The 53,617-nt window shown below is 54.1% G+C and carries 65 protein-coding genes (2 of these 65 running past the window's edge); 22 read left to right on the top strand and 43 right to left on the bottom strand.

What is annotated here, in order from left to right:
- A protein-coding gene (locus JAO79_RS06115; RefSeq protein WP_199006233.1) for an NAD(P)H-binding protein crosses the window boundary here: on the bottom strand, nt 1-135 show its 5' portion. 540 nt of this gene lie to the left of the window's left edge; the window shows 135 of its 675 coding nt (coding positions 1-135); the start codon lies at nt 133-135; its stop codon lies beyond the left edge, outside the window.
- A 105-nt stretch (nt 136-240) separates the two neighbouring features.
- Here JAO79_RS06115 and arfB point away from each other — a divergent pair, with 105 nt between their 5' ends.
- Together arfB and JAO79_RS06105 are read left to right on the top strand one after the other, a co-directional pair.
- The gene (gene arfB, locus JAO79_RS06110) at nt 241-654 is read left to right on the top strand and encodes an alternative ribosome rescue aminoacyl-tRNA hydrolase ArfB (RefSeq protein ID WP_199006232.1); all 414 of its coding nucleotides are present in this window, start codon (nt 241-243) and stop codon (nt 652-654) included.
- Nucleotides 655-1,500: a DUF72 domain-containing protein gene (locus JAO79_RS06105; RefSeq protein WP_199006231.1), complete on the top strand. Its 846-nt coding sequence runs from the start codon at nt 655-657 to the stop codon at nt 1,498-1,500.
- Here JAO79_RS06105 and JAO79_RS06100 read toward each other — a convergent pair.
- From JAO79_RS06100 to JAO79_RS06070, 7 genes are all read right to left on the bottom strand, one after another.
- A complete protein-coding gene (locus JAO79_RS06100) occupies nt 1,497-1,955 on the bottom strand; it encodes a DUF4112 domain-containing protein (protein WP_199006230.1) in 459 nt (152 codons plus the stop codon). The genes JAO79_RS06105 and JAO79_RS06100 overlap by 4 nt on opposite strands.
- A gap of 32 nt (nt 1,956-1,987) precedes the next feature.
- Complete coding sequence (locus JAO79_RS06095; protein WP_199006229.1) at nt 1,988-2,419, bottom strand: DUF3010 family protein; 432 nt, start codon at nt 2,417-2,419, stop codon at nt 1,988-1,990.
- Between the two features lie 138 nt (nt 2,420-2,557).
- Nucleotides 2,558-3,067, bottom strand: a complete 510-nt coding sequence (locus JAO79_RS06090) for a hypothetical protein (RefSeq protein WP_199006228.1) — start codon at nt 3,065-3,067, stop codon at nt 2,558-2,560.
- 2 nt (nt 3,068-3,069) lie between these two features.
- Nucleotides 3,070-3,393 carry a DUF883 family protein gene (locus tag JAO79_RS06085; RefSeq protein WP_199006227.1) on the bottom strand — a complete coding sequence of 108 codons (324 nt, stop codon included), beginning with the start codon at nt 3,391-3,393 and terminating at the stop codon, nt 3,070-3,072.
- Nucleotides 3,394-3,519: 126 nt separating this feature from the next.
- Entirely contained in the window at nt 3,520-3,906 is a 387-nt protein-coding gene (locus JAO79_RS06080; RefSeq protein WP_199006225.1) for a DUF2750 domain-containing protein, read from the bottom strand.
- 39 nt (nt 3,907-3,945) lie between these two features.
- Nucleotides 3,946-4,398 (bottom strand): GatB/YqeY domain-containing protein, encoded by a 453-nt coding sequence (locus JAO79_RS06075; protein ID WP_199006224.1) that lies wholly within the window; start codon nt 4,396-4,398, stop codon nt 3,946-3,948.
- A 77-nt stretch (nt 4,399-4,475) separates the two neighbouring features.
- Nucleotides 4,476-5,210 carry a ZIP family metal transporter gene (locus JAO79_RS06070; protein ID WP_199006223.1) on the bottom strand — a complete coding sequence of 245 codons (735 nt, stop codon included), beginning with the start codon at nt 5,208-5,210 and terminating at the stop codon, nt 4,476-4,478.
- Nucleotides 5,211-5,389: 179 nt separating this feature from the next.
- On the opposite strand from JAO79_RS06070, the gene JAO79_RS06065 reads away from it, so the two are divergent.
- On the top strand, nt 5,390-5,887 hold the full coding sequence (locus JAO79_RS06065) for a DUF2780 domain-containing protein (protein WP_199006222.1): 498 nt from the start codon (nt 5,390-5,392) through the stop codon (nt 5,885-5,887).
- Between the two features lie 30 nt (nt 5,888-5,917).
- Here the strand turns inward: JAO79_RS06065 and JAO79_RS06060 are convergent, their stop codons facing one another.
- Nucleotides 5,918-6,817 (bottom strand): alpha/beta fold hydrolase, encoded by a 900-nt coding sequence (locus JAO79_RS06060; RefSeq protein ID WP_199006221.1) that lies wholly within the window; start codon nt 6,815-6,817, stop codon nt 5,918-5,920.
- A 69-nt stretch (nt 6,818-6,886) separates the two neighbouring features.
- Nucleotides 6,887-7,840 (bottom strand): adenosine deaminase, encoded by a 954-nt coding sequence (locus tag JAO79_RS06055; protein WP_199006220.1) that lies wholly within the window; start codon nt 7,838-7,840, stop codon nt 6,887-6,889.
- 139 nt (nt 7,841-7,979) lie between these two features.
- Between JAO79_RS06055 and JAO79_RS06050 the strand changes: the two genes are divergently transcribed.
- The 10 genes from JAO79_RS06050 to JAO79_RS06005 all read left to right on the top strand — a co-directional run bounded on the left by JAO79_RS06050 (nt 7,980) and on the right by JAO79_RS06005 (nt 15,600).
- Nucleotides 7,980-8,582, top strand: coding sequence for a DUF938 domain-containing protein (locus JAO79_RS06050; protein ID WP_199006219.1), 603 nt, complete (start codon nt 7,980-7,982; stop codon nt 8,580-8,582).
- Between the two features lie 63 nt (nt 8,583-8,645).
- Nucleotides 8,646-9,125, top strand: coding sequence for a nucleoside deaminase (locus JAO79_RS06045; RefSeq protein WP_199006218.1), 480 nt, complete (start codon nt 8,646-8,648; stop codon nt 9,123-9,125).
- 91 nt (nt 9,126-9,216) lie between these two features.
- Nucleotides 9,217-9,885, top strand: coding sequence for a glutathione S-transferase family protein (locus JAO79_RS06040; protein ID WP_199006216.1), 669 nt, complete (start codon nt 9,217-9,219; stop codon nt 9,883-9,885).
- Between the two features lie 208 nt (nt 9,886-10,093).
- Nucleotides 10,094-11,086 (top strand): phosphate/phosphite/phosphonate ABC transporter substrate-binding protein, encoded by a 993-nt coding sequence (gene phnD / locus JAO79_RS06035; protein ID WP_199006215.1) that lies wholly within the window; start codon nt 10,094-10,096, stop codon nt 11,084-11,086.
- Between the two features lie 53 nt (nt 11,087-11,139).
- Nucleotides 11,140-11,934, top strand: coding sequence for a phosphonate ABC transporter ATP-binding protein (gene phnC / locus JAO79_RS06030; RefSeq protein ID WP_199006214.1), 795 nt, complete (start codon nt 11,140-11,142; stop codon nt 11,932-11,934).
- Nucleotides 11,931-12,749 (top strand): phosphonate ABC transporter, permease protein PhnE, encoded by an 819-nt coding sequence (phnE, locus tag JAO79_RS06025; RefSeq protein ID WP_199006213.1) that lies wholly within the window; start codon nt 11,931-11,933, stop codon nt 12,747-12,749. Before phnC ends, phnE (JAO79_RS06025) begins: the two co-directional genes overlap by 4 nt.
- Nucleotides 12,743-13,552 (top strand): phosphonate ABC transporter, permease protein PhnE, encoded by an 810-nt coding sequence (phnE, locus tag JAO79_RS06020; protein ID WP_199006212.1) that lies wholly within the window; start codon nt 12,743-12,745, stop codon nt 13,550-13,552. Before phnE (JAO79_RS06025) ends, phnE (JAO79_RS06020) begins: the two co-directional genes overlap by 7 nt.
- A gap of 70 nt (nt 13,553-13,622) precedes the next feature.
- The gene (locus JAO79_RS06015; RefSeq protein WP_199006210.1) at nt 13,623-14,396 is read left to right on the top strand and encodes an HAD-IIB family hydrolase; all 774 of its coding nucleotides are present in this window, start codon (nt 13,623-13,625) and stop codon (nt 14,394-14,396) included.
- Nucleotides 14,397-14,412: 16 nt separating this feature from the next.
- On the top strand, nt 14,413-15,210 hold the full coding sequence (locus JAO79_RS06010; RefSeq protein ID WP_199006209.1) for a DeoR/GlpR family DNA-binding transcription regulator: 798 nt from the start codon (nt 14,413-14,415) through the stop codon (nt 15,208-15,210).
- 183 nt (nt 15,211-15,393) lie between these two features.
- Nucleotides 15,394-15,600 carry a cold-shock protein gene (locus JAO79_RS06005; RefSeq protein WP_199006208.1) on the top strand — a complete coding sequence of 69 codons (207 nt, stop codon included), beginning with the start codon at nt 15,394-15,396 and terminating at the stop codon, nt 15,598-15,600.
- 66 nt (nt 15,601-15,666) lie between these two features.
- Here JAO79_RS06005 and JAO79_RS06000 read toward each other — a convergent pair whose 3' ends face one another.
- The gene (locus tag JAO79_RS06000) at nt 15,667-15,828 is read right to left on the bottom strand and encodes a hypothetical protein (RefSeq protein WP_199006207.1); all 162 of its coding nucleotides are present in this window, start codon (nt 15,826-15,828) and stop codon (nt 15,667-15,669) included.
- 182 nt (nt 15,829-16,010) lie between these two features.
- Entirely contained in the window at nt 16,011-17,162 is a 1,152-nt protein-coding gene (locus tag JAO79_RS05995) for a C4-dicarboxylate TRAP transporter substrate-binding protein (protein WP_199006206.1), read from the bottom strand.
- 315 nt (nt 17,163-17,477) lie between these two features.
- Between JAO79_RS05995 and JAO79_RS05990 the strand changes: the two genes are divergently transcribed.
- Nucleotides 17,478-19,454 (top strand): acetoacetate--CoA ligase, encoded by a 1,977-nt coding sequence (locus tag JAO79_RS05990; protein ID WP_199006205.1) that lies wholly within the window; start codon nt 17,478-17,480, stop codon nt 19,452-19,454.
- A gap of 71 nt (nt 19,455-19,525) precedes the next feature.
- On the opposite strand, the gene JAO79_RS05985 is transcribed toward JAO79_RS05990, so the two are convergent.
- A complete protein-coding gene (locus tag JAO79_RS05985) occupies nt 19,526-22,240 on the bottom strand; it encodes a LuxR C-terminal-related transcriptional regulator (protein WP_199006203.1) in 2,715 nt (904 codons plus the stop codon).
- Between the two features lie 323 nt (nt 22,241-22,563).
- Between JAO79_RS05985 and JAO79_RS05980 the strand changes: the two genes are divergently transcribed.
- The 3 genes from JAO79_RS05980 to JAO79_RS05970 all read left to right on the top strand — a co-directional run bounded on the left by JAO79_RS05980 (nt 22,564) and on the right by JAO79_RS05970 (nt 25,564).
- Nucleotides 22,564-23,118: a TRAP transporter small permease gene (locus JAO79_RS05980; RefSeq protein WP_199006202.1), complete on the top strand. Its 555-nt coding sequence runs from the start codon at nt 22,564-22,566 to the stop codon at nt 23,116-23,118.
- Between the two features lie 2 nt (nt 23,119-23,120).
- Entirely contained in the window at nt 23,121-24,425 is a 1,305-nt protein-coding gene (locus JAO79_RS05975) for a TRAP transporter large permease (protein ID WP_199006200.1), read from the top strand.
- A gap of 140 nt (nt 24,426-24,565) precedes the next feature.
- Complete coding sequence (locus JAO79_RS05970; RefSeq protein WP_199006199.1) at nt 24,566-25,564, top strand: YeiH family protein; 999 nt, start codon at nt 24,566-24,568, stop codon at nt 25,562-25,564.
- Between the two features lie 23 nt (nt 25,565-25,587).
- On the opposite strand, the gene mtgA is transcribed toward JAO79_RS05970, so the two are convergent.
- Nucleotides 25,588-26,292, bottom strand: a complete 705-nt coding sequence (gene mtgA / locus JAO79_RS05965) for a monofunctional biosynthetic peptidoglycan transglycosylase (RefSeq protein ID WP_199006197.1) — start codon at nt 26,290-26,292, stop codon at nt 25,588-25,590.
- A 107-nt stretch (nt 26,293-26,399) separates the two neighbouring features.
- Between mtgA and JAO79_RS05960 the strand changes: the two genes are divergently transcribed.
- On the top strand, nt 26,400-28,106 hold the full coding sequence (locus JAO79_RS05960) for a hypothetical protein (protein WP_199006196.1): 1,707 nt from the start codon (nt 26,400-26,402) through the stop codon (nt 28,104-28,106).
- Nucleotides 28,107-28,170: 64 nt separating this feature from the next.
- Here JAO79_RS05960 and JAO79_RS05955 read toward each other — a convergent pair whose 3' ends face one another.
- The 4 genes from JAO79_RS05955 to JAO79_RS05940 all read right to left on the bottom strand — a co-directional run bounded on the left by JAO79_RS05955 (nt 28,171) and on the right by JAO79_RS05940 (nt 32,082).
- The gene (locus tag JAO79_RS05955; protein WP_199006195.1) at nt 28,171-29,346 is read right to left on the bottom strand and encodes a helix-turn-helix transcriptional regulator; all 1,176 of its coding nucleotides are present in this window, start codon (nt 29,344-29,346) and stop codon (nt 28,171-28,173) included.
- 156 nt (nt 29,347-29,502) lie between these two features.
- A complete protein-coding gene (locus tag JAO79_RS05950) occupies nt 29,503-31,272 on the bottom strand; it encodes a DEAD/DEAH box helicase family protein (protein ID WP_199006647.1) in 1,770 nt (589 codons plus the stop codon).
- 60 nt (nt 31,273-31,332) lie between these two features.
- Nucleotides 31,333-31,644 (bottom strand): hypothetical protein, encoded by a 312-nt coding sequence (locus JAO79_RS05945; RefSeq protein ID WP_199006193.1) that lies wholly within the window; start codon nt 31,642-31,644, stop codon nt 31,333-31,335.
- A gap of 15 nt (nt 31,645-31,659) precedes the next feature.
- Nucleotides 31,660-32,082, bottom strand: coding sequence for a hypothetical protein (locus JAO79_RS05940; protein WP_199006192.1), 423 nt, complete (start codon nt 32,080-32,082; stop codon nt 31,660-31,662).
- A 219-nt stretch (nt 32,083-32,301) separates the two neighbouring features.
- Here JAO79_RS05940 and JAO79_RS05935 point away from each other — a divergent pair, with 219 nt between their 5' ends.
- A complete protein-coding gene (locus JAO79_RS05935; protein WP_199006191.1) occupies nt 32,302-32,613 on the top strand; it encodes a hypothetical protein in 312 nt (103 codons plus the stop codon).
- A 129-nt stretch (nt 32,614-32,742) separates the two neighbouring features.
- Here JAO79_RS05935 and JAO79_RS05930 read toward each other — a convergent pair whose 3' ends face one another.
- From JAO79_RS05930 to JAO79_RS05905, 6 genes are all read right to left on the bottom strand, one after another.
- Nucleotides 32,743-34,047 carry a ferric reductase-like transmembrane domain-containing protein gene (locus tag JAO79_RS05930; protein ID WP_199006190.1) on the bottom strand — a complete coding sequence of 435 codons (1,305 nt, stop codon included), beginning with the start codon at nt 34,045-34,047 and terminating at the stop codon, nt 32,743-32,745.
- A 128-nt stretch (nt 34,048-34,175) separates the two neighbouring features.
- Nucleotides 34,176-35,294: a hypothetical protein gene (locus tag JAO79_RS05925; RefSeq protein ID WP_199006189.1), complete on the bottom strand. Its 1,119-nt coding sequence runs from the start codon at nt 35,292-35,294 to the stop codon at nt 34,176-34,178.
- Entirely contained in the window at nt 35,291-36,241 is a 951-nt protein-coding gene (locus JAO79_RS05920) for a hypothetical protein (RefSeq protein ID WP_199006188.1), read from the bottom strand. The genes JAO79_RS05925 and JAO79_RS05920 overlap by 4 nt, the downstream gene beginning before the upstream one ends.
- A 109-nt stretch (nt 36,242-36,350) precedes the next feature.
- Nucleotides 36,351-36,854, bottom strand: a complete 504-nt coding sequence (locus JAO79_RS05915; protein ID WP_199006187.1) for a CPCC family cysteine-rich protein — start codon at nt 36,852-36,854, stop codon at nt 36,351-36,353.
- Nucleotides 36,855-36,857: 3 nt separating this feature from the next.
- Nucleotides 36,858-37,337 (bottom strand): FKBP-type peptidyl-prolyl cis-trans isomerase, encoded by a 480-nt coding sequence (locus JAO79_RS05910; protein WP_199006186.1) that lies wholly within the window; start codon nt 37,335-37,337, stop codon nt 36,858-36,860.
- Between the two features lie 57 nt (nt 37,338-37,394).
- Nucleotides 37,395-38,657, bottom strand: coding sequence for a dicarboxylate/amino acid:cation symporter (locus JAO79_RS05905; RefSeq protein WP_199006185.1), 1,263 nt, complete (start codon nt 38,655-38,657; stop codon nt 37,395-37,397).
- A 363-nt stretch (nt 38,658-39,020) separates the two neighbouring features.
- On the opposite strand from JAO79_RS05905, the gene JAO79_RS05900 reads away from it, so the two are divergent.
- Entirely contained in the window at nt 39,021-39,464 is a 444-nt protein-coding gene (locus JAO79_RS05900; RefSeq protein ID WP_199006184.1) for a YHS domain-containing (seleno)protein, read from the top strand.
- Between the two features lie 190 nt (nt 39,465-39,654).
- Here JAO79_RS05900 and trxC read toward each other — a convergent pair whose 3' ends face one another.
- Both trxC and JAO79_RS05890 read right to left on the bottom strand, forming a co-directional pair.
- On the bottom strand, nt 39,655-40,092 hold the full coding sequence (trxC, locus tag JAO79_RS05895; protein WP_199006183.1) for a thioredoxin TrxC: 438 nt from the start codon (nt 40,090-40,092) through the stop codon (nt 39,655-39,657).
- A 214-nt stretch (nt 40,093-40,306) separates the two neighbouring features.
- Nucleotides 40,307-40,552 (bottom strand): hypothetical protein, encoded by a 246-nt coding sequence (locus JAO79_RS05890; protein ID WP_199006182.1) that lies wholly within the window; start codon nt 40,550-40,552, stop codon nt 40,307-40,309.
- Nucleotides 40,553-40,851: 299 nt separating this feature from the next.
- Here JAO79_RS05890 and JAO79_RS05885 point away from each other — a divergent pair, with 299 nt between their 5' ends.
- Both JAO79_RS05885 and JAO79_RS05880 read left to right on the top strand, forming a co-directional pair.
- Complete coding sequence (locus tag JAO79_RS05885; RefSeq protein WP_199006181.1) at nt 40,852-41,397, top strand: nucleoside 2-deoxyribosyltransferase; 546 nt, start codon at nt 40,852-40,854, stop codon at nt 41,395-41,397.
- A complete protein-coding gene (locus JAO79_RS05880) occupies nt 41,390-41,887 on the top strand; it encodes an MOSC domain-containing protein (RefSeq protein ID WP_199006180.1) in 498 nt (165 codons plus the stop codon). Before JAO79_RS05885 ends, JAO79_RS05880 begins: the two co-directional genes overlap by 8 nt.
- Nucleotides 41,888-41,904: 17 nt before the next feature.
- On the opposite strand, the gene JAO79_RS05875 is transcribed toward JAO79_RS05880, so the two are convergent.
- From JAO79_RS05875 to JAO79_RS05795, 17 genes are all read right to left on the bottom strand, one after another.
- Complete coding sequence (locus tag JAO79_RS05875; protein ID WP_199006179.1) at nt 41,905-42,207, bottom strand: hypothetical protein; 303 nt, start codon at nt 42,205-42,207, stop codon at nt 41,905-41,907.
- Nucleotides 42,208-42,284: 77 nt separating this feature from the next.
- Nucleotides 42,285-42,584 (bottom strand): helix-turn-helix domain-containing protein, encoded by a 300-nt coding sequence (locus tag JAO79_RS05870; protein WP_199006178.1) that lies wholly within the window; start codon nt 42,582-42,584, stop codon nt 42,285-42,287.
- Nucleotides 42,574-42,891, bottom strand: a complete 318-nt coding sequence (locus JAO79_RS05865) for a transcriptional regulator (protein ID WP_199006177.1) — start codon at nt 42,889-42,891, stop codon at nt 42,574-42,576. The genes JAO79_RS05870 and JAO79_RS05865 overlap by 11 nt, the downstream gene beginning before the upstream one ends.
- Before the next feature lie 60 nt (nt 42,892-42,951).
- Nucleotides 42,952-43,890: an NERD domain-containing protein gene (locus JAO79_RS05860; protein WP_199006176.1), complete on the bottom strand. Its 939-nt coding sequence runs from the start codon at nt 43,888-43,890 to the stop codon at nt 42,952-42,954.
- A gap of 68 nt (nt 43,891-43,958) precedes the next feature.
- Nucleotides 43,959-44,504, bottom strand: coding sequence for a PIN domain-containing protein (locus JAO79_RS05855; RefSeq protein WP_199006175.1), 546 nt, complete (start codon nt 44,502-44,504; stop codon nt 43,959-43,961).
- 116 nt (nt 44,505-44,620) lie between these two features.
- Nucleotides 44,621-45,373 carry an endonuclease/exonuclease/phosphatase family protein gene (locus JAO79_RS05850; protein WP_199006174.1) on the bottom strand — a complete coding sequence of 251 codons (753 nt, stop codon included), beginning with the start codon at nt 45,371-45,373 and terminating at the stop codon, nt 44,621-44,623.
- Between the two features lie 105 nt (nt 45,374-45,478).
- Nucleotides 45,479-46,483, bottom strand: a complete 1,005-nt coding sequence (locus JAO79_RS05845) for a hypothetical protein (protein WP_199006173.1) — start codon at nt 46,481-46,483, stop codon at nt 45,479-45,481.
- Nucleotides 46,484-46,594: 111 nt separating this feature from the next.
- Entirely contained in the window at nt 46,595-46,957 is a 363-nt protein-coding gene (locus tag JAO79_RS05840) for a DUF2513 domain-containing protein (protein WP_199006172.1), read from the bottom strand.
- A 79-nt stretch (nt 46,958-47,036) separates the two neighbouring features.
- Nucleotides 47,037-47,357 (bottom strand): hypothetical protein, encoded by a 321-nt coding sequence (locus JAO79_RS05835; protein WP_199006171.1) that lies wholly within the window; start codon nt 47,355-47,357, stop codon nt 47,037-47,039.
- Nucleotides 47,358-47,898: 541 nt separating this feature from the next.
- Nucleotides 47,899-48,474 (bottom strand): HupE/UreJ family protein, encoded by a 576-nt coding sequence (locus JAO79_RS05830; RefSeq protein WP_199006170.1) that lies wholly within the window; start codon nt 48,472-48,474, stop codon nt 47,899-47,901.
- Nucleotides 48,475-48,517: 43 nt separating this feature from the next.
- Nucleotides 48,518-49,156 (bottom strand): urease accessory protein UreG, encoded by a 639-nt coding sequence (ureG, locus tag JAO79_RS05825; RefSeq protein ID WP_199006169.1) that lies wholly within the window; start codon nt 49,154-49,156, stop codon nt 48,518-48,520.
- A 23-nt stretch (nt 49,157-49,179) separates the two neighbouring features.
- On the bottom strand, nt 49,180-49,893 hold the full coding sequence (locus tag JAO79_RS05820) for an urease accessory protein UreF (RefSeq protein WP_199006168.1): 714 nt from the start codon (nt 49,891-49,893) through the stop codon (nt 49,180-49,182).
- Nucleotides 49,865-50,413 (bottom strand): urease accessory protein UreE, encoded by a 549-nt coding sequence (ureE, locus tag JAO79_RS05815; protein ID WP_199006167.1) that lies wholly within the window; start codon nt 50,411-50,413, stop codon nt 49,865-49,867. The genes JAO79_RS05820 and ureE overlap by 29 nt, the downstream gene beginning before the upstream one ends.
- Before the next feature lie 22 nt (nt 50,414-50,435).
- Nucleotides 50,436-52,139 carry an urease subunit alpha gene (gene ureC, locus JAO79_RS05810; protein ID WP_199006166.1) on the bottom strand — a complete coding sequence of 568 codons (1,704 nt, stop codon included), beginning with the start codon at nt 52,137-52,139 and terminating at the stop codon, nt 50,436-50,438.
- Between the two features lie 147 nt (nt 52,140-52,286).
- Complete coding sequence (locus JAO79_RS05805) at nt 52,287-52,604, bottom strand: urease subunit beta (protein WP_199006165.1); 318 nt, start codon at nt 52,602-52,604, stop codon at nt 52,287-52,289.
- Between the two features lie 10 nt (nt 52,605-52,614).
- Nucleotides 52,615-52,917, bottom strand: coding sequence for an urease subunit gamma (gene ureA / locus JAO79_RS05800; RefSeq protein WP_114334330.1), 303 nt, complete (start codon nt 52,915-52,917; stop codon nt 52,615-52,617).
- Between the two features lie 28 nt (nt 52,918-52,945).
- Nucleotides 52,946-53,617 carry the 3' portion of an urease accessory protein UreD gene (locus JAO79_RS05795; RefSeq protein WP_199006164.1) on the bottom strand. Its footprint extends 225 nt past the window's final position, so only the last 672 of its 897 coding nucleotides appear in the window; its start codon lies beyond the right edge, outside the window — the gene reads right to left on this strand; the stop codon is at nt 52,946-52,948.

Here is a 53,617-nt window from a genome sequence, read left to right as displayed (position 1 = left end):
GTCCAGATTCGGATGGCTCCACTCCAAAGGCCTGCGCACCGGTGCCACCACGGTCGTAATTCCGGGATTGCCCAGTAGCCTCTTAACCAAAAGACCACCCGTTAACCCCGTCGAACCCAAAACCATAACTTTCATAAAGCGCTCCGTTGCTATTTCGCCACTTCTGATCGCCGCACTGATTGCGTAGGATGATACTAACAGGAAGCGGAAGCTGATCATCCCATCATCAATGCAGGTACTATGCTGAAAATCTCGAACGCCGTAGAAATTGCCGACTGGGAAATCGAAATCACGCAAATTCGAGCCCAAGGCCCCGGCGGCCAGAACGTCAACAAGGTGGCCTCGGCCGTACATCTTCGTTTCGATATTCAGCGTTCTGCGTTACCGCCCTTTTATAAAGAACGGCTGATGGCCTTTTCCGACCAGCGCATCAGCAAAGAAGGCATTGTGATTATCAAGGCTCAGTCTTCCCGCACCCTGGAGCTCAACAAAGAAGACGCCTTGGAACGCCTGAAGGAACTGATTCTGGAAGCGGTAAAAATCCAGAAAAAACGACGACCAACCCGTCCCACCAAAGGCTCCCAACGCCGGCGCATGGACAAGAAAACTCAGAAAGGCAAAACCAAAGCGCTCAGAGGAAAGGTCAAAATCTAAATGCCTCTGCCCTACTACCTTGGTTGCCCTCAATGGCAAGACCCAAACTGGGCGTCTCAATTGCCCACGGGTGGATCTGCCCTCGCCCGCTACGCCCGCGTATTCAACACCGTTGAAGGTAACACCACCTTTTACGCCACGCCCAGCCAGGCCCAATGCGAGCAATGGCGCAAGCAGGTACCGGATAATTTCCGGTTCTTGCTCAAATTACCCCGAGCATTGACGCATGAGCGCATGCTCACCAACGTGGGTGCGGATTTGCAGGCGTTTCTCGAGGTGATCGAGCCCTTATCGGATGTGTTAGGGCCTATGCTACTGCAATTGCCGGCTGGATTTGGCCCGAACCGGCTCCCGCAACTGTGGCGCTTTCTGGATTCGGCACCCGATTCGCTGGATTGGACGGTCGAAGTCCGAAACCCGGTGTTTTTTGCCAAAGGCGAAGAAGAGAAAGCCCTGAATCAGGGGCTGCGCCAGCGCAAATTGGCTCGCGTTTGCATGGATAGCCGAGCGCTGTTCTCAGCAATACCCGACAACGATGTGATTGTAGATGCCCAGCGCAAAAAGCCTCGGGTTCCGGTTCACTTGCTGCCCAATGAAGCCCCTCCGGTTATCCGCTACATCGGCCACCCGGATCTAGAAACAAATCGGGACTTCCTTGCGCCCTGGGTCACTCGGGTAAAAGGCTGGCTAGAGTCCGGCATCAGCCCTTATGTGTTCATGCACATGCCCGATAACGCTCACGCCGTTGCGCTGGCCGAACTTTGGACTGAGTTGTTGCGCGAGCAAATTCCGAGCTTGGAACCTCTTCCTGTGGATGTTTCCAAACCTCAGATGGGATTGTTTTAAAACAGCAACGTTAACCCACCGGTCACCACCGCAAACAGCACAGACAACCAAATCAGCGTTTTCCAAGGAAAGGGCGGCGCAGGCGGCTCTATCTCGAGTTGCTTCTCCAGATAGTTTCTCAGCAACCGTGTATTGCGAGTATTTGCTTTATAAATCGCATCAAAGGCATCACCGAATACCGGCAACAAACCACCCACAAAGTCGATGCCCATATTCCGGAGCATGCGCAGTTTGACGCCCTTGCTTGCCCCTGCTCGCTGGGCCTCCACCAACACATAACTGGCCAACACCAGGCCCGCTACGTCACCCACCACCGGCACCACTCCGATAATGGCCTCTGCACCAATTTTGAATTTGGTAAACGGGATGCCAATGCTGTTGTCGGTAAAGCGGCTGAATTTATCCAATCGTGCAAGCGTTGCTCGTTGCCGCACTTCGATGGGGGCTTTAGCCATTTGTGCTCCAAACTTTGTGGATAATCAGCCGCCTATTTCGTCATCTGGCCAACGTAGGCTGCGGTGAACGCCGTTTCCTGAAACACCTTCAAGCCAGTCTCGGAGAAGGGGATCGGCAGCGGCTTGGAAGCGAGCGTAGATTTGATCAATGCGGGCGTCAGCAACCTTACGTTTAATTCCACATCGGTAATCAACTGAATAGCGGCTTCCAGCTTGAAGCTAATCGCGCCGCCGGCAAACTTACCCTTCGGCATCCGCTCTTTAATCGCAACGCCGGTGACCCCATGTTCCGCCATCAATTCCGAGAACGCCTTCTGGAACTGTTGCAGGTCTTCACGGGCGTGGTTCTTCGGCAACGACAATTTGCGTACCTTACACTCCGGCAAACTGAACTGGCCCCGGTCCAGGCTCAGCATACAGATCACGGCATCGCTGCCGCTCAGTTCAACACCACAAATCGTCATAAAATTTTCCCAATCCCAATACAGGCTCAACCACAGCTTTTCATGAATGCGGGCACGCGGCCACAAATGCACAGTAATGTATGCGAAGGCGTTGTAACACGCTTTAGGAGTGGGATATATAGGCAGCCGCGTAAATCGTTAAGTGCTCTGGCTATCCGGAGCATCATTTGCCGCTTCAGGAGCTACGCGCTCGCCATCGCCCTCTTCCGGCTGCCGCCCGGCTTCTTTCGCGAGCGCCATGCCTCCTTGCATTAACAGCGACTTCATACGCGGGTCCCCCTGCTCAACAACGCCAAGAGCAAAAGCCGCCAACGCCGCTTCCAGCGGATTTTTCTGAATGAGCCGTTTAACGGATGCGATGGGAGAACCGCTCGAAGGGCCGCTGCCCGAACCTTCCGACTGCGTCGAAGGCAATGGCCGCGTCATGCGGTAAAAGAAAAAGGACAACAACAATAGGCAGGACAAGCCCGTCACCGCCAAAGCGCCGGCCCCACCCAACAGAGGGGTCAGCGCCAAGGTAGCGGCGTTGACGAGCAAGTAAAAGCCGGTAAGCAACAAGGCAACCAGCAACACAAAGCCCAGCATAAAGCCCAGAAAAGCGGCAATGGCTTTGCGCAGGGCGCCTTGTAACCAATCCGAATCAGGCATGATCAGCGGTCCAGAAACCGACCAACTAACACGCCGGCAAGGAACATAATCACAATACTGAGGAAGGGCCGCTCCTCAATCTTATGCTCCACACTTTCAACAGCCTTGCCACTGGCATCCCGGGCCCGGGTCAGCGCTTCGTCACCGCGCTGCTTTACCTGATCGAATGCGGCAAGACTTTCCCGGCGAATTTCATCCCGCAGATGACTGATGTTGCCCTTCTGGCCATCAGCCACACTTTTGGCGAGCGTGGAAAGATCTGCCTGTAGTTTTTTCAGATCCTCACGAACCTGATCGTATTCGGTTTTATCCGATTTTGCTTCCATCTCGTGCCTCCTTATCAGTATCGATTACTGCTATTTCGGCTTCGCCATCCGCGAGTGAATACGGATGGCTAACCTCAATCTAGCACAAGGATCGAAAGCTGAAATGAGGACTTGTTAATCTCCCGTTCAGAACGAACCGGACAACACATCCTGAAGATCGCTCTTCAGTGCTTCGGGCTCGGTAATCCAGAGTTCGCTGTCAGCACCGGGGAACACGCCAACCTCGAGCTTGTCGCGACTTAGGCCCGGCACCCACTTCTTGAAGAAATCCGGCAGTGACAGTGATTTCGGCGCAAGATCACTGGAACCACTGGCGTAGTCAGCCGCAAAATCCTCACTTGGCCATACCGGGAGATAACCAACGCCATCTTCTTCGGACACAATCTTAAGAAATTGATTGTCTGAATTAACCAGTATCCAGAGCTCGCGCTCTTCCACCACGGCATCCAGAAAATAGTCGTATCGTTCCTCGCCATCCATCTCGAGAATCTGGGCTAACGGGTTATCGCTCATTACGAATTCCTTGTGGGAATGCGGCCTTTCGGCCTGTATTTAGGCCAGAGCAGCCCGAACTTTTTGGCTCAGCTGCCCCATGTCCACCCGCCCGGTCACCAGGGGGCGCAACTCGTTCATCACCTTACCCATGTCCTGCATGCCCTGAGCTCCGGTTGAACTCACCGCGTCACGGATCAATCCTGCCAGCTCTTCGTCAGTCAGTGCAGCCGGCATGAACTCTTCGATGATTTTCATTTCCGCCCGCTCTTTATCGGCCAATTCGGTGCGACCAGCGTCATCATACTGACTAGCTGCATCGCGGCGCTGCTTGAGCATCTTATCGAGTACTTTCAAAACCTCGTCGTCAGAGATCTCACGGCGCTCATCCACTTCGATCTGCTTCACCGCCGCCTGAGCCATCCGTAAGGTAACCAGCCGCTCACGATTTTTGTTGCGCATGGCTTCTTTTACTGCCGTGCCAAGCTGCTCCTTGAGTGATGTTTCTGCCATCGTCGGGCTCCTGTTTTATGTATGGGGATATGCGTTATAGGAAGACCGGCATAATAACCGCACCGGGGGGCTGCGTCCTACCCTGATAACATCATTGATCCAATCAAACCGAGCAGGAAGCCCGCCACCGCACCCAGAGGAGGGCCCCAGTGTTTCTCCAGCCGCGATTGCGGCGCGATGTCCTGAAAAATAATGTAGAGAATGCCGCCCGCTGCGAACAACATAATTCCGGACACCAACTGATGGGAATCCGATAAGAAATAATGGCCGGTAGCGCCAGCCACGGGCCCCAGCAGCGCCATCAAGGCAAATCCACCCACGATTTTCAGCCGTCCGTAGTCGGTGGAACGGGTGAGCTCACGATAAGAATTAAATCCTTCTGGCAAATTCTGCAGCGCAATGATGCCCGCCAGCAGAATACCGCCTTCGCTGGAAACTGAGAAAGTGGCCCCAAGTGCCAGCGCCTCAGGCACAAAGTCGGTCAGCATCGCCACCAACTGGCTTGCAGACGTGCCATTAGCCGCCAGCCAGCGATCAACCAACATGAAGGTGATGCCGCCTGCGGCAAAGCAGACAACAACCGCCGGGATCGCCAGGTTGGCGGTTCCCTCCGGTACCAGCACCAACGCAACCGCCGCCAACAGCGCACCGCCTCCGAACGCAATCACGCTGTGATGCAGCTCGGACTCAAGCCAGTCGGGGTGAATACGCTCCACCGATGCCAATGCCGCCCCCAATGGCATGGCCGCCCCGGCCATCAGGGTGAGCAACACCAATTGCAGCAAACCGTTCGCCTGAATCGCCTCAACCATGCTCGATACCATCCTAGTCGTTCATCCTGAGCAACAGCATAAGCGCACTGATTTAAAAACCAAAATCCCGCTTGTCATTACCATTTCGGAATGTTTCGGTTTCCTGCACTGTAAAAAGATTCAGATTGCCCCAATATAAAATGTATTCGCCCGCACACTCCAAAATCAGGATCCCTCGCATGAATGCAATCCTTAAACAGTTTCTTCTGGTGTCCAGCATCTACCTGCTTACCCCCAACGCCAGCGCGTTTGGCTTGAACGATGCTTTGAACACCGGTGCCATGGCGCTGTCGCCAACTACAGAAGTCAGCGGCGAAGCCCAGCAGCTGGTGGGCCAGCTCACCAACCAGTTGGGAGTTACACAAGCACAAGCTGTAGGTGGCACCGGAGCCTTGTTGCAGCTGGCGCAAAATCAACTCGGCCAAGACGCGATCAACAATCTAAGCAGCGAAACCTCTGGCCTGTCCAGCCTTCTGGGCGGTGGCGGCGGCCTGGCAGAAGGCCTGCTTTCCAACATTTCGTCAATGGAAGGGGTTCAGTCGGCCTTCGCGGCCTTGGGCATGGATGTCGCCATGGTGCAGCAGTTTGTGCCAGTGGTTCTCGGCTTTCTGGGCAACCAAGGCATCGGCTCTTCACTGCTTGGGCAATTGCAGGGGTTGTGGGCGCCCGCTGAATAACCCGGCACCCGATCATTTGGCCTGAACGACTTATCCGAACGCTTTCCCCAGCGTTCGGATACAGGCGATGGGCTGATCAATAAGCGGCACATGCCCGCTGTTCTCAAGCGTCACCAACCTCGCGTTAGGCAACGCAGCGGCCATGCGCGCCTGCCCCTCCCACGGGTACATTTCCGAACGGCGGCCCGCGATCACCGTGGTCGGCACATCCAAGGTTGGCAGAAGGTTTCGGAAATCGTATTCACGCTCAGTGTAGGCCCGCATGTGCTGATACAGGGTGTACCAGTTGTCCAAAGGCACAAGCTGACGAGAAAATTGCGGTACCCGCATGAGCTGTCCCGCGCTCCATTTCATCCAGTTGCGACTCAGCGCTGCCCCCATGAAACCGGCCAAGCCTTCATGCAACTGCTTTCGCAGTGAAAGGGGAAGAGCTTCATAGGGTGTTTGTGGATCAATCTCCGCCACAGCATCGAGCAACGGCTTCCAGCCCCGGATTCGCTCAGGGCCCTGTTCTCCGAAAATGCCCCAAGGCCAATCCGGGGCATGAGATATACGCGGGGCCTGATCAATATGAACGTAATGCCGAACCCCGTCGGTGCCGAACATGTCCATATAACGCAATGACACGCTGGCTCCCATGGAGATCCCACCCAAACCAAATGGCTGGCCGTGACAGTAGGCACGGATCACAGCATCCAGATCCCGGGCGTGGCTGGTCAGCACACAAGGTTCACTGCAGCTCAGCCGGGAAGACCCGCCAAACCCCCGAAAGTCAGGAAGCACAAAACGAAATTTATTCGCTAACGGCAACACAATCGGCAACCAGTGGCGGCTCTCCATGCCAAAACCATGAAGCAAAATGACCACCGGCCCTCGGCCGATTTCCCGTACTTTCAGCTTGGCGCCATCGTGTGCCGTAACTCGTGCCATCGTTTTGCTTACTCCGTCAGGTTTGATGGCAGCCATTGTCTATGTGGCGATAAGCCACGCACAATGGGTTTAGAAGGCCAACCGCGCATCCATACTGTTTTGCGCCAACTTGCGGGCCTGCTCTTCGGTCATCCCCAAGGCGTCTCGCAGCGCCACAAAATTCTCCAGCACATAGCCACCAAAATAGGACGGGTCATCCGAGTTCACGGTGACTTTCAACCCGCGTTCCAACAACGCCAGAATGTTGTGCTGGCTCATGTCCGAGAACACTTGCAGCTTGGTGTTCGATAGAGGGCACACGGTCAACGGAATTTGCTCATCCGCCAGCCTATCGAGTAATCTCGGATCTTCTGCGGCACGCACACCGTGGTCTATACGGCTCACTTTCAGCAAATCCAGCGCCTGCCAGATGTATTCAGGTGGCCCTTCTTCACCCGCGTGAGCAACCGCCAGCAAGCCTTCGGCCCGTGCCTTGGCAAACACCCGCTCAAACTTGCTGGGTGGGTGGCCCTGTTCGGAGCTGTCCAACCCCACCGCAAAGAACTGATCACGAAACGGCATCGCCTGCTCGAGGGTGCGGAAAGCCTCGTCTTCCGACAAGTGGCGCAGAAAACTGAGAATCAGGCCACTGGAAATACCTAGCTGCTCACGCCCATCACGCAAGGCGGCGCTGATGCCCTGAATCGCCACCTCAAAGGGTATGCCGCGCTCGGTATGGGTTTGCGGATCGTAGAAAGGCTCGACATGCACAACGCCCTGTTCATGGCATTTTTGAAGATACGCCCAGGTGAGGTCGTAGAAATCCTGTTCCGAGCGCAGTACGTTGGCGCCCTGATAATACAGATCCAGGAATTCTTGCAGGTTATTAAAGGAATAAGCCTGCCTCAGCGCACCAACATCGCTCCACGGCAACTCAATACCATTACGCCGGGCCAGCGCAAACATCATTTCGGGCTCAAGAGCGCCTTCCAGATGCAGGTGCAGCTCCGCTTTGGGCAATGCTTTTAGCCAGTCTTCGTTCATCGTAATCTCCGAGATGGATGTCGCAAGGTTTCACCAACATCCTGAAAAATCATAAGGTATTACAGCTGCCGGTTCGCTTTTTCCAGCACTTCACACGCATAATCTAACCAGTGTACCCAGCAAAAGGAGATGTCGCTTAATGTCCGCCCACTTTCCTTATTCTCAGGCTTGCGAGAACAACAAAGCTCCGATCCTGGAACGGCTACGTGAAATTTTCGATACGCCGGGCAGAGTATTAGAGGTGGGCACAGGCACCGGGCAGCACGCGGTGCACTTCGCGCAGGCGATGCCTCACCTGCAGTGGCAACCGACCGACCATCCTCACGCTGTTGATACCTGTCGGCCCCGGTTGGCTCACGCTGCTTTACCCAATATCCTGCCTGCCCTAGAGCTGGACGTAGCCACATCCCCTTGGCCCGTCGAATCCTTCACGTGGGCATTCTCGGCAAATACCGCCCACATTATGGCTTGGGAAGAAGTTGAGCAGATGTTCCGTAACATTGGCGAGCGCCTGCCCAAGGATGGTGCCTTTTGTCTGTATGGCCCGTTCAACTATCAGGGCCGGTATACCAGTGAAAGCAACCGTCAGTTCGATCAGCACTTGAAGGCCAATGCTGCCCATATGGGCATTCGGGATATGGAAGATATACGCACGCTGGCAGAGGGTGTGGGTCTGACGCTGTCCGAAGACCATACCATGCCTGCAAATAACCGGTTGTTGGTTTTTCGAAAACACTCATGAGTAAAATGAAGCTCAAATCCGCGCGAGAGAACGCCGCAAGAAACTCAAAAAACGGAGAAATCTATGGCAAGCCAAATTGACATTAATCATCTGGACCGATGCGTTGAGCTGGCTGCGGAAGCCTTGGAATCCGGCAACCCGCCTTTCGGGTCGGTGCTGGTAGATGCAGACGGCAAAGTAAGGTACGAAGGCCACAACCTTACCGCCGGAGGCGATAGCACGCAGCATCCCGAGTTTGCCATTGCGCGTTGGGCAGCGACCAACATGACACCTGAAGAACGTGCCGAATCCACCGTGTACACCTCGGGCGAACATTGCCCCATGTGCGCAGCCGCTCATGGCTGGGTAGGCCTGGGCCGCATCGTTTACGCCAGTTCTTCAGAGCAGCTAAGCGCCTGGCTGAACGAGATGGACCTGCCACAACCACCGGTAGCAACACTGCCCATTAATAGCGTAGTGCCAAACGTACCGGTTGAAGGCCCTTTCCCGGAACAGGCTGACGCGATTCAGCTGCTACAGAAACAGTATCATGCAGGCCGCTGAGCAAATCGTCGTCAAGGTGAGGTGATCCAAAAAAGCAGTTGCGGACTACTCTATCAGTCTTATTCCAATTTCAATGCAAATGGAGTTCTGCATGATTACCGTCCATCACCTGAACAACTCTCGCTCACAACGCATTCTCTGGATGCTGGAAGAATTGGGCGTGCCGTACGAGATCAAACGTTACGAGCGCGATGCCAAAACCATGCTGGCACCGGAAAGCCTGAAGAAAGTACACCCGCTCGGCAAATCGCCGGTGATTACCGACGGTGATCTGGTGGTGGCGGAGTCTGGCGCGATTATCGAATACCTGGCTCACACCTACGGCAAAGACACCATGCTGCCAGAAGCCGGTGGCCAAGCCTGGCTGGATTACACCTACTGGCTACATTACGCCGAAGGCTCCCTAATGCCACCTCTGGTCATGCGCTTGGTTTTCGAGAAAGTCAAAACCAGCCCTATGCCGTTCTTCATCAAGCCCGTGGCCAAAGGCATTTCAGACAAAACCAATGAGGTTTTCATTGGCCCGATGATCAAAACCCACCTGGATTTTGTCGAAGCCCATCTGGCGAAGAACACCTGGTTTCTGGGGGATAACCTCAGCGCGGCGGACATTCAGATGAGCTTTCCGCTGGAAGCCTCCGTTGCTCGGGGCATTGTTGGCAAAAACCGGCCCAACATCACCGCTTGGGTAGAGCGCGTGCACGCCCGGTCAGCTTACCAAACTGCGCTGGAAAAAGGCGGAGAGTATGACTTCGCCTAGCTAACAATGGAGGGCACCCCGCCCTCCATCCTTTCTCTGCCTCTCTTCGATTTATTCTCCCGTGATCTCAGAAACGAACTATCTTGCCTAATAGACGTATGCTGTTACCATAAATGTTCAATTGAACATCTAGAAATAAAAACCAATGGAGCCGGCCCTCCCAGATGTTCAGTAAAAACGCATGGACCGCTCCCCACGGAGAATCACAATGAATTTCCAGAAGAAGAAACTTCCCGGGGTACTGCCCACCGCTGCCTTGGCCGCATCCGTTCTGATGACAGGCTTCAGCGGTCAGGCATTGGCAGACTGCGAAAGGGGCGCACTGGATACGCTCTATTGCGACGAAAACGGCGACATGGTTGCCGACCTGCCCAAAGACAAGTCGCAGTGGAACGATCCCGACACATTGATTTTTGCCTACACCCCCGTTGAAGACCCCGCTATTTACTCCGACATCTGGCAGCCGTTCATCGATCACCTGTCGGAAGTCACCGGCCGTGACGTTCGCTTCTTTGCCGTTCAGTCGAACTCCGCTCAGGTAGAAGCCATGCGCAGTGGCCGTCTGCATATTGCTGGCTTCTCCACGGGCCCAACGCCTTTTGCGGTTAACCTGGCCGGCGCCGTTCCTTTTGCGCTGATGGGTTCTGATTCAGGCCAGTTCGGTTATTCACTGCAGGTTTACACCCACAGCGATTCCGACATTCATGAAATCACCGACCTGAAGGGCAAGCGTGTAGCCCACACGTCCCCGACATCTAACTCCGGCAACCAGGCGCCACGCGCTCTGTTCCCGGAATTGGGCGTGGTGCCTGGTGAAGACTATGAAATCACCTTCTCCGGCAGCCATGACCAATCCATGCTGGGCGTTGTTGCCAAAGACTACGACGCAGCACCAGTCGCTTCTGAAGTGGTAGAGCGCATGGCCGCTCGTGGCCTGTACGACACCGAAGACGTACGTCTGGTTTGGGAATCCGACCGTTTCCCGACCACCTCGTACAACCACGCGCACAACCTGCATCCTGATCTGGTTGAGAAAATCCGGGAAGCTTTTTACACCTTCAAGTTCGCAGGCACCGAGTTGGGTGAAGAGTTTGAAGGCGTAGAAACCTTCATTCCCATCAACTACAAAGACAACTGGAAGGTCATTCGTACCATTCAAGCCTCTAACGGCGTCCAGTACACCCGCGAAAACCTCAAATAAGCAGACCGAGAGCCTCTGGCCGCGCGCCAGAGGCACTACCCGGAGTTAACCACATGTTAGAGATTACCAACCTCGTAAAGCGTTACGGGCAAAACGAGCCTGTGCTTAAAGGCCTGAACCTGATGGTCGAGGGTAGCAGTGTTGTTTCCATCGTCGGCGCCTCCGGTGCCGGTAAAAGCACCCTGCTGCGTTGTATCAACCGGTTGGTCGAGCCAACCTCGGGTTCAATCAAGCTAAACGGCCACGAGTTGGTCAATCTACGCGGCAGCGAGTTGCGCCATTCCCGCCGCCGCATCGGCATGGTGTTTCAGGGCTTTAACCTGATCGACCGTTTGACCGTCATGGAAAACGTGCTGTCCGGGCGTTTGGGGTATGTGTCTTTCTTTCAGGCATTGACTCGCCGTTTCCCGCAAGAGGATATCGACCGCGCCTTCAGTTTGATGGAACGTGTCGGGATCGCCCATTACGCCGATAAGCGTGCCGACCAGTTGTCCGGCGGTGAGCGCCAGCGTGTGGCTGTAGTTCGTGCCCTGATGCAAGAGCCTGAAATTCTTCTGGCCGACGAGCCCACCGCCTCGCTCGATCCGAAAACCTCTCAGCAAATCATGAGTCTGTTGCAAAGCCTGGCCAATGAAATGTCCCTGCCAGTGCTGATCAACATTCACAACGTCACTCAGGCCCGCATGTACACCGACCGCATTGTCGGTATGCGTCACGGGCAAATGATTTTTGACGGTGAACCCAAAGACTTCAACCAGGATGCACTGGATGCCATCTACGGTGGCATCGAATCGCCGGAAGAAGACGCCGGTGAACCCGCATCCTCAACCGAGGAGGCTTCCGCATGACATCCGGCCGCACTGCATCCGATGCAACATCGGGCAGAGTCTGGAAAAAGCCCCCGTTTATAGCCAATCCCTGGATTCGCTACGGCTTGGGTGTGATCATCCTGGCCTACCTGTACTGGGCGTTCTCCACTCTGCCGTTTGACTGGCAGCGTATTGCCGAAGGCCTGCCCCGCGCCGGCAAGATCTTTGGCGGTGCCGTCCCGCCCAGCTTCGAGCGGGCCGAATTGCTCTGGACAGGCTTTAAAGAGAGCTTCCAGATCGCCTTCCTGGCAACCTTGCTGGGCGTTCTGCTGTCGGTACCCATTGCGGTTATGGCCGCTCGTAATGTGGCGCCCCTGCCGGTGTATCTGGTGGGTCGGACGCTCATCATTGTGTCCCGCAGCTTTCATCCGGTGATCGTCGCCATCCTGTTTGTGGCCGCCGTAGGGTTTGGCCCCATGGCCGGTATTCTTACCCTGACCCTGTATTCCATCGGGTTCGTCGCCAAGCTACTGGCGGAAGAGATAGAAGAAATCGACTGGGGCCAGGTGGAAGCCATGCGCTCCGTCGGCGCCGGTTACATGAAAATCCTGATCTACGGCGTTTTTCCACAAATCATGCCACGCCAGATTGGCCTGTCGATGTACCAGCTGGACAGCAACCTGCGCGCTTCAGCCGTCGTAGGCATCGTTGGTGCCGGCGGTATCGGTGGCACTTTGATGAACGCATTCGGACGTTACGATTACGATTTCGCCTTTGCCATTTTGCTGATGATTATTGCGATCATTCTGGTCAGTGAAGGCTTGAGCGGATGGGTGAGGAAAAAGATATGGTAGATCACGCAGCAAAACTGACCGATCGGGTCTGGTCACGTTACGACCGAAAAGAACAGTTTACGCGCTATGCGGTCTACCTGATTACTGTGATAGCGGTTGTCTGGGCTGTCAGCGACATCGATATCTTTTGGCCCTGGGTATGGGACGCCCCCAATCAGATCCAAAGCCTCGCGGGGCGCATGTGGCCACCGGAGTTCAGCAAGTGGGAGGCGATTTTCTCCGCGATGCTGGAAACCGTGCACATCGCCACCCTGTCTACCATGCTGACGATCTTCATCGCCTTGCCGGTGTCGTACATTGCCGCGCAAAACACCACACCGAACAAGGTTACGCTGTGGCTTGGCCGGTTCATTCTGGTATCCAGCCGTTCAGTGAACACCATCATCTGGGCGTTGCTGTTCGTGGCCATTTTCGGCCCCGGTGTACTGGCCGGTATTCTCGCGGTGATGTTCCGTTCGGTCGGTTTCATCGGCAAGCTGATGGGCGAAGCCATTGAGGAAATCGACCGTCGCCCGGTTGAAGCCATGGAAGCGACCGGTGCCAGCAAGATGAAAGTGGTGTTGTACGCGATTGTGCCCCAGGTGATGCCGGCCTTCTTCGCCATCATCATTCTGCGCTGGGACATCAACATCCGTGAATCTACCGTTTTGGGCCTGGTAGGCGCCGGTGGTATCGGAGTGCTACTGCAAGGATCCATCGACATGTTTGCCTGGCAAACCGTCGCAACCATCCTGCTCGCCATTGTTGTTCTGGTCATTCTGGGCGAGGCGCTAACCAGCGTCCTGCGCAAGAAAGTAATCTGACCATGAAAGGCTTGCCGCCCGAGGGAGTTGGGCGGCAAGCACGCTCGCTGTGACGTGGAACCTTCCCGCTATGAAAGACCGTATCGATTTTGCCAATGCCGACATTCTTTTCACCGATGTGGACGACACGCTTACCACCGGTGGCAAGCTCTTGCCGGAAACCTATCTAGCCCTGTGCCGTTTGGCGGAAGCGGGTATCAGCGTGATCCCGGTTACCGGTGGCTGTGCTGGCTGGTGTGATCAGATCATTCGCACCTGGCCGGTAAAGGCGGTGATTGGCGAAGGCGGCGCCTTCTATGGCGAGCGCACTGCTCCGCAGACGATTGCCTGGCACTTCTGGGAAAACGAAGCCAAACACCGCCGTGACCAGCAAACCATTCTGGATGCCGTTGGCGCGCTCGAACTGGACTTCGAGCCCAAGCTGGCAACCGACCAACGCTTCCGCTTCGTGGATGTGGCGGTGGATTACAACCAGCAGGAATCGCTCACACCGGAACAGGTGAAAGCCATTCACGACCCGCTGGTGGCGCAGGGTTTCAGCGTTCGTCAAAGCTCTATCCACATCAACATCTGGATTGGCGAGTTCGATAAATCCACCATGTCCCTTCGGGTGGGGCAAGAATTATTGGGGTTGGACACCGAGGCCTTGCAGAAACGCGCGGTCTTCATCGGCGATGCGCCGAACGACGAAAGCATGTTCCGTAACTTTCCAATGAGTGTCGGGGTCGCTAATATCCGCAAGCATTTGCCCGTGATGAGGCACCAACCAGCCGCCATTGCCAGCCAGCCATCCGGATTGGGCTTTGCTGAAATGGCAGAGATATGGCTGCAACATCGCAACTGACTGAGCACGGAGTGTAATGAGCGCAAAAGAACGCCAGCGTTGCATCCTCGAATGGGTGCATGAAAAGGAGCATGTCGAAGTTGAAGACATCGCCCGGCGTTTTGGCGTTACAACTCAAACCATCCGCCGCGACATCAACAAAATGTGCGAGCAAGGCCTATTGCGGCGCCGCTACGGGGGCGTCAGCCTTCCGGCCAAACCTGCCCCCGCTCTGGCGCCTCCCCCGGAAGAACCGGTTGCCAACGTTCGGGCCAAACAGCTCATCGCCCACCGTATTGCCACCGACATACCGGAAGGTGCCACGGTAAGCCTGGGCGTGGGCAGCACGATAGAGCTGATTGCTCAAGCACTGATCGGGCACAACGCATTGCGCATTTTAACCAACAACTTCCGTGTGGCGGCGGCACTTTCCGGGAACCCGGGTATTGAAGTCATCGTATCCGGGGGGATATACCGCCATGCCCATCACGACGTGGTGGGGCCGGAGGTCACAAACTTCTTCAGCTCGTTCACCACAGACTTCGGCGTTGTCAGCACCGGCAGCATGGATCTGGTCAATGGCCTGATGGATCACGAAATCCGGGAAGCAGAAGTCAGCCGCGCCATCATTGCCAACACCAAAACCCGCCTCCTCGCGGCCGACCACAGCAAATGGACCCACGACTCCCACTGCAAAGTGGCGTCATTCCACTACGTTGACCGTTTCTACACCGATAAAATCCTCAAAAAGCACCGTGTCGGCCTGCCGGGCTCGCTCGATATCATCGAATGCTGTTTAGAAAATAATTGTAAAAAAACTTTGCAACGCCTCTGAATTCGCGTACCTTGTCTCTCGCTGGAAAGATTAAGCAAAGCATTTCACGAATAAGACCTTTCAAGTAGTCATACTTCTAGTCCTGTTTTTGACCCTGCACGTGTTCATGTTTCCGCATTCCGCTGATCAAAGATCACAACGATCTTTTGGCAGCAACTAATTGATTAAAATCAGGTTTATATTATGTCTACAGTTACTGGCACCGTTAAGTTCTTCAACGAAGCAAAAGGTTTTGGCTTTATCACTCGTGAAAGCGGCCCAGACGTTTTTGTTCACTACAGCGCTATTCAAGGCGGCGGATTCAAGACTCTGGCCGAAGGCCAGCAGGTTGAGTTCACCGTAACTGACGGCCAGAAAGGCCCTCAGGCAGAGAACGTTGTTGCCCTGTAAATAACAGGCAAAACGCGATCCAAAAAAGGCAGCCTAGGCTGCCTTTTTTATTGCGGTCACAATACGTTATTGCTTTTTCAGACTGATCTGTCGTGAACCAGTGGGGAACGCCTGCCCACTCTTGCCCTTACCGACCTGCTCAACAGTACCACCCGCTTTCAGAAATTCAGCGGTCTGCTCTTCGATAGTGGCTGACGTTAACGTCGGTTTTTCATTCTTCTTACTCATTATATTTACCCCGCCCACTTCGATTTATTTACCAATCTAAGCTTCCATACTATACGAACTGGAAACAAATTGCCTGAAATTCAAACAAAATCACTTTTGGAACCCAGGAGGAGAAACAACCCACCGGCCACTTCTCCGCCTGTCTTGCCACTGTGGGCAGTGGCAAGTTGGTTCTACCGACTTTATCGTCCGTAGCTGTCGACATCCACTTTAGAGTACACCTCATCCCAATAAATCTGAGTCAGCTCTTCGCTGCTACCCACATCTTTCACAAGCGCCACCCATTTGGTCAGCAGCGAGCGAAAAGACTCCACTAATTGAGGGGACGATGTAAGACCGTAGTTATCTGCATACTTGGCAGCGATCGCCTTCAGGTCCTGCTCGATAAATTCGCGCGTTACCTTAACCAGACTCTCACCCGCTTCGTGAACTTTAATGCCTTGCGCTTCGGCAGTTTTCATATTTTTGAAAGCTGCCTGAGCATACCCCCAGCTCAGGGCACTGGCATGCGCGGCAGAGGCGTGGAGCATCGTTTTACGTTCGCTGGACGTCAGGCTTTTCCATACGTCAGCATTGATATTGTTGGCAACACCTGAAAACACACCGCCGGGCATATTAGGAGTCATGTCCGACGTCACTTCCATCAGTTTTACAATGGTTAACTCAGGCGCTGAGTGCACGGTGCAATCTACAACCCCCTGGCTCAATGCTTCGTACGTTTCATGCTGAGGAATAGACACCGCAGTTGCACCCACTTCGTCGGCCCAGCGTGCCCATTGAGCACCACCTATACGCAGACGCTTACCTTTTATATCTTCCAGAGTGCTTACCGGCTTGTTGCAAATCAGGAAATATGACGAGGTCCCGCCACCGCCCAGAAACAGTTGGTTTTGTTGTTTATATTCCGTAACACAACTTGGGCAATTAAAGAAAACAAACTCTGCCATCGCGCCTGCAAAGGCCAATCCTACATTCTCCGTGGGTGCATCAAACAATTCAATGAGCATTGTGAGCTCAGTGGCCAGATTGGTACTCGGAAAATCAGATGGAAAATAGGGTGTTAAGACCAGTCCGCTGTCCGCCATCCCGTCCCGAATACCTGGCGGGATTTCACTGAATCCAAGTAGCGATTGGGCATACACTTTTGCTTTCAAGTCACCACCGGAATGAGCTTCAACATCTTTCGCAAAAACTTCGGCAGCCTTTGCTCCGATGGAGCCTGGCGAATACCCCGTTGCGTAACTCAGTTGTTTTGCTTCCACCACTCCGGTCATCGCTACTCCCGCGAAAATGGCCGGAAGTACCCCACGTTTAAGTATGTTCGGACAGTTCATTAATAATCACCTGTATATGCTCAATATTGTTGTAGTCAGTTGCCGACGTTCGCCAGGCAGGATCATCGGGAGCTCGCACCGGCCATATCATGTTGGGAGCAAATCAATCGCTTCGAAATCGTCGGAAGCGACGAATCTTTCATTCGCATACCCATTTCATCCCAACCGGAGCGTTCGAACGACCAGGTCACCGAACGTATTTTCGTCGTTTCAGACGATGTCTGTTCCAGGATCATCAACTCATTATAAATAGGGATTCCGAGGAGCGAACTGTGCGCACCGCCCCGTCAACAACAATATGCTAGAGGTTCTAAAATGACAGCAATCACTCCCAAACCGCTGTGGCAGCCAAGCCAAGCGCGCATCGAACAGAGTCAACTCAAAGGTTTCATGGACTGGCTTGGCGAGACAAAATCGCTGTACTTCACTGATTACAATTCGCTTTGGGAATGGTCGGTAGAAGCTCTGGAAGATTTTTGGGCTGCGTTTTGGGAATTCTATGACATTCAATCAACTACCCCTTATCGAAGGATTCTGAGCAGTCACGAAATGCCCGGCGCTAAATGGTTCGAAGGTGCCCGGCTAAATTTTGCAGAGCAGGCTTTTCGTTTTCACCACGAAAACCCGGATCGGGCAGCCATTATATCTCGTTCAGAATTACGCCCGACCAAAACCATCTCCTGGTCAGAAATGCGCAGCCAGATTGCATCAGTCGCCTTTGCTTTAAGGCAGATGGGCGTTGAACCAGGCGACCGGGTTGTTGCATACCTCCCAAATATTCCGGAAGCTGTCATCGCGTTTTATGCTTGCGCAAGCATCGGCGCAATCTGGTCCAGCTGTTCTCCCGATATGGGTGTTCGAAGCGTGACCGATCGTTTTCGACAGATTGATCCAAAAGTTATGCTGGCGGTAGATGGGTACAGGTACGGAGGTAAGAATTTCGATCGTCTTGACGTTCTGAAGAACCTAAAAATCGAACTTCCGACACTGGAAAACGTGATTCTTCTGCCCTACCTAAAGCCCGATGCCCGGCTTGAAAATGCAACCTTATGGGACGATTTACTAGGGCACGACGTTCCAATGAAGTTTGAGCACCTTCCATTTGACCACCCTCTCTGGATCGTTTATTCGTCGGGCACGACAGGCATGCCGAAGCCAATTGTCCACGGCCATGGCGGTGCGTTGCTAGAAGGGATGCTTGGTCACGGCCTGCATATGGACCTTGGCCCCCGAGACCACTATATGTGGTTCTCGACCACGGGCTGGATCATGTGGAACTGCCAGATTAGTGGCCTTTTGCTTGGGGCGACGATTTGCCTGTTCGACGGAAATCCGGGCTACCCCGATCTGGGAACACTTTGGCGTTTTGCAGAAGAAGCCGAGGCAACCTTTTTCGGGGCTGGCGCGGCGTATTATTTAAGCTGCCTGAAAGCTGGCGTTGAGATCAACCAGATTGCAGACCTCAGAAAGATTCGCACCATTGGATCAACCGGCTCCCCCTTGCCTGAACAAGGATACAAATGGATTAAAGATCAATTTGGTAACGTGCTGATTGCGCCGATCAGCGGAGGCACTGACGTCGCAGCGTTTTATGTCGGCTCCTGCCCAATCATGCCGCTTTATGAAGGTGAAATGCAGTGTCGTACTTTAGGCACAGCCGTTTACGCTATGGATGATAGCGGCAACGTTGTTGAAGACGAGGTAGGCGAATTGGTTGTCACCAAACCCATGCCATCAATGCCGCTGTATTTTTGGGGAGATGATAATGGCCAGCGCTATCACGAAAGCTATTTCGACGTCTTCCCGAAACTGTGGAGGCATGGTGACTGGGTGCGTATAACGCCTCGCGGCGGCGCCGTCATATACGGACGTTCAGACACCACGATCAACCGCCAAGGCATCCGAATGGGCACGAGCGAGATATATCGTGTTGTTGAAGAGGCTCAAGAGGTTGTGGACAGTCTGGTTGTAGACTTGGAATACTTGGGGCGCGATCCCTACATGCCGCTGTTTGTGGTATTACGCGAGGGCGAGTCGCTAACAAGCGAATTGGACCAACGCCTTCGTAGCGCCATACGCACGCACCTATCAGCACGGCACGTGCCGAACGACATCATTGAAGTCAGTGAGATTCCCCGAACGCTAACAGGCAAAAAAATGGAATTGCCGGTCAAAAAACTGTTGCAGGGAGCATCACAACAGAGCGTCGCCAATCCCGACGCCATGGCCAATCCGGACAGCCTTGCCTATTACGTAGAGTTTGCTAAACAGAACAAGACGGCCATCACCTAAGGAAGACTTCTCAGGGAACTGCAGGTTCCTCAGATTGATTAGAACCTGCAGCTCCCAAAGAGGTGCACGCCTCACACAAGCCCGTATCGCCGTGCAATGGCAACAGCTTGAGTTCGGCTGGAGGCATTCAGCTTGGAATTTATGTTGCGTAGGTGGGTGCGAACCGTGCTGTCCGAGACAAACAGTTTTTCGGCCATAGCGCCGTTTGAGTACCCTTCTGATAATAGCTGCAACACCCGGGTTTCCTTGCGCGTCAAAGTATTCAGAATCATGTCGTCGGCTTCAGGCAATACCGTTGCCGACGACAACGCAGGCCCAAACGCTTCAATCAAACTTTCAAGATAACTAACGAAAACCGGATCACTCTGATACCCGGCCTCCCGAAAGGCCTGATGGTAGAGTTTGATCACAGTGCCTGCAGCTGCACCTTCATCTACAAACAAGCGCACGTACCCCTCCGCGCAGCAGGTTGGCAGAATGTCGGCCAACACAGCAATTGCATCTTCCGGACGGTTACAGCGATACAACGCAATCGCTTTGAACAACTTTAGTTTCAAGACCCGCCGGTACAATGAGCAGCCTTGGGCGTCTGCTATTTCCACCTCAAGTGGCGCAAGCGCACCTTCGGCATCACCGGCAACCACCTCCCAGCGTAAACGAGCCATCTCCATGTACTGTAGGTCATTTGCAGGCATTCGATGTTTACGAACCCGTCGCCAAAGCTCCTCGTTTCCCGCACGATCAAGTTCCTGCTTTGCTGCATCAGGCCGATCTTGCGCCAAAAACAGCCGGGATCGCTCAAGTCGGGCCGTGCCCACTACCCTTGGCAGTCTTCTGGTTCTCCCCATGTGCTCCAGCTCAGTCAGAGCCTGAAATGCCCGGTCAACATCCCCACAGTTGAACGCTAATCTCGACAACATAATGTCGCTGATCAGCATGTGGTCAGGCAACCCGGCTTCGCGGACCAACGGGCCATAGACGTGCAACAAGCGGGCGGCCAATTCCAGGTTGTTCGCTTCGTAAACAGTATTGGCATGCAATACGCCAGCCCAAGCGTTACCGCTGGTATGGCTAAAATCATAAGTCGGACCGGTAGCACCAACAGCCAGACGAAAACGTGCAGCCGCTTGTTTTTGTCGCCCTTCTTGAAGATCAATCAACCCTTCCAATGACTCTGAGTACATCGAATTGAAAGAACTCGAATGACTAAACTGGGCGTCTCGTGCTCCATCGATAAGCTGACGGGCCTGGTCGTAGTTTCCCATGACAGAAAAAACGTTCGCACGGGAATTAATTGAGACGATATCGGCAAAAGGCGCAAAACCTGAGAGCTCGTGCTCCTCCGTTCGGCCAAGCTCACTTGCCTCCTCGTAGCGATCCATCATGCCCATCATCAAAGGCTTGAACGCAAGAATGTGCGATTTAACAATCGGGTTTCCAGAAGCCTCCAGACACGTGTTCGACAGCATCTCAAACGCTTCATCCGGGCCACGGGTAAACCCGATCGCCCAGATGTAAATCATTTCAAGCAGCTCATTCTTCTTAAGCTGATCCGCCGGGAGTTCGCCCAACCAACGCGCGAGAAGCTTCATTCGACCCTGTGACAACAACTGCTCAGCATGCGCACCCAACAGGCTCATGGCACGATCAAACGCGCGCCCTTCGATCGCATGACCAATCGCAGGAACAAAGCGCCCGGCATTCTCGTACCATTTTGAGGCGGCCAGATGAAGGCCCGCCACTTCGTATGGATACTGGGAGTACAGCACTGAGCGCAAAAACTCTGCAAACAAGCTGTGATAACGGTAAGTAAGCTGTTCATGCTCTATAGGTGCCAGAAAAGCACTACGCGTATCCAAGTATCGCAACATGGCTTCGCTATCACTGCCCGGCACCAAAGCGCTGCAAAGAGAAGGCGTCAGGTGACGAAGAATACTTGTTCGTAGCAGAAAGGTTTTTATTTCTTCAGGCTGCTGCTCAAGCACGTCGTGAGCGAGGTAATCTGCAACGGCAGCGTTTTCACCGGAAAAGCGCTGGATGAAAGACTTCGGGTTCGTATTTCCCTCCAGCGCCAAAGACGTAAGCCAAAGCGCAGTGACCCAACCTTCAGAGCGATCGTGAATTCGAATAAGGTCGTCTTGCGTCAATTCTAACTGGCGCCGGTTCACCAAAAAATCGGCCGTCTCATCAACCGAAAAGCGCAACTCCGAAACCTCAATTTCCAGCAACTGGCCACGCGCTCTCAGACGCCCGAGCCCCAATTCTGGCAAGTGCCTGGAACCGATAACGATTCGTCCGTTTGCTGGCAGATGCTCGATAATTTCCCGCATAAGACCAAGCACCGATTGCTCATGGATTTTTTCAAAATCATCAATAAAAAGAGCAAAGGCAGATCGGTTTTCAGATAGCCGAGCGACTATATTAAAGGCCGCCTCGCTGGCGGTTTGGTTCTCAATCGCCACATCATCACCGGCGTGCGTGTCATTTTCGGTTAACTTTGACACTGATGCGTTTAAGCAAAACAAAAATCGTGAGACATCATTGTCTGCGTCATCGATCGTAAGCCAGGCCGTAGCAATTCCATCGCTGTTCATCCTGGACATACTCTGGGCCATGGCAGTGGTCTTGCCAAATCCTGCAGACGCGCGAACGACGATCAACTTAGCGGCAGTAGCCGACACTATTTTCTGGCACAGCTCTGCACGCTCAACTTGAGCGGCTCTGGCTGCTGGTGGATTAAGTTTACTCACCATCAGAACACGCTTGAGCGTGTGAGAAACAGGCATAGCGCTTAACGGCTCCAATGCTAATTCAATTACCATCCACCCACGCACGCAGTGGACATTTCGAGCGTGGCTGTTCACTTCTTGTCGCTGGCATAACGGTGCAAAAGCCTACCATAGAATACGGAAGCCTCAGCAATTCTCCCTGTTAAATAACCTTCGCACCCGAATTCGTCGATTACGACGATGTTGCACAGACCCGGCACGCTTATTCTTGAATTTACCTAATGTCGGCACGGCCATGATTGCCTTGCCGCAGTCGATTCTTACGCACACAGACTCAATAAAAACAAACCGGCTCACTGCCGGCCGTAGCGGGGACTAACATGTACGGTATTGGTCGATTTTTATCGATGGTCACGAATTTGATGACCATCCTCGGTGGACTCGCAATTGCGTTAATGATGCTACACATCAGTCTTGATGTTGCTAGCCGTTTCCTTCTGAACTCGCCCATTCCGGGCACCATCTCAATTGTTTCCTATTACTACATGGTCATTGCAGTCTTCATTCCCCTGGCCTTCGCGGAACAAAAAAACGCTCATATTTCAGTGGAAGTCATTACGGCTCGGCTCCCAATCTGGATGCAGCGAAACCTGGAACGTCTTTCATTCCTTTTATCGACCATCGTCTTTTCGTTATTAACGGTTCGTACGTGGGAAGAAGCAGAGAAAAAACGAAGCTTCGGAGCTTCGGTTATACAAGGCAGCGACGCCATTCCTATTTGGATTACCTATTACGTGCTGCCCATTGGCTGCGGGCTTATGACGTTGGTGGTTTTATACAAACTGGCAAGTTCCTGCCTCGGAACGACATCCGGATTAAACACGGCTACAGCAGAAGCCGATGATCTGGACGCTAATGACGGGATGGGGAAATAACAATGTCAGACGTACAAATTGGGCTATCGGGACTCGGAATATTGGTTGCACTGCTTGCTCTAAGAGTGCCGATTGGAGTGTCTTTAATCGGGGTCTCATTCGGCGGGCTCTGGTACATGATGGGATGGAACATTGCATGGGGTTCACTCGGCATCATTCCTTACCAGTTCGCCTCGAACTGGGTCTTGAGCTCAGTTCCCATGTTTTTGCTGCTGGGGTTTGTTTGTTATCACACTCAGCTAACACAAGGAATGTTTCGCGCAGCCCGAATGTGGCTATCAGGTATACCCGGGGGACTGGCTATTGCAGCAGTATTCGGATCAGCAGGGTTTGCGGCGGTTTCCGGATCATCCGTCGCTTGCTCTGCGGCTATGGGCAGGATCGCCGTCCCGGAAATGATACGTCATCGCTACCATCCTGAACTGGCTACGGGCACCGTTGCTGTCGCAGGAACCATTGGAGCTCTGATACCTCCGTCAATCATCATGATCCTTTACGGCATCATTGCGCAGCAGTCTATAACCGGGCTTTTCCTGGGTGGCATCAGCGCAGGCATTTTGACCGCTATCGGCTATATCACGGTGATTCTGGTCCGCGTGAAGCTGAACCCCTCGCTCGCACCCGATACGAATGAAGTTATCCCTACCGCCGAGAAAATTCGCGCACTGAAGGATACCTGGCCCGTACTGCTGATTATGATTGGCATCTTTAGCGGTTTGTTTGGCGGTATATTCACCGCTACCGAGGCTGGCGCTGTTGGTGCTTTTCTTTCACTCGTCGTCGCAGCGCTGAAGCGCAGCCTCAACTGGACACGTTTCCGCAACGCAATCCTTGAGACTCTGATGACAACTGGCGCTCTTATCATTATCGCGGTTGGCGCCAGCCTGCTTACTCGATTTCTGGCTCTATCCGGAGCGGGAGACTACCTGTCTGAACTGATTATTGGCCTCAATTCCGGTTACTTCATGCTCTTTTTGGCCATCGTTCTGATCTACGTGTTTCTGGGCATGTTCCTCGAACCCATCGGGGCGATGTTACTGACGCTTCCCATTGTACTGCCTATCGTAGATAACGCCGGGCTCAACCTACTCTGGTTCGGAGTCGTACTGACCAAGTTGCTGGAAATAGGCATGATCACTCCCCCAATCGGCATGAATGTGTTTGTAATCAAGAGTGTTGTAGGGAACCTGGTTACTACCTCAGCTATTTTTCGAGGCATATTCTGGTTCTTGGTCATGGATTTTCTGATCCTGATTTTCTTGATTGCAGTTCCCGACTTCATTCTATTTCTGCCTTCGTTAGAGTGAGGTCTAACAATGGCATAAGCGTTCCTGCTCAGATTGCGAAAGATCCAACAAATCGATTACTGAAATGCAAAACAACTGTTTTCCGAATATCTAGCCCGGAAATAGAATATCGATATTCCAATTAGTTAGGAGTATCGAAAATGTTCAGGGGATTGGGAGTGTGCGTAGTACTCACACTGGCTGGTTACGGCATTGGAGCGCTGCCTCCCGTGCAGAAAACCGGTTTGGGGCCATTGGTGTTTACGTTGATATTGGGCCTTGTGGCCGGCAACCTTCGAGTCGGGAAGCAGTTGGAAGGCCTCACTCCTGGGCTTGGCTTTGCGTCCCGCTGGCTATTAAGGGCAGGCATCGTACTATTCGGGTTTTCTCTCACCGTGCAGCAGCTGGTGGGCCTGGGGCCGATGATTCTGGTGCTGGACACGCTGGTCGTCCTGACCATCACAACCGTAGGTTATTGGTTAGGCACCCGGTGGCTGAAACTGGATCGCGACACTGCCATTCTTACTAGCGCCGGTAGCGCTATCTGTGGTGCCGCTGCCGTACTGGCCACTGAAGGGGCCATTCGGGCAAGACCCGCAGCAACTTCTATGGCGGTCGCCACCGTGGTGCTGTTTGGCACGCTCGCCATGTTCATCTATCCGGTCATGTTTCCGCTTCTGGGGTGGGATGAAGGGCTTTACGGTATATACATTGGTTCTACGGTCCACGAAGTGGCACAAGTGGTGGCTGCCGGTAATGCAGTTGGCGAGCAGGCAATGGCCAATGCGGTCATCGTGAAACTGGTTCGGGTGATGCTTTTGGTTCCGTTCCTGCTGGTTATCGGCCAGATCTGGAGCCGAAGCCGGAACAAAAAGGAAGGTACGGCCACAACCGCAAGCAAAATCACTGTGCCCTGGTTCGCGTTCGGTTTTGTTGCCGTAGTCTGCTTAAACAGCCTGCTAGATCTGCCGAACACGGCCCAAAGCACGCTGGTGCTTGCCGGACAAATCGCGATGACCATGGCGATGGCCGCGCTCGGCTTTCAAACCCGAATCGAAGCCCTTCGGCATTTGGGCATGAAACCCTTTGTTCTGGCGAGTTTGCTCTTTGTGGCGCTGCTTGTCGGCGGTGCCGTGGTGACGCCTGCACTCATCGGTTAACACGCGTCGTTTATCTGGATGCCTTAAAGCGCATCCAGATAACCCCAGCGCGACAACTGCCCCATCTGCCTCTGTATCCACGCTACACGCTCTTGCACATAAGCCGAGGGCTCGCGCACGCTCAACACCTTGGGGTTGGGTAATACTGCAGCCAACTGTGCCGCCTGGCGAGCAGACAACACGCCGGCAGGAATACCGTAGTAAGCCCGGCTGGCAGCCTGCACGCCGTAGATGCCCCGGCCGAATTCAGCAATGTTCAAATAAACCTCAAGAATGCGCCGCTTTGGCCACAGCGCATCAATTGCCAGCGCCAGTCCGGCTTCAATGGCCTTTCGCACAAAGTTCCTGCCATTCCATAAAAACAGGTTTTTGGCAGTTTGCTGGGTTATGGTGCTCGCGCCCCGCAGCCCCTCACCTGCCTGATACTCAGACACCGCTTTGTGTACGGCCTGAAAATCAACGCCATGGTGCTCCGGAAACCGTTGATCCTCGCTGGCCATCACCGCCAGCGCCATCCATTCAGAAATCTCCGACAGGGGCACCCATTCATGCTGCAACGGCGGCCCCCCATCGCTCATCTGATAACTCAGCATAAACGCGCTCGTGGGCGGGTTTACAAATCGAAACAACAAAATCACGGCAAAAACCAATGCCACCGCACCTGCGGCGCACCAAAGAAAAAGCCGCAATATTCTTTGCGCAAAGGAATTCCTGGTCTTCTTTTTCATTCGCTTTCCTAATTACCTCCCCCCAAATGGGGGCAGTTTATGAAAGTTTATCCATGTTAATTTTCCGTAGCCCCCTTCAGCGGCAGTTTTCTTAAAAAGGAGTTTTTATGAAAGAATTCAAGAACTGGGCTCTGACAGCAGTCATTTCCTCCATCGCCTTAACGGGATGCAGCGGCAGCAGCTCATCCGGCGGCGGCTCATCCTCAACGCCCCCACCCGCCGGCGAAAACGAAACCGGTGTGTTCGTTGACAGTGCCGTGGCAGGTATTAACTATGCAACATCCCCCAGCGGACAAACAGGCCAAACCAACAACTTGGGCGAGTACGAATACCAATCCGGTGACACGGTGACCTTCAGCGTTGGCGGCATCAACCTGCCACCGGTAACGGCGACAGGCCGAATCACCCCCGCAGATATGGGAGGCGGCACGGCCAACTGGAATGAAGACCAAACGGTCGTCAACATTCTTCGCTTGCTGCAAACGCTGGACGACGACGGCTACCCTGATAACGGCATTAACATCACGCCTGCGGTGCACACCGCCCTCAAAGATGTTGCCCTAGACCCGAGCGTTAGCGAATCCGACTTCGAAACCCAGGCCAACACAGCACTTCAAGGCACCAGCAAAACCCTGATCGACAAGACCGCCGCGATAGCCCACTTCCAAGCGTCGCAGAATGGCGAACTCACCGGGAGCTGGAAGTTCGTTGAGCCAAACGGCAACGTAAACGTTCTGACCTTCTTCAACGGCGATCAATATCTGATCGTGCATCGCGATGCCGATGACGGTGATCAGCAAGCGGGCACCGGCGAATACGGCACCTACGCTTGGGATAATACAACGGGAGAGCTCACTATGACCGTCCTCGGCGATTCCGACCGCAGCGGTGGCCTGGCAGACGTCAATGAAACCGCCACCTGGACCATGCAACTGATGAATGGCGGCCTCGAACTCACCTCGGCCGGTGATAACGAACAAATTGTCTTCGAACCGATCCGCAACGCGCGCGATAGTCTGGTGGGCAGTTGGTATCTTGGCGAGGGAGAAATTGACGGCCAAAACGCTCACAACGTATTGACCATTCTGGACGACAGCAATTACGTAATCGCCCACAACTTGAACCAAGAGGCGTACGGCAGCAACAGCCCTATAGGCGTTTCCTCAGAATGGGGCAACTACAGCTTTGACGGCGAGACCTTTGCGGTCAGCAACGTCACCGTGGATCTGGACGGCCCGGGCGGCTTGTACGACAACCCGGGCAATAACGGCAACGGCCCGGTAAACGGCCCCGCCACCGTGCATTCCACGGGCGAACTGACCCTCACCGAAAACGGCGGCGATTATGGCACCTTCAGCATGGTGCGCTTGGGCCGTTATGCGGTTGATCTCCGGGATTTCGAAGGCGACACCAAACCGGTTTACGTCGAAGCTGGCCTGTACCCTGGGCAAGACGTTCCGGAAACCATTTACTTCACCTTCCCCGACCTGGTCGAACCGGGCACCGAAGGCCGTTACGATTTAGAGTTTACCACTGAAAAGTTCATCACCGTGGATCTCTATACCGAAAATGGAAACCGTAAGGGCGAAATGCAGTTCGATAGCACAGGTGAAAATAATGTTGCCGGCACTTGGGACTTCACCACCGCTGGCGCGCTTTTGTTTACCGAAACAGACGGTTCAGAGGGCGACTATGGTCACTGGCGCTTCCTGAATGTAAAAGGTGGGGATGCACAGTTCCTGGTACATCTTGATGGTGTAGGCTCGCTGGAACTTCAGTTCATCACGACCATCGATGACCAACCCATTAAATAACCATCAAAAGTGAACCAACCCCACCCCGAAGCCATGAGAAAGCAGGCTCGGGATGGGGCTTACATCAGCCTAACGCCCTGACCAACGCACCAACCAGCTCCGCCTGGCGGCGATAACCATTTTTCGCCAGCAGATTCTTCACATACCCTCTGACGGTATGCACGGACAGCCCTTCCGCTTCAGCCGCCTCATTAATACTCAGCCCGTGCATCAGATGCCCGGCCGTAATCGCCTCGGCATGCGTGCAATTAAAGAGCCGTTCAAGTTTGCCGATATTGGGTGTTCGTGTTGCTGAGAAAGGAACCAGCTCTACCAGCGCCCCGTATTGGCCGTGCGCCTCGGCCGAATCAAGTTCCGCTTCCATGGATAACGGGGTAACACAGATGGCCAATCGCTCATCACCCGACTGATCAAACAACGCGATCATGTCCTGTACACCGTCCCGGGCATTAAAAATACTCGTCAGGATGGCATCATTCAGTTGACGGTTAAATCCTTGGTGCCTGCTTTGCAATCGCACATCGCTTTGCTCGGTCACGAACAGCCGGGGGTGGGAACTCAGCACCTCGTCCGCGGCGGCGTTGCAGCGCACCACACGGGCCATTTCATCCAGCACGATCAGGGGTTTTCCAACCTGATCCAAGGCCATCGACAAGGTTTCGTGCTGGGTTCTTGACTGATAAATCTTGTGGAACAAACCAACGGCATTTTCAATGTGCGGCGCCAGCATGTTCATCTGCATCAGTTCTGCCTGGGTATAAGGGCCTTCATCCCGGTGACGGTTCGCCAGAAACACCACCTTGGCGGTAGGCCCCTCGCTGACCAGCATCCCGGCACTGTCGCCAAGCCCCACAGCCTTTACCCAGTCACGGGTATCCCCGGTAACCACATCCAGAATATCAACCTCGGGATTGCAGCCGGCTAACGAATCAAACTGTCGAGGCGGCAAGGCGCTGAAATGCAACAGCGCGTCGTCTTGCTCGGCCAAGCCACTGTTTAAAAACCATTGCTCGAACCCGTCCGGATATCCGAAGGTCCAGCCGTATGCCATCTGCATAGGTTCGCGGGTCAGCCCCAGAATCCCACCCTGAAGACACCGGAACTGTTTTCGGAATTCATCAAAGAAAGGCTGAAAGCCTTGGTTGGTGTGCAAGCAACGGTACAAGATGGTGACGAGCCGGTTATAACCCTCAAACTCTCCCGCACTGATATTTAGCGAATCCGTTATCACCTTTGTCACAACAGTAGCCCTTCATTCCTTGTATTGGCTAGACATAAAGAGCGCTCCGAGGCGTGTCGCACTTGGTGAATTCAACTCGCTCGAATCACTCTGAGCCTTTTTTGTTTATATTAGAATGAGTTTTCAGATCAGCCACTGCAAATTCGCTGGTCACCCCTAGACCTCATTCGCTTTCCGGTACTGCCCCCGATAATCAAAAATACGCTCTTGCACCTGCCAATAATGCTTTTGCTTACGGGCAATCACAAAATCCGGCGCTGGCATCAAGGCCTCCAACTCAACCACGTCTTCGGCCTTACTGAACTCTTTGGGCGCCTGACCGTTCGCATACCGCCGCCCGAAGAGTTTATTGAACACGTTGCGCTGTGCCGGTTTGGCAAAATCGAACGACTCGTTCAATTCTTCGCCATCCTCGCCATGGTAAGTGATTTTTAGCCTGCTGCCCTTGGCCATTGAGGTCACACCCGCGCAGCGAATCACCATGGCGTTCTTGAGCTTCAGGGCATCCCGCAGCTGATCATCCGGGTCGATAATCGCGCCCCTGCACTGGTGGCAGTTACGGGCAGCAATGTCGTTCTCGGCACCGCAATGCGGGCACTCTTTGAACCGGAAACGGTAATCGCATTGTTCGGGGCGTTCGTTCTGCGTTGACGGCCCGCCTTCTTCCGCAGGCTCCAGCAGGCCTTGGCAGCGGCGACCGTAGTGTTCAATAACCCGGCCTTCGCTGTCGGTTTTGCCCCAGAAAATATTGGCGAACCCACACCCCGGGCAGAACACCTGCACCGGCTCGCTGTCGGGATCCGGCTTTTTCTCCCCCACTTCCGGGTGATGCAGGTTCACACTGTTGCCCGCGTAATCAATCACCAGACAATCCTGCTTGCGGTCATCCAAACGCAGGCCGCGGCCGACGATTTGCTGGTACAAGCTGACCGATTGGGTAGGCCTAAGAATGGCAATGAAATCCACATGAGGCGCGTCGAAGCCGGTAGTAAGCACCGACACATTCACCAGATACTTCAACTGTCGCTGCTTGAAGCGCTGAATCAGCGAATCCCGCTCAGCCAGATCCGTCGCGCCGGTAATCAACGCGGTTTCCTGTTCCGGTAAGTAGCCCGTAATCTCCTTCGCGTGCGCCACGGTGGCCGCGAAAATCATCACCGCCTTACGCTCAGCCGCCAGCTCCATCACCTGTTCAATAATGGCTCGGGTCACGCGTTGGTGTTTGCTCAGTAACTCGTTCACATCCTTCTCGGCGTATTCGCCGAAACGGTCCTGAGCCAGTGCTGAAAAATCGTATTGCGCCACCGCTGCATTCACCAGTTCCGGCTTGGTGAGATACCCGCGATTGATCATATAACTGAGGGGCAGCTCGTAAATGCAATGCACAAAAGGTTTGTCTTGCTCACTGCGCACAAAGCCCCGGTAGTGATAGCGGTAAATCCAGCCCATGGCGAGCCGATAAGGCGTGGCGGTTAAGCCAAGTACTTTGAGAGAATCGTTCTGCTGCTTCAGCAGCTCAATGATGCGCTGATACTGGCTGGTGTCCTCGCCGCTGACGCGATGGCATTCGTCGATGATCACCAGCGAGTACTCATCTTTGAACTGATCGAGATTCGCCGACACCGACTGCACACTGGCTAAAGTCACCTGATGCCGGTTTTCCTTGCGCTTCAGCCCGGAGGAGAAAATCCCGCCCGTTAACCCATAGCTCTCGTACTTGGCGTGATTTTGTTCCACCAGCTCCTTCACATGGGTCAGCACCAGAATCTTGCGCTTGGCCAGGCGCGCCAACTCGGCGATTACCAGGCTTTTGCCCGCACCGGTTGGCAGCACGATCACCGCAGACTCATCCGTTTTTCGGAAATGCTTCAGCGTAGCCTCGACGGCTTCTTGCTGGTAGGGGCGCAGTTTGAAGGGAGCACTCACTGACATGGGCTTAATCGTTGAATGGCCAGAACTCTCTTTACAGCGGTTCGACGTGAGGAATTACAGATTGGAATCCGGCTTAACAAACAGCCTGATGTAAACCAAATACCCCGAAAACAAAACCAACGGAGCCGTGTACCAAAGGTACGCCAGCTTTCCCGCACCCATTCGATACAGCACAATCACAACGATCGCACTGACAATACAGCTTGCAGGCACGGAGTACATGGCCGAATCCAACACCGACGAATCAAACGGCGAGATCCGGTGAGTGCTGCCAACAGCACTGAACGCGAACACCACCAACATAAACATCATATATGCCAGAAGAAACTGGCCAACCGTGCCTGCTACTACCCACCCAAAAGCCATTAGTCACTCCTTTTACTATTTGATTATCCGGCAACTACCCAACGCGTGTGCGTGCAGATACTCACAAAACGCCTTTACGTCAGGATTAGTGAACTCGCTGGAAATAAACTCACCCGGAATCAGACCTTCATCCCATCGGCTGGTCACCAGAGTATGGGGGTACGCTTCATCGCGGGGATAGATCTGCACCACCGCTTGGCTCTGATGGATATAAAGATCGCGAAGTTCTTTCGTGCAACGAAGGGGACTAGGGTCAGGGTAGACATTGCACTGGTAACCCGCCTCGGTGAAAAACCCGCTCGCGGCTGAGAACAGCTTGCTTGCCTGCAAAGAAGACGACGGCGCTGGATGAATGGTTCTGGCCACATCGCTGACGACATTCGTGCAGCCGGCTACGAGTGAGAGGGAGAAAAACAGCAGAGCGTTAAATTTATACACAAAAGAGCCTAATCGTTAAGTGATATCCGGCGTTCGAGGTCACCATCTCGAGTTGATAAGCACCGTCCCCTGAACTTAAATCAAGAGATCATCCGGCACTCCATATGTCGTGGCAGCTCATTCTCCTTTATCAAACCAACGCCATGGAGAGAGGCTGAGATGAAGCATCCATAGCGGACATATCCCCCGCGCTAAGCATCTTATACGAAGGAGAGTACTATGAAAAAGCTCCATGCACTTGCGCTCTATGCTCTGATCACACCGTTCATAGCCTTGGGCTCAACCGGCTTGCTCGCCGCCCATCACGGCAATGAGAATAAGGACTTGGGTGAGCAGGATATGGATAAACACGCGAAACAGGGAAGCCAGGATTCTGAGCGGCACGAAGAGTCCACAAAATCGAAATACAATGCCGGCGACCCCACAGGCAAAGCTGACGAAATGGACCCGAAAAAAGACGGCCGCTCCGATATGAAAAAGAAAGATAAAATGAAAATGCGGTCGGCGGATGACATGGCACAGGAAGAATAGAGCGTTCCTGGTTTATCTCACGTCATCGATTACCGCAGCACAAAAACAAGAAGGGCAAGGCACAATGTAATATTCAGCGCCCAGATGATCATAGACACCCGCCCTCGCGGGCTCAATCGTTTGATGGGGTTAGTCATAGTTAAAGCGCTCCGACAAAATACGGTGCGAGGGCGTGCCTCTCTTGATCAGGTGATCTTCAACGCCGTCCATCATGCCCCTCGGGCCGCACATCACGAAAAGCCACTCGCTGAACTCCGTCTCTGAAAATACCCGGTCCATTAGCGCGGCATCAATAAGGCCCGCCTCCCCTGACCAGCCTTCTGGCGGTTCTGAAAGCACATAAACGACATCGCCCTCATCCAGCTCGTCGCGATAAGCGATCTGCTCGATCACCCGATTGCCATAGAGCACCCTCACCTTGCGCGAATCGCCGCTTAGACGCAGCTGCCTGAGCATACTCAGCAGCGGTGCTAGGCCAACGCCACCCGCGATAAAAGCAATCCCGGGCTCATTACGCCCCTCAACGGAAAGATTGCCATAGGGACCATCGAGATACGCAACGGTTCCGGGTTTTATCTGGCCGATGGTTCGTGTGAAATCGCCGAGCTCTCGGATCATAAAAGATATCGCCGAGCCACTTGCCGGGGCCGAGCAAATGGAAAACGGATTCTCTTTCATAGAGAACGGACTATGGCCCACATTCAGCCAAACGAATTGCCCTGCCCTGTAGTCAAAACCACGATGCCCCTCCGGTTCTACCGTTAACTCCCATTGCTCCGATGTCAATTGAGTCACGGATGTCACACGCCAGGGCTTGGCCCTCTGCTGAAGAGGAACCAGCAGGTAAACCGTAAGTAACGACCCGACAGCCACTCCTGTCATGGCCAGCCACACCCAAGTCATCACCGGCTGTGCACCGTACCGCCCGGCCGAAACGGTGTGATGCAACAACAGGACCGCAATCAAGAGCGCACCTATGCCGTGCAAAAGCCGCCAGGTCTCGTATTTGTAGTCCAGTTGGGTACGCCCGATGGCCAGTAGCGCAAGGGTTGGAAGCAGCAGAAAAGCGGCAATGCCGGATGCCAGAGCCGAAAAATCGGTGGTCAGCGTCAATGCGCGGGTTGGATCCCAAGGGCGCGGCCCTCCCGAAGGCGTTCCTTGGTAGAGAAACGGATGCAGCAATGCGAACACCAATGCGGTGCGCGCCATCATCTGGTGCAACCGCATGGTGACGTCCATCCCGACGCCGTTCGAAATGACCTTGAAACGACCCGACAGAATGAACTCCATGAGCACCATGGAGAAAGCCAGTATGCCAAGGCCAGACGCCAGTTCCTGGTGAAACTGGCGAGGCGGCCCGCCGACCAAGGCAGACAAGATCAATGGAAAGGTAACGGCAACAAGGTAAGCAATGATCAAACAGAACGCTTTCATCTACCTTGCCTCGTTTACTTCCCCCGACTATTTAATCTAGTCTGCCTAAGAAGTCTTGGCAAAGAGGTGGCCGTTAGTACACGCCTCAGTGACGCCCGCCCGCAGCTCATTCGAAACGTGCTTTGTCATCAATATTTGCGTGGCGTTAACTTGAGCGTACCTTGGTTATACATAGGAGCTGACCGAGGCGTGGCACAACCGACCAGTGTCTTTTGCATCCTGGATCCAGCATCCCAATCCCGGTTCAGGGCAGCCAGACTGGCTCGGTCAGCACAGCTGGAATTCCGCAAATCCACCATCATCTGCTCTCGCGATACTCGGGCGCTATCGGGTACCTTGATTTTTCGGTGCTCCAGATTAGCTAAGGCCTGCTTAGCTTCCTCTTTCTTGTAAACCGCCGTCATAAACGCATCGAAGGAATCATTATTCACTGCCCCACGCTGATCGACCAAAACCTCGCTATCCTTTGCAACGGCTTCAGCCTTTCTGCGCGCTGTTTCTGCCTGCTCTTGCAACACCGTATGCAACCAGCTTTTCACAGCCCAAAGATTGATAGATGCCGAACGCACAGAGCTGCCCCATTTATTTGCATGCGAGCCGCTCCATGAAAAAGCATTGCTGTTTTGTATGGCCCTCGTTTCATAGGCTGCAAGCATATCGGCATACAGTTTTTTCGCAGTATCCGGATGCTCATGACGGTTGGTCAGATCGTTCCAAAACAACTCGCGCCACAACGGACTGGAAGGAAAATTAAAGCTCGGTTTATCAGATCCCGCCGCTCTCATAATACCCGCATCACACACGAACAGTGATGAGCTGTTAATCGGCAGCCCAGGTGCCAGAGGGTAGGCAATATCCACATCGGAAAGCGTGATATCCCGTAATACAGAAGGAGGCAGTTTCCCCGCGCCAAAAGAGCCTTCGGCTGCCCCCGTGAGCCCCGCATCAAACCCATCGTCTCCAGCCGCAACAGACAACAGTTTCCAGGCCGCCACACAGGTGTATACCGGCTCCCCAACAAGCACCCCAAGAGTAAGCCGACTTTCAACCTGAACAACCGCGGAGTAACCGGTGGTGTCATCTTTCACCGTGATCTGATCCGCGCTGAAGCTCACCGTATGGGGCCCCGCCGTCGGGGGAATAACCGCAGCGTGCACCACCGACAAAGAGAGACAATAACCGAGTGCCATAAGCAAGACGCGTTTGATCTTCAGGAATCGCCCCAGATAAACATCGTACATGGTCATAGGTAAGCCTCCGCTTCAGCCGCATAAGCCATATGGCGAGAATCCTTTAGATACATCTGAGCAGCTTTGCGGGCATTATCGGTGTCCCCGACCCGGGACAGGGCCTTGGCAAAATGAAAATAGAAGGTATCCGGTAGCTGAACCCTCAACGCCTGAATCTTGAAGAACTGCTGAACCGCACATTTGTAGTCAGACTCATTCATACACGAGCGGATCTGGTGAACGTAATGGGTATACAGTTCCGGCTTGCTCAGCCAGCTTTCAGAAAAAAGATTGAGGCGGTCAAGTGTTGCTTGCTTGTAAAGAGAAGTGTGGGAGGTAGATACATCTCCCGCGCGCAATTCTCCATGAACAACGACAGATGTGGGCTTAAACGGAGCGCTTTCCAGCGCCTCTTTAAGATTAATCGAAGCCTTGCCACCAGATATGCGCGGCTGAAACGTCTCATGCCACTCCCGTGCCTGATTGCTTGCGACTACCGAAACCTTCAATTCAGCAGACGGATGAGCAAGGTAACCGGAACGCGACTCCTGATCGATGACTCGAGCTACGGTCTTGTCGCCATTATCGTAAGGGCCAGACCACTCCCCCTCTCGGCCAAAACATTCGGAGGGCGTATCAAGGCAGATGAGCCAGAGAAATGGATTCAGAATGTATAAGAGATTCGGTTCTTTACTGTACCGAGAATAGTAAACCGGCTGGTCGTAGAGCACTTTTTGAACCAGATACGTCTGTTCCAGTTCCATCACATACCAGCCATCGCCCACGAACAATGTCGACGATTTAAAGGTTACATCCTTAACCGAAGTCTGCTTGGCTTCGTATTCCGGCTGCCAAGCCTCAACCTGCGAAACACCATTACGCGTGTGTGAATGGGTAGTGCCGCAGCCCGTCAGTGCAAACAAGGTAAGGGCGAGCAAAACAGAAACAACTCGGGAGCTTGTCATTTTTTTATTAGGCCAAGTGTCCAGTATGCAACTGACGTGAGTAACGGACTGTTATACCCTAAAACCGTCACACACAGTTTTGTTTTATGTTTTTATTCTGTGCACATATTCAACCACGCCCACGCGCAAGTGTCATCTGCCGCTGTTCAGCTTTTCGCAACGCTCGCTCTTTATCAAGAATGCTCTTCCAATGGCTAGCGCGCTCATTGTCAGGCAAGGACAGTAAACCATCAAACAAGGCTCGTAATTCCTGTTTCAAACTTACCACCTCTGGACCATCGTTACCGGTCAGCGTGGTGTTGCGTTTGGGGTTATACATAGTGCCAAACGCCCGCACATTAGCCCTTGCTTCGGTCAGAGTGTACTCGCCATTTGGTCCACCGCCCCACTGGTGGGTGTTGTCATCGTCTTCTCCGTCGTCCTCCCAAATACAAAGACAACAGATTTCGTAACGCCCTCTTTGCTTCAGCGTTGGATAGCCGCAACAAGGGCAAGGCACCCGCTCAACCTTCGTGCGTTTATTCAAAACAACGGGGCCACCCGCCGCCATAAAGAATGCCCGCCGCCGTTCAAATTCAACCGGACGCTCTTCACGCCAATCAGAGCTAGACACGACTCAGTGATGCCCACCCGGCCCATGGGCGTGGCCGTGGGCAATCTCTTCGGCATCGGCATCGCGCACTTCGATGATCTCGATATCGAAGGTCAGGGTTCTACCGGCCATCGGGTGATTGGTGTCCACATCCGCAAACTTAAGACCGACCTTGGCAACCACCACATGGCGCGGGCCCTGCTCGGTTTGAACTTGCGCAACCATGCCTTTCTTCCAGCGCTTGGCTCCCATCAAATGCTTCACCGGCACTCGTTGAATGGCATCCGGTTTGCGGGGCCCATAGGCTTTTTCCGGGCTGATGGTTACGCTGAAAACTTCGCCCGTTTCGCGGCCTTCAAGGGCTTCTTCCAAACCTTGGATAACACCGCCGTGGCCATGCAGGTAAGCATTCGGCAGACCTCCACGGGAGGTTTCAACAACGTTGTCCTGTTCATCACGCACACTGTAGTGGAACAAAACCACTTTATTCTTTTCGATTTGCATAAAATTCTCTGCAACGGTTAAAAGTACGACATTATAGCCAGCTGCGGTCCGGATGCTCTAAGACAACTGCTGCTCCAGCTCCATCGAGCTTTCCGGCACCGATTCGTGCTTCTCCTCGGAACGGCCAATCACCGAGGTAACCACCAGATCCCCGGTGACATTCATGGCGGTGGCGCCCATACCAACTAGAGCATCAATCGATACCAGCAAGGCCACGGTTTCAATGGGCAATCCCACCTGGGCAAACACCGTGGCAATCATAACAATACCCGCGCCCGGCACACCGGCGGTACCGATAGAAGCCAACGTACCGATCAGGACGATTTCCAGCATGGTGACGTAATCCAAGGGCATCCCCACCACATTGGCCGCAAACACAGCGGAAATGGCAATACGGATCGCCGCGCCATCCATATTGATGGTGGCACCCAACGGCAAGCTGAAACCATAGATACGCTGCGGGATTCCCATACGACGGGCTGCGTTTAGCGTCAATGGCAGAGTCCCGGAACTGCTCTGGGTCGCGAAGGCCGTGGCGACCGGTGCCCGTGCTTCACGAATAAAGTCGCGTAGGCTAACACCATTCAGGCGCATCAGAACTCCGTAAACCAGCAGCTGCACCGCCAGAGCGATGTACAACACCAACACCATATCGCCCAGCGCCAGTATCGTCGCCATACCCTGCGCACCGGCGGTACTGGCAACAATCGCAAACACGCCAATCGGCACGTATTGGAGAACCCCAGACATCACCTTCATAGTGACATCGTTCAGGCCAGACACCACGCCGTACAACTTTTCCGCCGATTCGCGGTGAGCATCTGACTCCCGCAGTTTCAGCAGGGCCACACCAAACACAATCGCGGTGAAAATAATCCCCAGCAGGTTCGGCTTGGCAAACGCTTCCACAATATTGGCAGGCACAATGTTCAACAGCACCTGTACAAAGCCCGGGTTATCCGGCACCTCGACGGTGGCCGACGACGATAATTCCAGACCATTACCGGGCTCGAATAAGGAAGCCACTGCCAGCCCCACCACAATGGCCAGCGCCGAAGTCAGCACATAGAAACCCAGCAGCTTCCGGCCGACACGGCCCATGCTGGAAAGGTTGGCCTGATTGATGCCCACCATCAGGGTAAACAGCACAATCGGCACGATCAGAAACTTCAACAGCTTCAGCAACAGCTCCCCGAGCGGATTCAACCATTCGGCCACCACCGGCCCGCCGACAAGGCCGACCACCAAACCCAGAACCAACGCAATGCCAATGCGCAGCACCAGTGAAGACTTCAGATAAACATCAAGTACAGCTTTCATAGGGGCTCCCGTTAAACCCTGGCCCGTTAATGAGCAAGCGATTAAATACGTAAGGCGGTGGATTCTGGTCAGCGGCAGGCTATGGGTAAACCGGTATTCCCACGTACGTTACGCACAGAAGCTGTGGATAAGATTGTTGGGAACCTAGGGTTAAACCGCCATAAGCCTTGTGGCGCAAGGGCTCGAAAGATTTGATGCAAAAATGGCCTATATATGAAGGCTATATGGATATAGAGAATCCGTCTCAACAGCGGCAACATGACCAACGGCGGGAACATGCCTAACCGCTGCCGGTCAAACCGAGCAACCGGGAAGATAAATACACCGCTCGGGCAACGCCTCCCGCTCTTCGAGGAAACCGACATGAGCACACGACTGGCATTCATCACCTTCGCGCTTCTATTCACGACCGATACCTATGCCGCGGAACCTGCCGTTTACACCGGCCTGCTGAGTAACACAGGCGCGGGCGGCTACGACACCGTTAGTTACTTCGAGACGGGAAAAGCCACAAAAGGCTCGGGCGACTACACCACCGAGTTTCAAGGCGTGACTTGGCGCTTCGCGAACGCGGAAAACCTGGCGCGTTTCGAGGCCAACCCCGAATACTTCGCCCCCGCCTATGGCGGCTACTGCGCCTGGGCAGTCGCCCAAGGCTACCTTGCGAAAGGTGATCCACAACACTGGACCATCCGGGACGACCGCTTGTACCTAAACTACAGTCAGTCCATACAGGACCGATGGCTGGAGAATCCCGATGGGTTCATTCAGCAAGCGAACGCCAATTGGCCGACTGTCCTGGAATAGTCACATCGCAGCGTACAGCTCGTCGATCCAGGCAGAAAAACGCCAAACTGCCACGAACTTTACGCACAAAAGCTGTGGATAACTGTGTTGGGAACCTCGGGTTAACCTTGCATAAGCCCCGTGTCACAGGGGCTCCGGGAAATTGATGCTAAAACAGGCAAGTTGGCGAGCATAGCGCCAACGCTGTCATTTACCGGGTTGCCGATTGCAGCCACTGATTAATCTGCCCCTGATTCATGGCACCGCTTTGGCGGGCGACTTCCCGGCCGTTCTGAAACAAAATCACGGTAGGAATACTGCGAATCGCAGACTGACCGGCTGGCCCAGGCGCTTGTTCGGTGTTCAGCTTGGCAAAGCGGACTTTCCCATTCCAATCTCTCGCAGCCAGCTCGAACTGGGGGGCCATCGCTTTACACGGGCCACACCAACTGGCCCAGAAGTCCACCAGCACAGGCACATCGCTGCGTTTCGTGTGTGCAGCAAAGCTCTGTTCCGTTAACTCCAGAATCTGATCTGGCCACAGCGGTTGTTTGCAGGCACCACAATTGCCGCCGGCTGACAGCTTGTCGGCAGGTACACGGTTCACTTTGTCGCAATGGGGACACACCAGGTGTCGAACGTTAGTCATGATGCATCTGCCTCTGATTGGTTAGTTGTAGGAATAATCAGGGCATAAGAAGAGAAATCAAGCAACGCGATAAGCTGCGGGACCGTCGTGCGGAGGCAATAGGGACGACCGCCTGCTCCTGAACTACTACCAGACTCTTCAAAACCTATGGCTGGCAGACCTCGAAAGATTCATTCAGCAGGCGGACGCGAACTGGCCAAGCGTACTGGAAACGTTACATCGCAGCGTCCAGTTCATCGATCGCTTTATTAAGCACCTTTACCGACTCGGCGTGCTTACCCTGGTTGTGCAGCGCCTGCCCCCTATCCCGGAGTTCCTTGATTCGGGTTTCCGTTGCACTGTCCAGTTGAACCATCTTCAGTTGTTCATCAATCTTGTGTATCAGCGTAGGACAATGGCTGGCGAAAACGCTGCTCGCAAAAAACACAGTGAATAACAGAACCGCAAGATAACGCATCATAGCTCCCCCTTATTCACACGCCCCTGTTGAGTATAGACGAGCAAGCATCCACGGGCCGCTGAACTCAAATCCTCCGTGCACTTTACTCACAAAACCTGTGGATAACTGTGTTGGGAACCTAGGGTTAACCCATCATAAGCCCCGTACCACGCGGCTTCGGGAAACTTGATGCAAAAATGGACGATGCACCACCAGATAGAAAGAAACGCATTCATTCAGTGGTGAATTGCAGACCTATCCACAAAGCAGCACTGGGCACGTAAACTGGCTCATCAACCGAAATAAGAGCCGAGGGTCACATGACATCACCAAAACGCATCTACCTCGCCGGCCCCGAAGTGTTCTTCCCCGTCGAAGAACACAAGGCCATCGTGGCCGAGAAAAAGCGCATACTTCAGGAAGCCGGATATGAAGGCGTAGACCCGCTGGACACCGCTCTGACGTTTTCAGAAAACGAAGCCAAACCCGAACGCGGCCACCGAATCTACCAGGCTAACCGCGAACTGATGGACAGCTGCGATGCCATCATTGCCAACCTCACGCCGTTTCGAGGCATCAGCGCAGACCCGGGCACCGTGTTTGAAGTCGGCTATATGATTGGCCAAGGCAAACCCGCTTTGGGGTTTACTCTGGACAGCCGGAACTATCGCGACCGCGCCGGTGCTGCCGATCAAGATGAACATGGCCACGCCATTGAGGACTTCGAAATGAGCGATAACCTGATGATCGAAGGCGGCATCCACGAATCCGGCGGCCAGCTACTGGTGGCAGAACAGCCCGGGGAACACCGGTTTTTCTCGGCGGCGCTGTTTCGCAACTGCGTGCGAGCACTGGCCCATGCTTGAACCAACCCCACTACAAACCCTGCTAGATACCCTGCCCCAACGCGGACGCGTGGAATGGATTGGCACCCGCCCCGCTCGCGGCGAGCCTATGCAGGCAATCGAGCGCGTGGCAATCACCCCGGGCAAAGGCCTGGAAGGCGACCGATTCGCCGGGCGCGAAACCAGCAAACGCCAAGTCACCCTGATTCAGCAAGAACACCTGCACGCCATTGGCTCCTTCCTTCAGCGAGAAGCCATAGAACCCGAAGTGTTCCGGCGCAACATAGTCGTCTCTGGCCTGAACTTACTGGCGCTGAAAGGCAAAATGTTCCGGATAGGCAGCGTGGTGTTGGAATACACTGGCCAATGCCACCCCTGCAGCAAGATGGAGATAACGCTTGGGCCCGGTGGCTATAACGCCATGCGCGGGCACGGCGGGATTACCGCGAGAGTGGTTGAAGGAGGCGAGGTGACACTCGACGACGAAGTGCAGGCTTTGTCCTCACCTTAACTGGCCTGAACAGCACCCTAGCGAACGAGAGGGTAAGCCGCCCTCACCTGCCCCATCACAATGCGCGCATCTTCCGGCTTCAGGCCATTTTTGCGTAACTGCGGCATGACCATCGCGCCGACGTTCTTACAGCGGGAAGGGGCAATACCGTGTTTCGTGAAGATATCGGCAATAGCCTGCAGTTTAGCATCTGGGTTGGCTTTAAGCAGGTTGCCGATTTCGATGGCGCAGGCTTGCTCGGTGGGGTCGGTGTTTTGTTTGCTGCGCCAGATTAGGAAGGCGGTGATGGCGGCGAAAATGGCGAGGATTAGGAATTTCATAGAACACTCATGGTTGGGCTGTTTAGAGATCAACGTGCCGGAGCGCCATCGTAGGCGCGCCCGACAACAGCAGCTTGTTAACCCCTGAGCTCGAGGCCTTCCCGAATAATCTCCGGATGACGAAAAGCAATCTCAATGAGCGCCTTTGCTGGCCCAGAAGGCTTACGCCGCCCCTGCTCCCATTCCTGTAGCGTGCGCGGGGAAATATGAAGCACCTCGGCAAACTCCCGCTGTGTGAGGCCCGTCTTGCCACGCGCCTCTGCAACTTCATTTGGCTCCACACGACTGACTCGAGCAGCTTTGCCAGCTTTCATCTCTTTAACAGATTGAAGCAGCTTGTTGCCAAGCTCCTCGGCACTCAGAGTTTCATTGCTCATTTTCCAATACCTCACGAATGGACTTCAAGATATGCGCGGGTATGTTCTCCTTGACGGCCTTCTTGTAGATCACCAACAGCCAGATCTCACCATTTGCCAATCGGGTGAAGTAGATAACTCGCACTCCACCACGCTTCCCTGAACCCGCCAACGACCATCGAACCTTTCTACATCCACCGCTACCCGGAATGGGATCGCCGATTTCCGGATTAGCTGCCAACCAAGTGAAGAAGGCGTTCCTTTCTTCTTCAGTCCAGATTTTTCCTGCATCTGCTTCGAATGTAGGGGTTTCGATGATGGTAAACATGACAACCAATATACGTCAATGACGGACTTTTGCAAGGTGACGGATCTATCTATGAGCGGGTCAACGGTTCATGCCGCCGCGAATATCACCCCACTTAACTGCAAACGGAATGCTTTTCTGGCAAGACTGACAATCCAGATACATATCAGATCTGGATTTTCGGGTCTTGGTAGAAGCTGAGCCGCATGCTGGGCAGCCATGCTTGAGAGCAGTATTTGTTGAGCACTTGGCGCACACAACATAATAGCCGAAGCGTCCATATTGAGCTCCGAGAGCATCGGTCTCACCGCATTTTTTGCAGCTCACTGTTACGAAATCCTGGCCAAGCGTTTTTGGCACTTCAGCGTGCTTAGCGGCAGGCTTGGTGTCCGTTACTGGTGTTGGTTCGCCGGACCGCTGGTAGTTCTTCAAGAACGAATAAATCCGATCCATCTCGTCCGCTGTAAAGCGCGGCTCACTCTTAGCGAAGCTTTTCAGGCCGCTGCTCGCAGCTTGGGTAAGGTCTTTGATCTTATCGACAAGAAACTCGGTTTTAACGATATGTTGTGAGATATCCGCAGGGATATTGTCCCGATCTAATCGCGCAGAGCTGGAAATCGCGATCACGGTTTTGTATTGGCGCAAACCAAAACTTTGCTGCAGGCCCAGAAGCTTCCCGATCAGCTGGGAGCGATGCTCCTGAAGAAGAGCCTTGAGATTGTCTATCTGCACTGCGGCCTGCTGCACCGGGGAGGGAATGCCAAACCATTCCTCTTTGTAGGATCGTTCCCATTCACCCAGAGAATTCACGCGCACCGAGCCCTGAATACTTTTACTTTCAACGACTATAAATCCGGCTTTGTAAACAACCAGATGATCAATTTGAGAGTTAAAACCATTCACCTCAATCACAAGATCATTGAGGATTCTGTAGTTATCATTACTGCCAAAATACCGGTCAAGGAAATAGGAAACCTGTGATTCCTGCTTCTCCCCGGCCATTCTTTTGAAATCGGGCATTACTGCGTCTCCTGTACCCGTAATCCTTTAAGTGCCCTCGCCAAAATAAAATCGCCCTAGTCTTACCTTCAAGCCAAATACTCCACGCCGGTATCAGACACCTTTAGAAACTTAGCCTGTACCAATTGGTTAAGGGCTTTCTGAATAGCTACCTCGTTTCCCTGGAGCCGGAGGTGAGAAGCGATGTGGTTGCGAAGGCTAGCGACCTTCTGAGGGCGTTTATCTTTTGGTCTGGCAGATAAGTTTTTGATCAACTTCTGAGTTTCACCAGACGCACCAGCAATCTTCACCTGCTTGCAGGCCCGCCCACTGGACTTGATGTGAGCAATCAGCGGCGAGAACCCCGAATCGTTGCTTATCACCTCAAACGACACCGTTCGGTCGGCCTGGGCATCGAACTTTCCGAGATAATAGGCAAGATGGAAATCGAGATTATTCGCCTGCGTGGCCTTTAGCTGAATGACCACCATATTGATCGGTTTATCATACTTCGTGTCCATGAAGTCCAGCTTGGGCTGCTTAGCCCCGAGGAACACGATGACCCGCTCATACTCTGAGAGATTGACCTTGCCGAGATTGCCTACGTTCTCGTAGTCGATAAAAGCCCATTTCATTTCTCAACGTCCTATGTCGGTTCGTAAATCGATCTTTTTGCATTCCCTAAGATGCCCGCATAACCTGCCGTGAACTGCGCAGCGGTTGGAGGCCCTGCGTTCCGTTGACCAGCTTTTTAACGGTTGATGATCAGCGTCAAAGGAACATGGTCACTTGTCGAAATCCAGTCATCATGCTGGCCGATCTGCAAATTACATTCTTCGGTCAAGTCAGGCGAAGTAAAAGCGTAATCAATGTGGTACGCCTTTTGGCGATTCCGCTGGAGGAAAAATGTTGGGATGGTCTCGCTTCCCTGATTTTCATCGAAAACTCGATGGTACTGGCTTTCGAATCCCATCGCTCTAAGCTCGGCAATTACGTCCGAGTGATTCCACCACCGATCAGGCTTATCCCAGCGCACATTGCTATTAAAATCACCGAGAATGACTGTTTTTGGCTTGCTAAGGTCTTCACGATGGATCTGAAGATACTTCCAAAATTGCCCCATGTAACAAAATGCTTCGTCATTGCGCCCCTTTGTCCACACGGCCAGCACGGTAAACTCGTCGTTAATAGTGAAGGGAAGAAAAAGCCTGAGATCTTCTGTTTTCCAACTCAGCGTTTCGCTTTTGCTGACCAGCCCCGATACAGAAAAGCTACCGCTCCAATTTAACTTTTCTACTCGATGGCCGTTTCGGGGAAAGATGCCAATACCACGATTCTTTGACTCACCCACCCATAGGTACGCACCGGCCCACTCCCTGTATGCAGGGGACGATAGCGCAGGGTTTTCACATTCCTGAACCACCAAAACATCAGCTTGCAAGCTCTCCGCTTCTGCAAGCTTTCGCCTCAACGCTCCGTTACAGTTCCAGGTTACGATATTCATAGATAAAGACAGTTAACGTCGAAGCACAGCGGCGACCTTGCAGTGGCGACGCAGGAGCCACTTAAAGGGCGTCCGGCGGCCACGGCCGCGTACTGCTGCGACTTGTTAAAAAGTGATTAAAGCTGCAATCTTGCTAGAAGCGATGCCAAGGATGATTGTCAGAAATGAGCCTGCTAACAACTCGATCCATCTACTTTTTTTGCCGCTGTTAAATTCGTTTATCAATTTCGAGTCGCCTCGATTTAAATTAACATAGGAAATAGGCATATATCGATCGATCGAGTTCTCGATTAACTTTCCAGCAAAACCAGCAAGTGTAACCAGAAGATAAAGGCCGACTAGAAATATTACAAAAAGCTTGGCAATGTATGTTGCGTTTAAATCTACAAGGTTACTATCATCAATATAACTAAGCGTAAAAAAAAGAGTGGATGCCGCAACCAATGGGCCAAAAGTTTTTGGGAAAAATGATGAGTATTTCTTCAAAATCCTTATAGATTTTGGCTCTGAATTAGTATTACAACCTCTAATCCATTCATCAAAAGCCTCCACGAATCCTCTCGCCACAACATAATCAGCGTATTCAACACTAATTTCAGCTACATCTCCTGCCATCGCAGCAAGGAAATGGCCAGGAATGAAAGGTGGAGCATCTTCCTTTAACTTTTTGATTAGGGCAACCCTGGAAGCCAACCTAATAGTCACAACATATTCTTGGGGGTTCTTTCGCCCAGCAACTACAATTGCGAAGTTGTACTTCAAAACTACGTTCATTGTTGGGCTTGCTGAATTCGAGTTATAAGCTAAAAACCTTTCAAAGGATGTAAACTGCTCTTTGCGATCTTGATCATGAAAAATTGAAACCGTTTCATTTCTTGCAACAATTGTGTGAATATCACAAAGTTGTAGCATTTTATGATGCAATTGCTCTATCTCTTGCATTCCAATCAATAGACTTTCATCGTATTTCTTTTTAATCTGTTCAGTTCTACCGGTGATCTGATGATAAATGTCCTGATAAACTTTTATTGGTATAACCGGTGAACCTTGCCCATCTCCAACCTGAACAGATTGGGTGCCGTCATCAGAATGATCGATTAGCTCACTCACTATTTGTACCTCTTTTTAAAAATTGTAACGCCGCTCAGCACGCGCGGCTGCGGAATGGAGGCGAAGCCGCAATGGAGTAGACGTCGCTGTGACTGTAATGGTTAGGCATTCCTATATTCCAAGCGCAGACTTCGCCAATGATACCGCTACAGTTTTGACAAGTTCATAGGTCATTGCGCCGCCATGCTCAGCGATTCGAACTTTCGTTTTATGCCAAAGTTTTTCGTCCCGAATTGCATCGAGAAAATCATGCCCAGACCAGGTAAGTCGCCGAAGAACAAAATGGGTAGGGCCTGTTCCTATGCTTTTTGATAGCGAGGCATCTACCAAGCCTGCTTCTGCAAGAAGTACAACTTGATATGAAACTTCGTGAGCTCGCCCTTCATCAAAATCTTTCAACGAAAGAGACGAGTCCGGCGGCAACTTCTCCACTTCACCGAGGATTTCGCGAATCGTATCCCAGTTTCGTTCCATTCTCTTTGCCTAGATGTCCAGTCCTGTCAATTGCCGGGTTATCCGGTCTACGATACCCCAAGGATTTGCTTGAGTGCGCCTACCGAAAAGTTTCGCCCTTGCTTGCGTCGAGGTAGATGCGATTAGAGATCGTCATGCCTCCACAGTAGGTGAAATAAACGGGTTCGTCTTTATAAGTGGTTGTGGATTTCATCCATCCACCCATCTCTTTAAAGTCGCCAATTGAACATTGCTCGCTTTTTAGCAGATTTTTGGTCGCGGCGATAAATTCACTTTCGTAAGTAGAGTAATCGTCTGACTTTGATACAGCTTCGGCAATGGCCGAGTCATCAGGTAGGGGCTCAGTGCACCCACCCAGTACAGAGAACAACAAAATAGCAATTATAACTTTTTGAAACATAATCCTTTTCTCTCTGCCTAACAGTGATTAGATAGAGCGCTTCGTTATTGGACAAAAGTGGCTTCCACTATCCGCGCCCACCATCAAATATTAATTTATTTTTTTCTATTTTAAATCAGCGATTTGCAAACATAATCAATCATCCCCGATGTAATCGCGTGACCACTTCATTATTGCAATAACGAAGCAGGAACAATGATCTTGGCGCAGAGCCTTTCGCAAGGCCCCCAAAATGCCTAGGCACACGAAAACCACCTTCGTTCAAAAAACCTGAACAAGGCACCAAGAAAAACCAGCGGTAAAAGGGGCGAGAGAGATTCGAAAAAAATGAAGCAGCAAACTGAAATCCATCTGTCGTCCCTAACAGCGGCAAGTTCCCTTGTGTGTATACATACACTACCTAATTTTCAGTAAACTTCCTATATAGTCAATCTGAAATTCAGCAAATTCGCGACGGATGCACGAATTTGCTGTTGAGGCTTCGGGAGGGATTTGTCGTGCAGTCAGGTATGGCGGGGCATTCTATGAGTTGGTAGCTAGCTCAAGCCGCCACCAAATACGCCCCCGCAGCCGCCAGCACACCACCAACCCCGCGGCTAAACCGGCTATCCGCCTTCATCATCAAGCTACCCAGCCCGCGCCCAACCAACGTGATGGCGAGTGTGGCGATGGAGAAACCAGCCAGATACGCAGCCAGTGTTGCGCCTTCGGGCATTTCTGCGCCATGGGCAAAGCCGTGGAATAACATAAAGGCACCAACCAGGGTGCCACCCACGGCGGTGGGCAGTTTCGCCAGTGTGGCAATGAGGATACCGGCTACCAGTACCGAGAAGGTGATGCCGGTTTCAACGCCGGGCATGCTCAGGCCGCCCCACGCCAAGGCTGCACCACCTACCATCCCGCCAATCACAAAGGCTGGGGTGGCGTTTTTCATCAGTTTGTTCTGGCGTACGCTCCAAAAGCCAATGGCGGCCATGGCCAGCAGGTGGTCTAAGCCCAGCATGGGGTGCAGCAGGCCGCTGGTGAAGCCACCTTCGGTGTGGCCGGGGTGTGCCATGGCGGATGCAGAGGCGGCTAGCAGCGCGGCGGCGGTGAGAAGTTTTGAAGTCAGTTTCATGGTGTTGCTCCTGGTGGTTCTAATATCGTGTCTGTTCGGTTGCTCAGGCTTCTTTGGCCAATTTTTCGGGCCGCCTTTCCGGCAGCATGCCGCGCTCAAGAATGAAGCTGATGATGGTTTCCAGCCCTACTCCGTCGTATAGGTTGGTGAACACGAAGGGGCGTTCGCCGCGCATTTTTTTGCTGTCCCGTTCCATGATGTCTAGCGAGGCGTGTACCTGTTCGGCGATGTCGATTTTGTTGATGATCAGCAGATCGGATTTGGTGATGCCGGGGCCGCCTTTGCGGGGGATTTTGTCGCCGGCGGACACGTCGATCACGTACAGGGTGAGGTCGCTCAGTTCCGGGCTGAAGGTGGCCGACAGGTTGTCGCCACCGGATTCCACCAGCACCAGTTCCAGATCCGGGTGGCGGTTTTGCAGATCGTCGATGGCCGCCAGGTTCATAGAGGCGTCTTCGCGGATGGCGGTGTGCGGGCAGCCGCCGGTTTCCACGCCGAGGATGCGGTCTGCGTCCAGCGCTTCGTGTCGCAGCAGGAAGTCGGCGTCTTCCCGGGTATAGATGTCGTTGGTGACCACGGCGATGTTGTAGTGGTTGCGCAGGGCTTTGCACAACTGGCGCAGCAAGGCGGTTTTACCAGAGCCTACTGGGCCGCCGACTCCAACTCTCAAACAATGTGTCATGGCTAATTCTCCTCAATCGTTGTTCAGCTTCTGAAAAGCCTTGAATACTGTGTTTCGTGTAGGGCACTTCCGAGCGCCAATCCCGGCAGGATGGGCCCGAGTTCGTGATCGTTTCGTTCCAGCGCAGCGTCTACGGCTACTGCCAGTTGCGGCCGCAGCTGTTCGATGATGCGCTGGGCGGCCGTGTGGCCTAAAGGCAGCGCTTTGCAGGCCACGGCGAGCTGGTTTTCCAGCCAGGCCCAGGCGAACCCGAGCAGTGTTTGGCGCACGGGCACACACCGTTTATGGGCAACCCAGGCGAACATGGTGATGTAGCCGGGGTCTTTCGGTATCAGGTATGGCTCGGGCAGCAGTTCCAGGTTGCGCAGCAGGGTCACGAGGGCCGCGCCAAGGCGGCTGTCTTCGTCGCTCAGTTCGGCGGTTTCCCGGGTGGCGTGCAGCCAGTCGTTCCACTGCGCCAGCACTTCGGTTTCACTGTCGGCCCAGGCGTTTTGCAATCGCACCAACAGAGGCAGTTCGCAACGGCTTAGGCCGTCTTCCAGTACGCCTTCAATCCACTGGGCCAGTTCGGCTTCGTTGTTCACCCAGCCCAGTTCAAAGGCGCTTTCCAACCCTTGGGACCAGGCGAATGTACCGATGGGCAGTGCCGGGCTGACCAGCTGCATCAGGCCCAGCAATGCCAGATCACTCCCCTGCGGGGCGGCGGCCTCAGTGGGCATCTGCGTGGTTGTGGCCATGGCTGTGCCCGTGGTCGTGATCGTGTGAATGGCTGTGGCTATGGCCATGCCCGTGGGAATACCCGGCCTGGGTGTAGGCACCGGGTTCCGGGTCGAACGGGGCTGTGTGGTGGGTCAGGGTTGCGCCCAAACGTTCCGCCAGCTCTTCCAGTACGTGGTCCGGGGTGATGCGCACATAGGCGCCCTGCTCGTCCATGCCGATGGCCAGTGTTACGTGGCGATTGCCCAGGTGGTAACACAGGCGCGCCAGTGGCTGGCCGTTTTCGATGCGGGCGGTGACTACTTGCTCTTCGGCGGCGCGAATGCGGACGATTTCGCCGGTTTTGGCTTGCAGCAGGTCGCCGTCCCGTAGCACCGGGCCGCGGTCCAGAAACAGGCCCACGTCCACGTTGGTTTCGGTGGTGGCCCGCAAACGGCCGCGAATGCGCAGCTCGTAGGGCAAAATCAGGTTGTCCAGAATCTCGCCGGGGTCGATCCCAGCGTGGTTCGCATCGCCAAGGCGTTTTGTTAGTTCCAACATAATCGGTTCTCCAATTCCCGGCTCAAAAAAGATGGTAGCGCTGGGCCAGGGGCAGTTCGGTGGCGGGCTCACAGGTGAGCAGTTCGCCGTCTGCGTGTACTTCGTAGGTTTGCGGGTCCACGGTGATGTGCGGGCACGCGTCGTTCAGTTTCATGTCTTTTTTGCGAACACTCCGCACGCCTTTGCAGGCGGACAAGGGGCTGTCCAATCCCAGTTCTTCACCAATGTTGGCGTCCAGCGCGGCCTGGCTGACGAAGGTCAGGCGGGTGGCACTGGCGGCTTTGCCGAAGGCGCCGAACATAGGGCGGTAGTGCACCGGTTGGGGTGTGGGAATCGAGGCGTTCGGGTCACCCATGGGGGCGGCCGCGATCATCCCGCCTTTGAGGATGGTGGCCGGCTTCACGCCGAAGAATGCGGGGCTCCACAGCACCAAGTCCGCCAGTTTGCCCACTTCCACCGAGCCAACTTCGTGGGCGATGCCGTGGGTGATGGCAGAGTTGATGGTGTATTTGGCGATGTAGCGTTTGGCGCGGAAGTTGTCGGCGCCTCGTTCCTGGTCTTCCGGCAGCAGGCCGCGCTGCACTTTCATTTTGTGGGCGGTTTGCCAGGTGCGGCACACCACTTCGCCTACCCGGCCCATGGCCTGGGAGTCTGAGGAGATCATGGAGATCACGCCGATATCGTGCAGGATGTCTTCGGCGGCGATGGTTTCCCGGCGGATGCGGGAGTCGGCGAAGGCCACGTCTTCGGGAATGTTCGGGTCCAGGTGGTGGCACACCATCAGCATGTCGAGGTGTTCGTCCACGGTGTTTACGGTGTAGGGCCGGGTCGGGTTGGTGGACGACGGCAGTACGTAATCCTTGGAGCAGGCGGTGATGATGTCGGGTGCATGGCCGCCACCCGCGCCTTCGGTGTGGAAGGTGTGGATGCAGCGGCCTTTAAACGCGGCGAGGGTGTCTTCCACAAAACCGGATTCGTTCAGGGTGTCGGTGTGGATGGCCACCTGGATGTCGTATTGGTCTGCCACGGTCAGGCAGTTGTCGATGCTGGCCGGGCTGGTGCCCCAGTCTTCGTGCAGTTTGAGGCCGATGGCCCCGGCTTTGATTTGCTCTTCGAGCCCTTCGGGCAGGCTGGCGTTGCCTTTGCCCAGAAAGCCGATGTTCACGGGCAGGCTATCAACGGCTTGCAGCATTTTGCCCATGTGCCAGGCACCGGGTGTACAGGTGGTGGCATTGGTGCCGGTGGCGGGGCCGGTGCCGCCGCCGAGCATGGTGGTGATGCCGCTCATCAGGGCTTCTTCTACCTGTTGGGGGCAGATGAAGTGGATGTGGGGGTCGATGCCACCGGCGGTGAGGATTTTACCTTCGCCGGCGATGATTTCGGTGCCGGGGCCGATGACGATGGTGACGTCTGGCTGGGTGTCGGGGTTGCCGGCTTTGCCGATGGCGGCAATGCGGCCTTTTTGAATGCCTACGTCGGCTTTGACGATGCCCCACCAATCGAGGATCAAAGCATTGGTGATGACGGTGTCCATGACGGCATCGTCTGCACGCTGGCTTTGGCCCATGCCGTCGCGGATGACTTTGCCGCCGCCGAATTTTACTTCGTCGCCGTAGTGGGTGTGGTCTTGTTCTACTTCGATCCACAGTTCGGTGTCGCCTAGGCGCACGCGGTCGCCTACTGTGGGGCCGTACATGTCGGCGTAGGCTTGTCTGCTTATTTTCATGTTTTTCTCGCTTTAACCTTGGTGCTGGGCCCGTCGGGGGTTGCCCTTCCGGGAAACGCTCCTTGCGGCACATCCATGTGGCGCTTGTTCTCCGGCATCCATGCCTCCGCACATTCCCGGAAGGGCAACCCCCGACGGTCCTCAGACTTAGTTCCTAGAATCCAAACTCCCCATGACTTCACCCCGGAAGCCGTAGATTTCCCGCTTTCCAACGAACGGAATCAGGGTGACGGAGCGGGTTTGGCCGGGTTCGAAGCGGATGGCGGTGCCGGCGGCAACATCCAGCCGAAGGCCGCGGGCTTTGGCGCGGTCGAAGTTGAGTGCGGGGTTGGCTTCGGCGAAATGGTAGTGGGAGCCGATTTGTACCGGGCGGTCGCCGGTGTTGGCGACGTCTAGTGTGATGCGTTCGCGGCCGGCGCAGAGTTCGATGTCGCCGTCGCGGATTTGGAATTCACCGGGGGTCATATCGAGCTCCTTACACTATTGGATTGTGGACGGTGACCAGCTTGGTGCCGTCCGGGAAGGTGGCTTCCACTTGTACTTCGTGGATCATGTCGGCGATGCCGTCCATCACGTCTTCACGGGTGAGGATTTCGGTGCCGGCGCTCATGAGTTCGGCTACGGTGCGGCCTTCGCGGGCGCCTTCCATGATTTCGGCGCTGATCAGGGCGATGGCTTCGGGGTAGTTCAGTTTCAGGCCTTTGGCTTTGCGGCGTTCGGCCAGCAGGGCGGCGGTGAACAGCAGCAGTTTGTCTTTGTCTCTGGGGGTGAGTTCCATAACGTGTTCCGTTGTTATTTGTTGGGCTTCAGGTGAGCCAAATTCTGGGTGTATGGGCCGGTAAGCCGGTGAGCATGGGCCGCAGCAGGTGCCAGGCTTGTTCGCACAGGGCCCAGGCTTCGTTGCGTTCGGTGCCGAGGTAGCGCAGTAGCAGCACGCCTCCGCGGCGGGTAACGGCCCAGCGGTTGTGGTCCGGAAGTTGTTCTCTGAGGGCTTCGATGGCGGCCGCTTCGTCGCTCAGGCCTACGGCCCAGAGGGTTGCCTGCACGGTGGCACCGCCCTGCCCCCAGTGACCGGTGAACCGGCGATGGGTTGGGTCCAGTAACTGGCGTTCCAGCCATAAAGGTTTGCCATCGAGGCTCAGGTGAAAGCGTTGTTCCAGCGCGCCGGTGGCGAAGGGCAGTTCGCTGGCCGGGCGGCCGAGGGCGAGCACTTCCCAGCCGAGGGTTTTGGCCCCGCTTTCGAGTTCGATGGTGGTGGTCTGTTCGCCCCGGGAGCCGTCAAAGGCGATGGTTTCCTGAGGCAGGTATTCCAGGATTGCGGCTTTCGCCACTTGCAATCGGGTGTGCTGCGCCCAAGCCACGCCGTGGCTGTCGGCTTTGTAGAGTTTGGCGGCGGCCGGGGTGGTCAGCAGGGTGTGACCGCCTTCAGCCACGGTGGCTTCGATGCGCAGTTCGTCGCCGCTCACCAAGCCACCAGG

This window comes from Marinobacter litoralis, from assembly GCF_016427555.1.
Lineage (GTDB): Bacteria > Pseudomonadota > Gammaproteobacteria > Pseudomonadales > Oleiphilaceae > Marinobacter > Marinobacter litoralis_A.
The sequence above is the reverse complement of the archived record's forward strand: the minus strand, read 5'-3'. Positions and strand labels throughout refer to the sequence as shown.

What these genes read in the sequence shown, in the direction of transcription:
- arfB (WP_199006232.1), top strand. Translation starts at nt 241, where the DNA reads ATGCTGAAAATCTCGAACGCCGTAGAAATTGCCGACTGGGAAATCGAA.
- JAO79_RS06105 (WP_199006231.1), top strand. Translation starts at nt 655, where the DNA reads ATGCCTCTGCCCTACTACCTTGGTTGCCCTCAATGGCAAGACCCAAAC.
- JAO79_RS06100 (WP_199006230.1), bottom strand. Translation starts at nt 1,955, where the DNA reads ATGGCTAAAGCCCCCATCGAAGTGCGGCAACGAGCAACGCTTGCACGA.
- JAO79_RS06095 (WP_199006229.1), bottom strand. Translation starts at nt 2,419, where the DNA reads ATGACGATTTGTGGTGTTGAACTGAGCGGCAGCGATGCCGTGATCTGT.
- JAO79_RS06090 (WP_199006228.1), bottom strand. Translation starts at nt 3,067, where the DNA reads ATGCCTGATTCGGATTGGTTACAAGGCGCCCTGCGCAAAGCCATTGCC.
- JAO79_RS06085 (WP_199006227.1), bottom strand. Translation starts at nt 3,393, where the DNA reads ATGGAAGCAAAATCGGATAAAACCGAATACGATCAGGTTCGTGAGGAT.
- JAO79_RS06080 (WP_199006225.1), bottom strand. Translation starts at nt 3,906, where the DNA reads ATGAGCGATAACCCGTTAGCCCAGATTCTCGAGATGGATGGCGAGGAA.
- JAO79_RS06075 (WP_199006224.1), bottom strand. Translation starts at nt 4,398, where the DNA reads ATGGCAGAAACATCACTCAAGGAGCAGCTTGGCACGGCAGTAAAAGAA.
- JAO79_RS06070 (WP_199006223.1), bottom strand. Translation starts at nt 5,210, where the DNA reads ATGGTTGAGGCGATTCAGGCGAACGGTTTGCTGCAATTGGTGTTGCTC.
- JAO79_RS06065 (WP_199006222.1), top strand. Translation starts at nt 5,390, where the DNA reads ATGAATGCAATCCTTAAACAGTTTCTTCTGGTGTCCAGCATCTACCTG.
- JAO79_RS06060 (WP_199006221.1), bottom strand. Translation starts at nt 6,817, where the DNA reads ATGGCACGAGTTACGGCACACGATGGCGCCAAGCTGAAAGTACGGGAA.
- JAO79_RS06055 (WP_199006220.1), bottom strand. Translation starts at nt 7,840, where the DNA reads ATGAACGAAGACTGGCTAAAAGCATTGCCCAAAGCGGAGCTGCACCTG.
- JAO79_RS06050 (WP_199006219.1), top strand. Translation starts at nt 7,980, where the DNA reads ATGTCCGCCCACTTTCCTTATTCTCAGGCTTGCGAGAACAACAAAGCT.
- JAO79_RS06045 (WP_199006218.1), top strand. Translation starts at nt 8,646, where the DNA reads ATGGCAAGCCAAATTGACATTAATCATCTGGACCGATGCGTTGAGCTG.
- JAO79_RS06040 (WP_199006216.1), top strand. Translation starts at nt 9,217, where the DNA reads ATGATTACCGTCCATCACCTGAACAACTCTCGCTCACAACGCATTCTC.
- phnD (WP_199006215.1), top strand. Translation starts at nt 10,094, where the DNA reads ATGAATTTCCAGAAGAAGAAACTTCCCGGGGTACTGCCCACCGCTGCC.
- phnC (WP_199006214.1), top strand. Translation starts at nt 11,140, where the DNA reads ATGTTAGAGATTACCAACCTCGTAAAGCGTTACGGGCAAAACGAGCCT.
- phnE (WP_199006213.1), top strand. Translation starts at nt 11,931, where the DNA reads ATGACATCCGGCCGCACTGCATCCGATGCAACATCGGGCAGAGTCTGG.
- phnE (WP_199006212.1), top strand. Translation starts at nt 12,743, where the DNA reads ATGGTAGATCACGCAGCAAAACTGACCGATCGGGTCTGGTCACGTTAC.
- JAO79_RS06015 (WP_199006210.1), top strand. Translation starts at nt 13,623, where the DNA reads ATGAAAGACCGTATCGATTTTGCCAATGCCGACATTCTTTTCACCGAT.
- JAO79_RS06010 (WP_199006209.1), top strand. Translation starts at nt 14,413, where the DNA reads ATGAGCGCAAAAGAACGCCAGCGTTGCATCCTCGAATGGGTGCATGAA.
- JAO79_RS06005 (WP_199006208.1), top strand. Translation starts at nt 15,394, where the DNA reads ATGTCTACAGTTACTGGCACCGTTAAGTTCTTCAACGAAGCAAAAGGT.
- JAO79_RS06000 (WP_199006207.1), bottom strand. Translation starts at nt 15,828, where the DNA reads ATGAGTAAGAAGAATGAAAAACCGACGTTAACGTCAGCCACTATCGAA.
- JAO79_RS05995 (WP_199006206.1), bottom strand. Translation starts at nt 17,162, where the DNA reads ATGAACTGTCCGAACATACTTAAACGTGGGGTACTTCCGGCCATTTTC.
- JAO79_RS05990 (WP_199006205.1), top strand. Translation starts at nt 17,478, where the DNA reads ATGACAGCAATCACTCCCAAACCGCTGTGGCAGCCAAGCCAAGCGCGC.
- JAO79_RS05985 (WP_199006203.1), bottom strand. Translation starts at nt 22,240, where the DNA reads ATGCCTGTTTCTCACACGCTCAAGCGTGTTCTGATGGTGAGTAAACTT.
- JAO79_RS05980 (WP_199006202.1), top strand. Translation starts at nt 22,564, where the DNA reads ATGTACGGTATTGGTCGATTTTTATCGATGGTCACGAATTTGATGACC.
- JAO79_RS05975 (WP_199006200.1), top strand. Translation starts at nt 23,121, where the DNA reads ATGTCAGACGTACAAATTGGGCTATCGGGACTCGGAATATTGGTTGCA.
- JAO79_RS05970 (WP_199006199.1), top strand. Translation starts at nt 24,566, where the DNA reads ATGTTCAGGGGATTGGGAGTGTGCGTAGTACTCACACTGGCTGGTTAC.
- mtgA (WP_199006197.1), bottom strand. Translation starts at nt 26,292, where the DNA reads ATGAAAAAGAAGACCAGGAATTCCTTTGCGCAAAGAATATTGCGGCTT.
- JAO79_RS05960 (WP_199006196.1), top strand. Translation starts at nt 26,400, where the DNA reads ATGAAAGAATTCAAGAACTGGGCTCTGACAGCAGTCATTTCCTCCATC.
- JAO79_RS05945 (WP_199006193.1), bottom strand. Translation starts at nt 31,644, where the DNA reads ATGGCTTTTGGGTGGGTAGTAGCAGGCACGGTTGGCCAGTTTCTTCTG.
- JAO79_RS05935 (WP_199006191.1), top strand. Translation starts at nt 32,302, where the DNA reads ATGAAAAAGCTCCATGCACTTGCGCTCTATGCTCTGATCACACCGTTC.
- JAO79_RS05930 (WP_199006190.1), bottom strand. Translation starts at nt 34,047, where the DNA reads ATGAAAGCGTTCTGTTTGATCATTGCTTACCTTGTTGCCGTTACCTTT.
- JAO79_RS05925 (WP_199006189.1), bottom strand. Translation starts at nt 35,294, where the DNA reads ATGACCATGTACGATGTTTATCTGGGGCGATTCCTGAAGATCAAACGC.
- JAO79_RS05920 (WP_199006188.1), bottom strand. Translation starts at nt 36,241, where the DNA reads ATGACAAGCTCCCGAGTTGTTTCTGTTTTGCTCGCCCTTACCTTGTTT.
- JAO79_RS05910 (WP_199006186.1), bottom strand. Translation starts at nt 37,337, where the DNA reads ATGCAAATCGAAAAGAATAAAGTGGTTTTGTTCCACTACAGTGTGCGT.
- JAO79_RS05905 (WP_199006185.1), bottom strand. Translation starts at nt 38,657, where the DNA reads ATGAAAGCTGTACTTGATGTTTATCTGAAGTCTTCACTGGTGCTGCGC.
- JAO79_RS05900 (WP_199006184.1), top strand. Translation starts at nt 39,021, where the DNA reads ATGAGCACACGACTGGCATTCATCACCTTCGCGCTTCTATTCACGACC.
- trxC (WP_199006183.1), bottom strand. Translation starts at nt 40,092, where the DNA reads ATGACTAACGTTCGACACCTGGTGTGTCCCCATTGCGACAAAGTGAAC.
- JAO79_RS05890 (WP_199006182.1), bottom strand. Translation starts at nt 40,552, where the DNA reads ATGATGCGTTATCTTGCGGTTCTGTTATTCACTGTGTTTTTTGCGAGC.
- JAO79_RS05885 (WP_199006181.1), top strand. Translation starts at nt 40,852, where the DNA reads ATGACATCACCAAAACGCATCTACCTCGCCGGCCCCGAAGTGTTCTTC.
- JAO79_RS05880 (WP_199006180.1), top strand. Translation starts at nt 41,390, where the DNA reads ATGCTTGAACCAACCCCACTACAAACCCTGCTAGATACCCTGCCCCAA.
- JAO79_RS05875 (WP_199006179.1), bottom strand. Translation starts at nt 42,207, where the DNA reads ATGAAATTCCTAATCCTCGCCATTTTCGCCGCCATCACCGCCTTCCTA.
- JAO79_RS05870 (WP_199006178.1), bottom strand. Translation starts at nt 42,584, where the DNA reads ATGAGCAATGAAACTCTGAGTGCCGAGGAGCTTGGCAACAAGCTGCTT.
- JAO79_RS05865 (WP_199006177.1), bottom strand. Translation starts at nt 42,891, where the DNA reads ATGTTTACCATCATCGAAACCCCTACATTCGAAGCAGATGCAGGAAAA.
- JAO79_RS05860 (WP_199006176.1), bottom strand. Translation starts at nt 43,890, where the DNA reads ATGCCCGATTTCAAAAGAATGGCCGGGGAGAAGCAGGAATCACAGGTT.
- JAO79_RS05855 (WP_199006175.1), bottom strand. Translation starts at nt 44,504, where the DNA reads ATGAAATGGGCTTTTATCGACTACGAGAACGTAGGCAATCTCGGCAAG.
- JAO79_RS05850 (WP_199006174.1), bottom strand. Translation starts at nt 45,373, where the DNA reads ATGAATATCGTAACCTGGAACTGTAACGGAGCGTTGAGGCGAAAGCTT.
- JAO79_RS05840 (WP_199006172.1), bottom strand. Translation starts at nt 46,957, where the DNA reads ATGGAACGAAACTGGGATACGATTCGCGAAATCCTCGGTGAAGTGGAG.
- JAO79_RS05835 (WP_199006171.1), bottom strand. Translation starts at nt 47,357, where the DNA reads ATGTTTCAAAAAGTTATAATTGCTATTTTGTTGTTCTCTGTACTGGGT.
- JAO79_RS05830 (WP_199006170.1), bottom strand. Translation starts at nt 48,474, where the DNA reads ATGAAACTGACTTCAAAACTTCTCACCGCCGCCGCGCTGCTAGCCGCC.
- ureG (WP_199006169.1), bottom strand. Translation starts at nt 49,156, where the DNA reads ATGACACATTGTTTGAGAGTTGGAGTCGGCGGCCCAGTAGGCTCTGGT.
- JAO79_RS05820 (WP_199006168.1), bottom strand. Translation starts at nt 49,893, where the DNA reads ATGGCCACAACCACGCAGATGCCCACTGAGGCCGCCGCCCCGCAGGGG.
- ureE (WP_199006167.1), bottom strand. Translation starts at nt 50,413, where the DNA reads ATGTTGGAACTAACAAAACGCCTTGGCGATGCGAACCACGCTGGGATC.
- ureC (WP_199006166.1), bottom strand. Translation starts at nt 52,139, where the DNA reads ATGAAAATAAGCAGACAAGCCTACGCCGACATGTACGGCCCCACAGTA.
- JAO79_RS05805 (WP_199006165.1), bottom strand. Translation starts at nt 52,604, where the DNA reads ATGACCCCCGGTGAATTCCAAATCCGCGACGGCGACATCGAACTCTGC.
- ureA (WP_114334330.1), bottom strand. Translation starts at nt 52,917, where the DNA reads ATGGAACTCACCCCCAGAGACAAAGACAAACTGCTGCTGTTCACCGCC.